Source organism: Trinickia soli (assembly GCF_002879855.1).
GTDB classification, from domain to species: domain Bacteria; phylum Pseudomonadota; class Gammaproteobacteria; order Burkholderiales; family Burkholderiaceae; genus Trinickia; species Trinickia soli.
Genome location: NZ_PNYB01000034.1, coordinates 1 through 54,223 on the forward strand (window position 1 = coordinate 1; position 54,223 = coordinate 54,223).

Sequence of the window (54,223 nt, forward strand, 5' to 3'; positions counted from 1 at the left end):
GCGGGATACGGCGCATACGGCGTATAGGCCGGATAGGTCGGCGCGTACTGCGGCGGATGAGCATAGCCCTGCACGGGCATTGCGCCCGCGTACGGCGTGGGATGCGGGCCATAAGGCTGCGCATAGCCTTGGGCGGGCAGTTCCGCGGCACCGCCGTAGGGCGGATGCGTGTAGTGGGCCTGGTATGCGCTGCCGGACGATTGCCCGCCCGAAAACCGGTTGAACATCCGGCCGGCCTCCCAGCCCAGCGCGCCGAGCGCCGCCCCGCCCATGAGGCCGAGCCCCAAGTCGAGGCCCGGCATGAAACAGCCCGGCATGAGGAAGTCCGCCCCGAGCGCTGCCCCTGCCATCATGCCGAGGTCCGCGCCAAGGAACATGCCCATGGCAGGCAGCGCGAAGCGCCCGATGCCGCCAAGGCCGCCGCCAAAGCCGCCACCGAAGCCGCCGCTCGCCCCCCAGTTGAAACCGCGATTGAAATGCTCGTTGTCGCCGCTTTGCGGCCAAGGGGCCGAAAAGCGGGTGCGCAGCGGCCGGGGGAAGCCGAAGAAATGCGGGTGCTTGAACGATGGCACATCATGCCTGCCGTATTTGAACCTGGTATCGTGCGGCGTCTGAGATGCGCGCGGCGAGGCGGGCGGTGTGGCCGGCGGCGAATGAGCGCCGCCGGAGGTGCCGTTCGTCCGGCCCGCGCGCGGCGAGGCGTTAGCGCGTTGCGTGCGCGCCGCGTTGACGTCCCTCAGATGATCGAGGCGGCCAAACGACGAAGCCGAATGCGAAGTCGAACTCGGGCGCGGCGGCGAGGGCCGCGATCCGGGTGGCGAGTGAGGCGACGCAGGTGACGACGGCGTACTGGCGGGTGAATCGATCGCCGGCATGTGCGAGCCGATGCGAATATCGTCTGGCATGAGTAAGGTTCCTCGTTGGGGATACGGGGCTGCTGGTCAGGCAGATGCCCGCTGAACAGCCGCATGTCTTGTCACGGCCCACGTATCGTCCATGAAGCGGCTGACCGAAATCACGTCGTCGAGCGCCCAGACGCAATGGAACCAACCCGTCGGAATCACGAGCAGATCGCCAGGCCCGACGGTCACCTCGATCGGCCGGGCTTGCGCAAACCGTGGAAAGCGTGCGAGGTCCGGCTGGGCCGCATCGACGCAGCACGGCTGATAGGTGTTGAACCCATCGATTGGATAAAGCAGGTCGCGCTGCGATGGGGCGTAGAGCCGCAACTTCTTGTGGCCATGCACCTGCGCGAGAAACGAGGCGGCGATGTCGCGATGCAGCGGCGTGACGAGCGTATGCTCGCGGCGCACGCCGGCCCAGAGCTGGGCGACCGGGTGATAGGCGCCAGCCGCAAACAGCGGGAACGGGAAAAGCGCGGCCAACTGCGCCGAGAGCGGGCAGCCGGCTGAATATGGCGCGTCGGCGCCGGCCGCGGCGCCGCGCCACGACCCGAGAAAATCGCCGAGCGTTTCGGGACGGCCGGCAACGCTGTCATGCCGCAGCGGCATGGAACCATGGCGCGCAATCAGCTCATCGAGCGACCAGTCGAGCGCGGGCCAGTCGAGCACGCCCCGCAGACACAGCGGCATGCTCGCGACCAGCGACTCGACGACACGCGCCGGATCCGGCGTGTCGTATTCGGGGACATCCTCCAGCCAGCGCGGGGCAAGCTCGTGCGCATAGCCGAAGCGCGTAAGCACGCGCGGCTCGGGGCGCTTGAGCAACTGCAGCAGATACTGCGCCGTCAGTTCGTGCCCGTCGATTCGGATGCCGGACGCAAACTCGGGAATGCGCGCATCGAACAGGCGCGGTGCGTCGAGCGCCGCACGCAGCGTTTCGGGTGCGAACGTCACGGTGGCGTCCGGCACGATGTCGTCGGCGACGGCAACGAGCGTCTCGCCCATCTCGAGCGTCACGCTCCGTACCGGTTCGCCGGTGACGACGAGGCGCACTCGGCGCAGCCCCATGCACGGCAGATGGTGCTCGGCCACGCGCTCGATGCTCAGTTCGAGTAGTTCCGGCGTCGCATCGGGCAGGATCGACAACGCACGTGCGGCGCGCGTCGGCGCAACGGCGAGGTTCATGGCGTCCATTCGAGGCATCCGCGAGGTTTCGATAAAACTGGACGATAGACGTCCGCCGCCCCGTTCACCGCGCGCACGGCGAACGTTCATCCACGGGTGCGAAGCAGCGGCGAACCAGGCATCGGCCCAGGCCACGAGCCGGCGCGCACGGCGAGCGAATTTTTCGCGGTTCACGACACGGCTTCGCCCGCCGGGGCGAAGCACCCGCGAGCGGCTCCTATGCTGGCTCTACGCTCACCCCGACCGGAAGATATCCATGTTCGACCCAGACTCCAGGCTCACGGCCGCTACGGCAGCGGATCCGGCAAACGTCGCCGCGTCGGCGCACACGATCTGGCTGACGGGCCTCAGCGGTTCCGGCAAATCGACGCTCGCCTGTGGGCTGGCCGCGCGCCTCACGGCGCGTGGGCGACCCTGCTACGTCCTCGACGGCGACCAGTTGCGGCGCGGCCTCTCGCGCGATCTCGGCTTCGGCGATCTCGAACGCCGCGAGAATGTCCGGCGCGCAGCCGAGGTCGCCCGGCTTTTCAACGAGGCGGGCTTTGTCGTGCTCGCCGCCCTGGTCTCGCCGCGCCGCGCGGACCGCGCACTCGCCGCGAAAATCGTCGGCCCGTCGCGCTTCGTCGAAATCCACCTGGCGACACCGCTCGACGTGTGCGAGCGACGCGACGTCAAAGGGCTCTATCGGCAGGCCCGCCGCGGCGTGCTTCCGGACTTCACCGGCGTCAGCGCACCCTACGAGGCGCCCGTCGACCCCGACCTCGTACTCGACACGAGTCGTATCGATCTCGGTCCCTGTATCGATATCGTGCTCAACCGCATCGACCAACGCGGCAGTCTGCGTTACGCCGCGCGCGCGGCCTGAGGCGCCCCAATCACGGTGACGGAGCGATCGATGCGCTGTCTCGCCTGCCCCCCGCCTTCGCGTTGCGCATTCCAATTTCGCTTGATGGCGGCCTCTTGTCGTGCAACGTCCCTAGCATGGGTTGCGTTGCAAACCAGATTACGCCGCCGGGCATCCCGGCAGCGCCGACAAGAGGTTCCCGTCCTATGCGCCCTTCATCGCTCAGTTCCACGAGCAGCCCCTACGCGCGGGCTGAAACGCCGCCCGTAACCACCGCGCCGCGGGGCGCGCCTTCGCAGAGCACGCCGCTCTCGAACTCGCCCGCACGCAGTCACGGCGCGTTGGGGAACCTGCCGGGCGCTCAAGGCCGAGCGGCGCCGGCAGGCAGGCGCTCGCCGCTCGCGTTCGCCTGGCGGCGCTCGACCTGGTCGCAGGCCCTGCAAGACGCCTACGCGGCCGGACACGGCCCGGAGCCCCAGCATGCGCCCCCTGTCGACTCGAATCCGCTCGACGAACCGCGCCTCTACGATCCCCGCCAGCGCACGCTGAAAACAGCACACGACGGCCGGCTCACGCTCGCGCAGGTACCCGGCGGCACGCCGCGCCGATACGAGGCCCTGAGTGCCACCGCACTCGTCGAGCAAGTCGCGGGAATCGCCGCGCCCCGGCCCGGCGGCCCATCGAGCGCAAACGACGCAGCGCGCGGCGAAGCCTCGTCGTCGTCCGCCCCTGCGCTCGCCGGAGACGAGTTGAGCGCCCAGTTGGCATCGAACGATCCCGCGGTCATCCTGGCCCTCGCGCAGCAGGCCGCGCACCGCGCATGCGAAGCGGCCGAGGCCGCGCGTGCGGGCTCGATGGCCGCACTCGTCGCCGCTCACGTGGGCAGGCTCGATGCCGGCGGCCCTTCCGGCAGTCAGTTGCCTTTGCACGCGTTGCTCGAACACGCCGGTGGCGCTCGAGCGCATCTGAACCAGCTCCACGCGGCGCTTGCCACGATCGAGACGGCCTTCGGCCCATTCGATGATGATGATGACGATGGCGACGACGACGAAGCGTCCGTCCTGCGCGCCGCCCGCTCGATGATCGAGCAGGCGCGCACGGCCCTCGCGACGCTGGAGTCGGACGTGGCGCATTGCTGCGTCGCACAGGCGGTTGCCGAACATCGGCTGCCGCCCGAAGCAACCGTGCTGGGGCACGTGGCCGCGCTGCGCGAACTGCACCCCGCCGTTTTCGAACTCGACCAAGGCGGCGGCGATCCGCGTGTGCTCGAGGGCTTGGCCTCGCTGGCCTCGAACACGGCGCGAGACCTGCGCGCGCTGATGGGCGCGGCCGACGCCGGGGATCGCGCCACGCTGCATCATCTGGGCGGCGGCGCGGTCGACATCTCGCGGGTCCTGAGCGACGCCGTGCAAACCGTCGTGACGCTGCGCGCCGCCTGCCCTCAAGGCGCAACGCACGATGCGCTCGGTACGTTGTTCGACGCCGCCGGGGACGCGCTCGTCTGGCTCGAGGGCGAAGCCCCGCCGGGCGCGGCCGCGCCTGTCCTGCTGCCGCCCCACTCCCCGCTGCTCACCCCCACCGCACACACACCGGTGTCGAATGAGGCCATCGAAGCTCGCATGGCCGAACTCGCGGTGCAACGGCACGCGCTGGGCCAGTTGCCCCTGCTCGCGGCCAGCATTGCCCGCAATTCGCAAAATCCTGCCGCGCGCGATCGCGAACTCGGTCGCCTGATCGAGCGCGTGATGACGAATGCGATGGGCGTTCATACGCCGCTCGACACGCGCATCGAACTCGCTCGCGTCGCTATGCACTTCGCGCCCGCGGAAGGCCCGGAGCGCAGCCGGCTCGCCCGCGCGCTGACCAGCCGCGCACTGCGGGTCGACGCGCCGACGACCAGCGAAGTCCACGCTACGCTCGGCACCGACGATTACGGCGAAAACGGCACGGCGGCGCTTACGCGGGTCGCGCTGTTCGATCGGCTTGGCGACGTGATGGGCTCGCTCGGCCGCGACGAGGCGCTGCGATTCGCGCGCACGCTCGATGACGGCTGGGATATCCGAGACAGCCGCTATGGAGGGAGTAATCTCCGGCACTCGGCAATGGCGATCGCGCAGCGGCGCTCGACCAGTCTCTTCGTCTCACTCGATCAGCTTAAGCTCCCCTCGGATCCGGTGGCATTCGGGGCATGGCTGGGCGACAGCGCCCAGCGCAACCACTGGGTGTCGAACTACATCAAGGCCTGCAGCATCTCTCGCCACACCCGCGCAGCGGGGGGCGCGGACGTTACGGTTTCCTATACCGACAACCGGACAGCACTGCGCCAGCTGATCAAGCAGGCGTCGAACATGGCCGCACTGCGCGGCCATCGCCATCATTTCGTCAAGCTCGTGAAGGACCTGCTCGAGCGCGACGACGAGCAGATCAAACTCGGACATCGGCCTGTCGTCGGCTCCGCCCAGCGCCTCGAGCTGCTGCAGGCCATGGCAGCGCAACTGCCGCAGTTCGGCCATGCATCGGGGGATCGGCAAACCGTCAGCGACGTGCTCGGACTAATCCTGCGCGAAATGACCGAGCCGCATATGCTCACGCAGGACCGGGTGCGGCTCGCCAAGGAACTGATCGCAGTCACGGGGCAGTTGTCGACGAGCCGGTTCAGCGGTAGCGACGCGGCGCAATCGCACGCACTCGACTCGATCGGGGTGGCGGTGCGCAGCCTGCGCGGCGTACAGTCTACCGCCCTGCTGCGGGAGCTGCTTGCCTCGAGGCTGGCGTGGAGCGGCGAGCGCAGCGCTGGCGCCGACATCGCGCGTACCCGCGGCAAGAAACGCTCCGTGCTGAGCAGTTCCCTGTTCCCGCCGGCTGCCATGATCCATGCCGCAAGCTATGCACTGGAAACCGTCAAAGGCCGCAGCAGCCCCAGGGACGAAGCGCTGCAACTGGTACTCGAGACGCTCGAGCGTCGGCTCAAAGAGACGGTCGATAAGGGCGATCCCGCGCCGGTCGAACTGATTCCCGTCTATGGCGATCTGCTGCGCCAACTGCTCGATGCGTCCGCCCGGCCGGGCGGCAAACCCGACGCGAACAGCCTCACGCGCGCGCTCTCGTGCATGGTGCGCGGCGCACTGCCGACTGGTGGCGACGCACACGCGCGCGACCGGCGCCTGAGCGCCGTGTTCGGCGAGGATCCCGAGATGCGGGCCGCCGTCGCAAGATCGCTGACGCAGGCGATCCGCGACAAGACGGGGCCCGCCTCGAGCCCGTTCGGCCGGCTCTCGTCGGCGCGCTACCTGCAAAATCTGCTGGCCGCAGGCGTCGGCAGCCTGAGCCAGGACGAGCGGCAGGCAGCGCTCGCGGCGATTCATCGCGCCGCTGCGAGCAAGTCGCTGAACAGCTCGGGCCGACGGGAGCAGGTGATGCTCAATACGCTCGTTCGCGAGGCGTTGCGCGACGGCATCAGGGTCGAGCCCGAAGTCATGCGGCGAACGGTGTCGCAGACCATCGCGCTGCTGCGCGCGGTCCCGGGGGCCGTCCGCGAAGCAGCGGCGCAGTACACGATGGAGGACCGCGCGGCCGCGGCGGCGCCGGTGCACGACGCCGCCAATCAGATGCGCCAACTCGTATCTTTCTATCCGACGCTCGACGCCCAGGCGCGCGGCGAAGTGCGATCTGTCCTGCTGGCCTGCGCACCCGCCGTTCCCGCTCAGCATGGCGTGCGCGAAGCGATAGGACAACTGCCGCTGCTGGCGTTCGCCACGAGTCTGTCCCACTTTGCCGGCGCCCGGCCCGAGGACGCCCGCGAACTCCTGGAACTGCATGCGCAAGTGTGGCCCCGCCTGAACGCGACGAATCAGGAGGCGGCGATCAACGATATGTTCGACGCCTATGACGAGGCCATGCCGGCCGGACGTGAGGCCGTGCTCTCGTTCGTCAGGAGGCTTGGCGAGCCCGGCGCCTTCGTCAGTGCCGCCGTCAAGCTGATCGGCAGCACCGTCGCGGACGAGGCGATGCGCGCGACGCTCGGCGAAGCGGAAAGTGGCCGGATCATCGCGGCCGTGCTCGAACGGATGCGGGCGTTGCCTGCCGACAGCGCATCCGATCTCGTCTCGAGCGTGCTCGGCGACACCGCCGTATTGCCTCAGGCGCTGATCGACGGCTTCATCGCGCAGGCGGGTACGCTGCAGCCGCGCACGCTGGCGCAGGTGTTGAGCGCCGAACTCAAGCGGCTGCCGACGCTGCCACCCCAGCAAGCGGCCGCCGTCCTCGCGTCCTGGGACAGGACCGCAAGGCAGTTGCAGCCGGGCTCGCCGCAGCGCGACACGCTGGCGCTGTTCTCGGCTATCGCCGCGCAAGCCAATCCGGGCGCCGGGGGACGGGCGGGCGGTCCGAGCCAGATTGCGGTACCCGAGGAAGCCGCGAGCCAGCTTTCGTCCGCACTGCCGACGTTCGATCCGCGCCTGCAGGAAGTCGTGTTGAGCCACATCGCAGGCGAGCAGGCGCCGCCGGCCATGCGCCGCGCGATCGTCGACGATCTGTTCCGCGGGTTCGCGCAGGCCGCGCCGCGACAGCGGCTGCTCGCGATCCGGCTTGGAGGCGGCGCGGGAATCGGGCGCGGGCTGGAGGCGCTCGCGAAGGAATTCGGCGCGCCACGTTACCGCGCCGGGCAGGTGGTGCGCCCCGGGCTGGACCAAACCTTCTTGCCCGCTGAAGGCACGAACCGTATGGGGAGCGGGTTGAGCACGCTGCGCGCCGCGCTCGAGGATCCGGCGCGCCGGCCCGAGGAAGTCTGCGTCGCGCTCGAAACCATCGCCGAGCGTTTCCTCGCCTTGCCGAAAGCCCCATTTCAGGAACAGTTCGCCGAGCTCTTCGAACGCCTTGTTGGCAGCCCCCGGCTTCCACCGGCGTTGCTGCGGCGCGTAGTCGACACGCTGGCGTTGGCCGATGCTCGGCAATCCGATGTCGGCCGCGCTCTGCTGCTGCGGCATGGGCGGGCCCTATCCCCCGACACCGAGGGCGCTATCGAACGCGGCGAAGCGCGAGGGCGCCTCGATGCCTTGCGCGCTCAGCGCGGTGCAGTCCTAGAGCGGCGCGCCGCCTGAGCCGCCTTATCACGACCGACCGAACCTCGATGATCGATTTGAACCTGCCGGCCTCGCCCGGCTCCCCTGTTCAGCCCCCGTCCGAAACCGGCGCCGGGGCGGGCCCTTCCACGCCCGCACGATCGCCCGCGGCCGAACGCGCGCCGGCGATCGGCGGGCCGCTGACCGCATTGGCCGGCCTGTCCGAAGCACGACGCACCACCGCGAGGCAAACTGTCAGCGCCTCGCAGCCGGGCGACGGCGGCGAACGCCCCCTCAAGCGGCTACGGCGCACGGTATCGGATGGCGATGCGCCGAGCGTGCCCCATACCGCACCGGCAAGCGCCGCACCTTGGCGCGATGAGTCGGCCATGCACGTGTTTCGATGGTCGATGATCCGGCGTCAGCCCATGGCGCGGTTCCTGCGCAGCGGCCCCATCGCCCACATCGCCACCCGGCTCCAGCCACCGAGCCAGCGCAGGCTCTTCGACGCGCTGCTCTGTACGCCGGAGGAGCGCTACGGGTACCTGAAGCTGATGTCCCCGGAGTCGGCCGGCCGGTACCTGCTGCGAAATCGCGACCCTGACGTGCTGATGCACGCCCTCGCGCAGGCCGGCATGGACGAGCTCCATGGCGTGCCGCGTGCCGACGTCGTCGTCGACCGCTCGGGCTGGCTGCTCCGGGCGGGCGCCGCCGCGGCCGTCAAACTGAATGTGAATGCCCGGATCCCCCGGCAGGCTCGTGACGCCCTCGTACAAGCGCAGGAACAGTTGCTCGCGCAATTCGATCAGGCCGGACCGAGTGCGCGGGCCGGCGCGGTGCGCAACATCATCGGCGCATCTTCCTTTGCGAGCACGCTGGACCACGCATTTCGGCTGGCCCAGACGGCGCTTGCGCCACAGCGTTTCCACGCATTGCCGCTCGGCGAGAGGGCGGACGCGCTCGCAACGCTCGCGGAGGCGATCGGCGATGCCGCGTACATGTCATGGCAACAGTTGGAAGAGTTACCCGAAGGACGGCGACATGACGCACTCGAGCGGCATCTCACGCTACGTCTGGACGAAGGGCTCGCGCAGACAGTGCCGATGCTGTTCGACGAAGCGCGCCGGTTGAGCCCGATACCGTCCAATGCCGCGCACGTCATGGTCACGTCGTTGATCTCCGCGCTCGAATACACGCCCCCGCCTATTCCAACGCAACAACGCATCCTCGATCTGATCGACACACAGTTGCCGTATCTCGAGGGTGCCGAGCGCGACCTCACGCTGGCCCGCCTCGCGGAATCGATCGCGCTCTTCAGCCGGCCGGAGGAGCAACGGCGGGTGCTCGACATGGTCTTGCATCGCACACCCGGCATGCCGCATCGCGATGACATGCTCGAGCACGCGAGCGCCGAAGGGCGATGGCGCATTGCCTACGGCATCCTCACTTCGCTGCGCCGCCTCGACGATCCGCGCCTGCGCGACGAGACACTGAACCTGCTCGCCAATCAGCTCGAGCCACACAGGCTGGCGGCAATACCCGCGCAGCGGCTGGAGGAACTGATGGAACGAGCGGCCGAGCTGGACGTTCCCCAGCATGACGTGCCGCGGATGTTGACGATCGTCGTGCGCGCGCTCGATGCGCTGCCGGACGCCAGCCTCGAACGTCCATTGCAGGCACTGGCCCGCCACGAGGCCGGGCCGCTCGACGAGGATCTCGTCGAGCAGATACAGGAGGCCCGGCTCCGCCTGCTGACGCGCGTACCGCCGCAAGTGCTGGCACGGGATGCGTCCCTGCTCCAAGGCCTTTCCCTGCAGGACGAGGCGCGCCTGATGGCGTTTCGCACGAACGAGGCGACTGACGCCGACCCGCGCACGCGCGCGGCGACTTTCGCGTTCGTGGCGACACGTCTGAGCGCCCATGCAGCGGGCGCTCACGGCCGGCAAGCGTTCCATCAGATAGCGCGCGCGCTGCCGCACGGTACGGCGGCGGCATGGGCTCGCCAGCTCGAAGCGCAGCTCGACGATGCGCTTGGCCTGCGCCTCGCGCCAGGACCGAGCACCGCGGCGCCCGTAATCGGAGCGACCCTCGCCTATGCCGGCGTGGAGGCACTGATCGCGGCCTTGCGAATGCGACGAGACTAGTGTGCGCGCCGCACTCGCCATCCGTCTGGCACCACGCTTCGCAGGACCACCCATGCCTTCGCATCGATTCCCTGCGTGATGCGAAACGCCCGCTACCGTCGAAGCGCGGCGATTGCCGCTTTCTCAATTCATTAAAGGAGAACCATCATGTCATGGCATAGCTTCTGGCATGGCGTCAAGCATGACTGCAGCAAGGCGGGGCATGCAATAGAAGGCGTAGGCAAGAAGGTCCTGCATGGAGCCGAAGGTGTGGGCAAAACAGTCCTGAATGATGCCGAAGGCGTTATCGGCGGTGTCATGAACGGCATCACCGGCGGCTTCATGGGCATGAACGAGGCGGATATTGCCCAGATGGAGCAGATGATGATGGGCGGCATGGAAATGGGCATGACCTTCCAGATCTTCGACTCGTTCCAGAGCACCATGTCCAAACCGGGCAGCAACAACTGATTGCCGCGAGAGGCGGGCCGTGCTTCGCATCGTTAGCGGCCCCTTCGCATTCGTCCGCAAGCGATGCGGCCTGCCTTTCTAGCATCGCAGATAACACCGAGAATCCGCGCTGCGACGACACTTCGCATACGCAGCGGCCCAACCACACGCACGCCCGAGCCATCATGGGAATCGAAACCGTCAGCCCGACTTCGCCGCCGCCCGACCTCACCCCGTCGGAGAGCGCCCAGGACGTCCGCCAGGACAGCCCGCGCGGGCAGCCGTCGAGTACACCGGGTGCGCCCCCCGGCGGCAGGCTCGAACATCTTTCGTCGCTACAGGCCGGCCGCCCCGCCAGCCAGGCCGGCCCCTCGCAAGTGCGCAAGCCGCAGGCCGATGCGCTGGCGAAGCTCGCTCGCCCGAGTTCATCGACGCCGCCGCCGCACCGGCAAACGGCGCTGCATGCCGCGCTCGGGCATGCGGTTGCCGCACCGGCCCATGCCGACACCGTGGCGGTGCGCCAGCGCGCGCAGGCTCTCGGCGATAAAGAAGCGCAGATCGCGGCGCTGAGGCGGCCGCCCGAGCCGGGGCAGGCCGAGGCAGCACAGCCGGCATCCGAGGCGGAAGTCGGCAAGCTCATCGACCTGCTCGAAGCGAAGCACGGGAGCGCGCAACAGGACGTGTCGGTGCTGGCGCAACAATGCAAGACGGCATTCGAGAAGATGGCGCGCCATGGCGTTGCGCTGGCGCGCAAGGTCGACCTGCTCGAAACATATCAGGCGAAGCTCGACGAAGCGGGCCCCGCCCCCGCTGCGCCGGCCCGGCCGCGTCCGGCTGCCGCTGCTGCCACCGTGCCCGATCGCATGAGCGCACTCGAGAGCGAAATCCGTTTGCTCAAGGGCAGCCGCAAAGCGGTCGCGCAAGAGGCGCTGGCGGTGGCGAACCGGGACAAGCTCAAGGAGCTCGGCACGTGGTCGCTGCTCGCCACAGCGTCGGACATCGCGAAAACCTCGTTCAAGTCGCTCTTCAGCAAGCAGGCGAACCCGGTCAACGAGCAACTCGAGCGCAGCATCGAAGCCTGGCTCGACAGTTGGACGCCCGAGCGCACCGGCCGACGAGACCGATCGGCAACGCCGGGCGAGCAATTCAAGCGCGCGGCCGACGACGCATTCCGGCGCATCGAAGACGCCGCCGGGGCGCACGCCAGTAGCACCGACGCGATGCAGGCATTGGCCGGCTTCTTCCACCTGATGTCTCAGCTCGAAGTGGAGCCGTTTGCGGACATGGCAAAGACGGGCGTCGTTCGTCAGATCGCCGTCTATCTGATCGGGGTCAACCTCGAACACCAGTTTCCTTTCACAGCGCTGAAGCACATTCCCGGCTACCGGCCGTTCGTCGACGACAGAAGCGGGCTCGCGCAAACGGCAGCGACGCGGCTGCTGGAAGAAGCCGATGGCATGATGGCTGCGTTCGGCACCGGCCCTTCCCCGACCAAGGAGCTGCAGGTCCACGACCAAGTCTATCGCGGCCAGAGTGCGAGGCGGGCATTTCAGCAGTTCAAGCTGGTGGCCGAGCATCTCCGGACACACAAGGACGCCCTTACCAGCGTGCTGGCGAGCGCGCAACGGACCTTCGCCGAGGAACTGAAAGCCATCGATCCGGCCAAGGCGCAAAACGACGAAATCGACAAGATGGGCAGGCAAGTCGCGCCAAAACTGCCTCCCGTCTACGACGGCATGATCCAGCAGCTCGGCGCCGAGCGCGCGCAGCTCGCGAAAACGCCGATGCGCCGTTCTTCGGCAGCGCCCGCGATCGACGAAACCGCTACGGCGAGCCGCGTGGGCCCCGATCGCGAAAGGCTCGAAATCGTCGTGAGCCGGCTGCAAGGCGCCGTGCTCGAATACGCGGACAAGCACCGCGAGACCTTCGAAATGCATGCCACACTGAGCGCCAGGCACATGGATGCCTCCGACGAACTCGAGGGCATCGAGCGTCAACTCGCCGAGGCGCACGAGACCATGCAGGGCGTGCGCACGCACAAGCGCCGCCGCGCCGGCGAAAGCGCGGCGCGCGGCCAGCAAGCGGCCTCGCTCGAACGGGAGCTCGAGGCCGGCTTGCGCGAAGCGCTTGCGGACCCGGCACTCTCGCGCCTGATCTCGCCTACGGCGCTTGGACGTGCGCTGAAGATGCACGTCGCGCAGACGCCGGCGCAGATGCGCGCCCGCGTTCGCCACGACAACCGGACCGCGCGCACGGGGTCCTTTCGCTCGGGCGTGGACCTGCTGCGCGTGATCGCGGAGATCGGCGAGCACGAACTCGGCAGGCCGGAGTCCGCCCTGCGCGCCACTACGCGGAAGGCGTTCGACGAAATCGCCGGCCGCCATCCGGGCGGGCGCATCAATGCGCTGTATGACCACGGCCGAACGATCGGTCATGGCGTGCGCGCAAGCGATGCGGCGGACGCGCCGCCTTCGCGCACCGGCACGAGCCAGTATGCGATCGATTGGGCCGAAGGCGAAGGCGCACGCATCAGCCATCTGCATCCATGGGTCTCGCCCTATTGACGGGCCGGTTCGCCATGCCAGCCGAATGATCTAGCGCCCAATCCGCTCATGGACGTATCCCATACTTCTTCGTCGCCGCCGCCCTCGCCCACGGCCGCCGCGTCCAGCCCGGCCGGGCCGCGCGGCACGGCCGACCTCACGCCGACACAGGCGACGTCGACTGACACTGCGTCGGCGCTTTCGACACCGCTCAGAGGCCTGTCGCTGAGGCAGCGGCCGGAGAGCGTGCCCACGGGGGCGCCGGCGCCGCGCGCTGCGCTGCCGGGCGCATCGGGCTCGCATCGCGGGATCGCGGCGAAGCGGGCCGGGGCGGCGCTCGTGAGGACTGTCCGGGACAAGCTGGCCGAGTGGCGCCCACTCGACGCCGAGGCGTCCGCCGTACACGGTGGCGCCAGCGACTGGGCGATACGCACGAGGATGGAAATCATCGAGGCCAGCCCGGCGCTGTTCCTGCACCGCGCCGGCCTGCCGCGCGCGGAAGCGATCCGGATGCTGAGCGACAGCGAGCTGGAGAAAATCTACGAAAGCGTGATGTCCTACGTGCACCCCGAGATGGTCCGCTTGTCGACGACGGCCTACGGCGCGCAGTTGGCTCGGTTCAACGAGAGCCTCGCCGATCTTTGGCGCCACTTGCCGACGATCCGCGCGTCGGGCAGACAGCTCCCCGAGGAGGAGGTTGCCGCATTGCGCGTCGGCGCGAGCGCGTTGTCGGCGCACCGGGCACCGTTCGTCGAATATTGGGGCACGCAAGCTACCGCCGCTGCGCACCTGCTCGACATCGATGCAACGCTTGGAACGAATCTGCCGTACTTGCCGGCCGACGTCAGCACAGGTTACGAGGCCAACCGCCGCATCGATGCGGTGGTCGCCTTCTCGAGCCGGCTCAACGTGATGCGCGCCATTGCCGATAGCGAGACCATCCATCTGGCCGTGGCAAGCCTCTCCGTCGACGATTGCGCGGCCGAAAAACTGTATGGGGAGAGCGGCCTGCTCACGTTGATGGAGACGTTCAACTCCGACATCTTCCACGCCTATCAAACGGTCCGCGACGAATTGCTCGCGTGGCGGGCCAGAGAGCCACGCGAGCCGCTCGCCGAGAGTGCGTGCATCGTGCTCGACGGCTTCATCGCGCGGCTCACAGAGTTCGCGGCGGCGCTCGACGAGTCGTTGACCGCCCATCGGAACGATCCCGATTTCGCGGCATTGCCTCTCGATGCGAGCGTCCCGCTCATCGAACTGTCCTGGCTGGTCGCGAACGACGCCCTGCGGCTGGCCGAACTCTCGCGTCCGCCGCAGCGGGCTCCCGCGCCCGACGCGCGCGCCGTCCCGGCCGCCCTCACACTCGACGCTGCCGCAGCGGCTTCGTCTTCGCAACCCGCCCGCGCAGGCAAAGGTAAAGGCAAAGCCAAAGGCAAAGGCAAGAAAGCCAAGGGCAAACCCGGCCGGGGCGGGCCCGCATCGCAGCCTGAGTCCGAATCGCGCGAGACGCTCGATGCGCGCGATCTGGGGGAGCAGGGACAGCGGCCGGCGCCGCACGCCTCGCGTGAGACCTCCGCAGCCCTTGACGCGGCCGGCCTGCAAGGTGGCCCCGAAGCGCCTCGCGCCGAGGGTCTCGCGCGTACCGAGCTCGGCACCTACATCCTCCTCAACAGCGAGCAGGCTCGAACGGACGCCTCTTTGGCGGCTGACTCCTCGGCGGCAGCCAGTCCGCCGGATCGGGGCGAAATCGCTGACCGGCTTGCACGCCTGGACGCGCTGCTCGCATTCGATCTGGCTGCCGAGCAGCGCAAGGTCTCTCAAGCGCGCTGGCAACTCTCGCCCGAAAACGCGGTATATGTCACCGAGAACGTGATCGAACGCCTCGCGAACGAAGCCGGTGCGATGCGCGCCTGTCTGGACGTGCTCGATGTGCCGCGCCAACGCTGGGGACTCGGCGCCGCCGAGGCAGACGATCTCCATCGCAAGATCGAGCAGCTTCGTCCGATGCGGGCCCAGGCGGAAGGCCTCACGCGCTCGCTGCGCGCACGCTTGCCGGAGGACACCGTCGAGCACATGAAACGCTATCCGTTTCCGATCCAGGAACATGTCGAACGCCTGTTCGCCGAACGCGCGTTGGCGCCGGCCGCCCCCACGCCGCTGAGCGGCGAGCCCGGCACGTTGTTCGAGCTCAGGCTCCAGCCGTCGGCCCTGCGCAACGGCGCCATGCCCCGCCCTATGTGGCTGCACATTCACACCCAGCGCGCCGTGCATGCCCGGGAACTGGCCACGCTACCCGACACGCTCTTCGCCGTCGCTCACGTCAAATCCGACGAACAACGCGGCTACAACCGCGAATGGCAGGACGCGCGCGCGAGGCAAGGCCATGAGAAGGTCGTCGTCCACCGCGGCAAGATTGCCCCGGCGCTGTGCCGAGAACTGCTCGCGCGCACGACCGCCAGCGAACGCATTTGATCGAAGACGCTTCCGATTATGAGCGACAGCAACCGCCCTTCGTCTTTGCCGCCGGATACGAAGCTCGGCTCCGCTGAGCCCGCGGGCAACGACGGGGCGGAGCATAGCCCCGTCGCTCGCCTGCCACCGTCGCGCGCAACGCCCGATCCGCTCGGCGACACCGCCAACCTCCACGAACAGCTTGCCGTCGGCTTCCGACTGGCGGTCAGCAAGGCCCGGCAGATCACCACGAGCCCGCCGCTGTCGTGGACACAGGCATTGCGCGCAACGCTCACGCGCGCCGGCCGGCGCAGCATGACGGACCGCCTGTTGGTGCAGCGCGCGGATCTCGTAGGGCTCGCGGCCGAATTGCGGCGCCTGCTCGATCAGAGCGAACCGAGCCGGCGCGGTGCGGCCCCGGAGGATAGGCAACAGCCGCAGCGCTCCGAGAAAGCGCTGCGCGCCGACCGTGCTCTCGCGCAGACGCGGCGCTGGCGTCCCGAAGCGCAACGCTGGCTCCAGGCGGTCTACTCGGAGTTGGCCGCCGTTGAACACAAGCTATCGAAGCGCTCGAAGCAGCGCCGGTGAGCGGTGACCGGCGATCGATCGTCCTGGCTTGTTCGCCGCGCGCGGCTCGACGAGCCGTACATGACGGTCATGGCCATGCGGCTCGAAGCCGACGATTCGCGATAGGCGGGCTCCCCCCTTCGCCTCGTCGCTCGCCAGTTCGCGGCGTTGCGCCGCCGAACGCGCCGGCGCGCTACAGTCGAATCGATTCCCCTTGATCAGCTTTTGCCCAACGGACCTCCGACCATGGCAGTGAATATCCCCACCCTTCCGCCTGTTCCCGCGAGTATCGACCTCGGCTTGCCCGAACCGTCGAAGGCACCTGCCGCCGGGCAAGGACTGCGCTCGAGTGCGTTGCCGAGCGCGGGCGGCCAGTTGGATAACCTGAAGACCCTCGGCCGCCGCGGCGGCTCCGGCTCGGCAAAGAGCGCGGCGAAATACGACGCCACACCCGAGCCGTCCACTGGGCAGGCGCGCGGCGACGGCAAAGCGGAACCAGACCGGCAGCCACCACCGCTGCCGCCCGCCGGTACGAGCGGCAACGGCCCGCGCTTGACGCGCGAGCCGTCGTTCAGCGATTGGATGACGAGGAGCGTCCCACGGGCAGCGCCCGAGCACGACGACTGGGCCGAACTCGACGACATCTTCCGGCGTCAGCCCGACGCCAACCAGGGCGGCATGGATACGAGCAAACAGAGTCTCATCGATACGCCGCAGGCACCGTTGCGCAAGAAGCCCGCGCGCACGGCCACCGATCCGCTCGACGACATCGTGGCCCACCACACGAAGGTCGCCGCTGGATTGCAACGAGCGATCAACACGGCGAATCGAATCGCCTCGGGCCCGTCTCCGATATCGTGGGGCACGGCGTTGCTCTCCACGTTCACGCAAAAGGGCAAGCGCAGAGTGGCGAACGCCCTGTCCGCCCGATACGCGGAGTTGAAGGGACTCGCGGGCGAGATGGAGCAACTGCTGCAGCAAAGCGAGAGCAACAAGCTCGGGGCGGCCCCGCAGGACAAGCTGCGGAGCTACGAAAAGGCGATACGCGCTGACTGGGCCGCGTTCCAGACGCAGCGCGTGCGCCCACAAGCGCAACGCTTGCTGAGCGCCATTCAAGCCGAGCTTTCATCGCTGCAAAGCGAATTGGCCAAGCTGTCGAAACAGTTGCGATAGATCGAATCGCCAACACTACAGCCCGCCGTCGTCCTCGATCTGCGCCCAGATCGACGACATATCGAGCGCAGGCTTCCCGGGTCGCCCGTTGATCACCGGCTCGCCCGTCGCATCGTCGTCTTCGATCGGCAGGGACCCTTCCCCGAAAACCTTCTCGTATCGTTTGTTCCTTCCCACCTGATCGTTGATTGCCTGCCAGTCCTCGCCCGGCACCTTACGGGCAACGGGAGGATGCTGCCCGCTCGCAAGGCCTGCCACCTTTTCGGCTCGATCGATCTCGGGAATGCCGTCGGCCCAGCGGACTTTCGGAATCGGCCCGCGGATCAATGCCATGCCATACCGGGTCGTCTCGGTCTCGCGTTCCGCGTGCATCAGTTCGACGAGCGCTGGCCGGCGCGGCGCCGAAGCCGACGTCGAAGCCCCGTCGCCAGCGCGCTGGCCGGCCTCGTGCGCGGTCCGAGGCTTCGGTGCGTTCGTGCGCGCAAGCATGGTTAGCGCGGACTTGCCCTTGTCCGTGCGTACCGCTGCAACGGAGTCCTGTTGCGGTGCCGCCGCTTGCAACCGCACGGCGGCCCGCGTTTGCGAGCCCGCGCTTCGCCGAAACGAGACGCTGTTGAGCAGCCGCTTCAGCACCGGGCTGCCGTCGGACGCCCGAACGCTTTGCGAACGATTGTGGGCAGGGCCCGATTGGGCCTGGCGTTTCGCTTCGGCCGTAACGTCCGGCGTCGAAGGTCGGGAAAATAACGAAGAAATGCTTAGCATAGGGTTGCCTTTCCATGACGATTGCGTCCAAATGTCGGCCGCGTCGATACGCGCTTCGGCCTGGCCGCCCGAGCGTGGCGCGCCCTGACCTTACCGCTGTCCCGCCAGTGCGCGCATCTGCGGGCCGATGTCGGTCAGTGCGAGTTGGCTGTGTACTTCGTCGATGAACACGCCGATGAGCAGTGCCAGCAGCAATACCGCAAGCAACCCCTTCACGGCATGGCTCAGCGTGCCGAAGTCGAGCCGCTGCGCGCTCTTGCCGATGAACCCGAAGCCGATGTCGACGAGCACCAGGATCGCCGTGATCGGCGCCGCGATCTTCGCGACGATCTGCATCAGCGAGTCCGTCTCGTGCATCGCGAAGGTCTCGAGGATGTTCGAAGGCACTGGCGTCGCGCTCGCCAGCGGCCACCAGTGGTAGGACTCGTAGACGGCACCGAGCAGGAACGTCATGCCGCCGAGCAGCCAGAACGCCGTCATGACGCAGTTCGAAAGGAGGGTCGACGTAATCGAGGTCTGCTGTCCGTTGGTCGGGTTGCTCATCTGCACGTTGTTGTAGCCCGCCACGTCATCGAGATAAGCGCCGATACTGTCCGCGGCCCAGAAGATCTGCGACGCCGCGTAGCCGATCACGAGGCCGATGACCGCCTCCTTCGCCACCATCGCCACGAGCACCGCACCATGAAGCTGCGGGATCAACGGTGTCTGTCCGTAAGCGATGAAGGTGCTCCAGAGCATGACGGTGGCGTTGCGCGTGACGCCTTGCATCATCGTGTCGCCCGTTGGCGGAAACATGTTCATGACGACCATCAGACGCGTGCTGCAAAGCGCCACCAGCGTCAGGAAGTCCAGCACCGAGGCGTTCAGCCCGGGCAGTTGCAAGAACATTTGCGTCATGGGGCGCCAGGCTCCGTCGTCATCCGAAATGAATTGCCTCGACCCACGCGGCGAGGTTCCTGCCCATCTGGTCGAACACGGCGCGCTGGGCGCCGGCATAGCGCTCGCAGGCCGCAACGATGCGCGCCCGCTCGCGGGCGTCGTCGAGCGTGGCGATGCGTTCGAGCGCGCGCGCGGTCGAGCCGTCGTCATCGCAGCGCCCACGCCAGTCGCCCAGGCCCACCTCGTCGAGCAGCCGGTCGATGCGCTCGTCCATCGAAAGCCCGAAAACCGGCACGCCATGCGAAACGGCCAGTACAGCCGCGTGATAGCGCGTCGTCACCGCGCAGTCCGCATGCGCGACCGTGGTGGCCACGGCTTCGAGGTCCGCCTCTCCGCGCGCCACGATGCGCACCGCGAACGGCAACCGTGCCGCGAGATCGTGGCAAGCCGCCTCGTCGAGCCGCTCCATGCCGACGATCACCGGTTCGTAGCCGCGCTCGCGCAAGGCTGTGCCGAGGGCGGCGAAGCGACTCAGATAGGACTCGTAGGCGCACTCGCGCGCCGCATTCCAGCTATGAAAGTGCAGCGAGCCATAACGCAGCGGCGATTCCCTGCCGGCCGCATCGAGCGCTCTCGCCCGGCGCGCATCGGCGTACACTGGCCACCAGAACGGGTTGTTCACGCAGAGCACTGCAACGCGCCCGCATGCCGTCTCCCGCTCGCGAGCCCGCCAGTGCCACGCGGCGTCCGCGCCGCGCTGGCCCGACACGCCCAGTTCGGCCAACTGCGTACACGCTGCGCTGTTGCGGCAGATGACAAGGCCGCGCTCCGCGTTGCGCCGCACGAACACTTGCAGCGACGCACTCATCGCGCCGCTGTCGACGCCATAGGAAACGGCCGCACATCCCTGTGCGTGCGCAAGCGCGACGCCGCCGATCAGCATGCCCGCCAGCGAATCGGAGAACTTCGATGTGTAAGTGGAGCCTTCGACGTTGAGGACGAGGTCAGCCTCGGCCACGGCTGCCGCGAGCACATCGGGCAGGTACGGCAGCGGCCAATCGAGCTTTTTCACGCGCGCGAGCACGCGATGATCGAACAGGGCACCCAGTGCGAGAAGTTTGATGCGCGGGACCCGGTGTGCGAACACGTCCTGGATCTGCGCGATCGTCTCGATCGTGCGCAGATCGGCGCCGGTATTGCCGGCCCCGCTGTAGCTCAACAGCAGCACGCGCAGCGCGTCATCGGTGGTGCGTCGCGGTCGCGCGGCATGCCGGCTGGCGGCATCGATGCGGCACTGCATGTCGGCGAGGAACACTTCGTCGGGTGCTTCGGCATGCGCATAGCGTTCGAGCGCCGCGCACGACGCCGCGACGGGATCGGCCGCCGCGCCCGCCACGCGCAGCGGCGATGCGCCCGCGCGCTCCTGCTCGACGTACGGGAAGCGAGGCGCCTCGTTGGAAAGCGGCGTACCAAGCGATCGGAGAAGGCGTCCCATCACGTCGCTCCCAAAGCCAGCGCGAGCGTGTGCATCTGCGCGATACCCGAATGCGGCGGAACGACGAGTTCGACCAACGTCACGCCGGCGTGACCGCGCGCCGCAGCGAGTGCCTCGTCGAGCGCCACGCGCGAGCAGGCCCGTCGATGGCGCAGCCCGAACCCCTGTGCGAGCGCCGCGCAGTCGAAGCCATAGCGGTTGCGGATCGTGCGCGCATAGCCGGGATCGGCCGCGAGCGGCAGGTAGTCGAAGATCGCCCCGCCCCCGTTGTTGAGGATGCACACGCACGCCGGCACATCGACACGCTGTGCGCAGGCGAGCGCCGCGAGGTCGTGCAGCAGCGCCTGATCGCCCACGAGCAGCAGACCCGGCTCGCGGCGCGCAAGCGCCTCGCCGAGGAACGTCGAGAGCGTGCCGTCGATGCCGCTCACGCCGCGGCTGACGTAGAGATCCTGCGGACTCGTGCGAACGTCATAGCCGATATCGGCGTGCCGCACCGACATCGAGTTGCCGACGTGAACGAACGCGAACCCCTCGGCATCGAGCAGGCGATGCGTGGCCGACACTTCGCCCCACGCGAGCTGCGCGACGCAGGCATGGCGTGCGCGCATGCCATGGGCCGCCCTGTCCGCCCAGCGCGTGCGCCATGCTTCGCCCGCCACGCCGACGTGGGTGCAAAGTTGCTCACCGAGCCGGCGCAGCGCGGGCGCATCGACGCCGCTCAGCAGATCGCGAGGATCGAGTACCGGGTGCAGATAATCGCGTTCGTCGGCGCAGGCGGCAATTTTCACGACAGGCACGTCAGCGTTCGCCTGCAGGAATTCGTGAAGCGTCGGCAACACGGGCGCCAGCCCGAACCGCACGATCAGTTCGCAACGCGCATCGGACATCGGCGCGCGCGATGCGAGCGCGTCGAACGGATTGAGGATCAGCGCGCCCGCAGCCGGCGCTGTCTGCGCGCCGTGAGCGGACGGATGGGCACGCAACCCACTGCCGACATCGGCCAGCACCGGATAACCCGTGGCCGCCGCAAACGCCAGAATGGCGTCGCGCGTCGCGCCAGGCTCGGCCCCCGCAACGATGAGTCCGTTCAACGTGCCCGCGGCCAACGTTTCGCTCGGCTCGCCATTCGCGCGCCGTTGCGCACGCAATTGGCCGATACGCGCGGCCAGGCGTGAAGCGTCGTCGCTGCTCCAGGCATCGCTCGTCGCATTGGCCGCGGTGTGCGCATCCGCGCGCGCGTCGCACTCGCCATCGAGCGGCGCACGCAGGGCCGCAACCGTCGCGCCGCAGACGGGCAACGTTTCGAGCGCATCGTACACGCCAGCGAACGGCACGTTCAGATGGACCGGACCGGGTGCCGCGCGGCGCGCGGACGTGTGCCCGCAACCGTTCGGCTCGGGGCTGACACTCCCTGTCATCTGCCTCAGCGCCGCATCGAGCGTCAGCCGCGCGCGCATGACCGCCTCGGGCGCATCGACGGGGTCGTCGAGATCGGCCTGCGCGCGCGTCGCCGCGGCCGTCGCGCCGAGATGGTCGGCCATCTGTCCGAAGCCGGTGCCGCGCAGATGACGCGGCCGGTCGCAACTGACGACCACGAGCGGAATACCGCTCGCCTCGGCTTCGACAAGTGCGGGCAGCAGATTGGCCACCGCGGAGCCCGACGTGGTCACGACCGCCACGGGCGCACCGTGTGCCTTGGCCATACCGAGGGCGGCGAACGCGCCACTGCGCTCGTCGGTGCTCACGAGCGCCACGTTCATCCGCACATCGCGCTCCATGGCCAGACACATCGCGCTCGCGCGGCCGCCGGGACACAGCACGGCATTGCGCACGCCATGCGCGAGGAGCGCCTCGATCACGCACGCGACCCATACACCGTTGAGCGACGGGGCCTCCACCGCTGCCGCAAGCGCGCCATCGTACCTGTTCATACCGTATCTCCTGTCTCGATCGCAGTTGCGCGCAGCCGAACCGCCCGCGCAACCATGATTTCCTCGATCTCGTCGTCCTGCCGATCCTCTTCCTCGCGCTCCGCCTCGGCTTTGAGCTTCTCGATACGGCGCTCGATGACGTCGATCTGCCCTTCGTTGCGCACGATCTGCGCGCGCGTATCGGCGATCTCTTCGCACCGACGCGCGACATCGGCCTCGGCCCGGCGCAGCTCGGCCTCGGCGGCCGTCACGCGCTCGACGAGGACCACGCGGTACTCGCGCAACTGGTTGAAATGCGGCAGGGACATCGCCTCCTGGCCGGTGAGCATCGCCTCGATCCGGTGGTCGCAGCCGTTCAGCACCCCATTCGCCTCCTCGCGCGCCGCCTGCTTCTCGCGCGCGAGGCCCTCGGCCTGCTCGAGCTCCGTGCGCTGCGCGGCAAGCGTTTCGCGCAGCGCACGGTCGAGGCGGCGCCGCTTGTCGAGCATCAGGCCGAAGGCCGACAGTCGTCTGTCTTTCATGGCGCGCGCTCTTCATTTGCGACGATCATCGGCGGCCTTCGGGTCTCAGTTCGCGAGCGCCGCGAGTGCGGCAGCCGTCTCGCGCGGCGACGAGAACTGGTCGGTGCGCTGACAGAGAAAAGCGCGGATCGCGTCGATGCGCGCAACGGCCTCGTCGGCGAGCGGGTCGCCGCCCGGCCGGTATTCGCCGATCTGCAGCAGCGTCTCGATTTCCTTGTGTTTGGCGAGCAGCCGCCGCACGTGGCCTGCCCGATCCATGTGCTCGCGCGTCGTGATGAGCGGCATCACGCGCGACAAGCTGCCGAGCACGTCGATGGCCGGATACTGGTTGCGCGCGGCAATCTCGCGCGAAAGGACCATGTGGCCGTCGAGCAGGCCCCGCACTTCCTCCGCGACCGGATCGCCGCCCGTCTCGTCCTCGGCCAGCACGGTATAGAGCGCGGTGATGGCGCCGTGCTCGGACAATCCCGCCCGCTCGACCAGCCGCGGCAACTCGGCAAAGACCGAAGGCGGGAACCCGCGCCGCGCGGGCGGCTCGCCGACGGCCAGGCCAATCTCGCGCTGCGCGCGCGCAAAGCGCGTCAGCGAATCCATCATCAGCAGCACGCTCATCCCGCGGTCGCGGAAATATTCGGCCACGGCGGTCGCCACGAACGCTGCCTTGGCACGCTCGATCGACGACCGGTCCGACGTCGCGCACACCACGACCGAGCGCGCCATGCCTTCCTCGCCAAGAATGTGTTCGACGAACTCGCGCACCTCACGGCCGCGTTCGCCGATCAGCGCGATCACGTTGATGTCGCACTGCGCGCCGCGCGCGAACATCCCCATCAACGTGCTCTTGCCGACGCCGGCCGGCGCGAAAATGCCCACGCGCTGGCCAAGGCCCAGCGTCATCAGGCCGTCGACGATGCGCACGCCCGTCGGCAGGTCGCGGTCGATGATCGGGCGGCTCATCGGGGTGGGCGGATCGGCGAAGATCGGGCGATGCTCGGTGCACCCGAGCGGCCCGCCGCCGTCGATCGGCGTGCCGAGGCTGTCGATCGTGCGCCCGAGCAGTGCATCGCCCACCGGGACCGAAAGCGGCCGCCCGAGGCCGATCACCTGCGTCGAGCGCGAGATGTCGGCCACGCGGCCGAACGGCGAGAGCACAGCGACGTTGCGCGAGAAACCGACCACCTCCGCGTGCTGCAGCAGTTGTCCGTTCGGGGCGCGCAGCTCGCACAATTCGCCGAGCCGCACTTCGAGCCCCGTCACGCGCATCAGCGTGCCCACGACTTCCAGGACTTTGCCGCGCGTCTCGACGCGCGAGCCACCGCGCAATTCCTGACCGATTGCGTCGGTAAGCGCCGAGAGCGCCCCGAAGCCCGCCGGCATGGGCAGACCGTCAAGCGTGTCGTCCATCATGAACGGGCTCCGGCGTGATGATCGGGGTGTGCGATGCGGTCGTATTCGGGGTCGCCGAGCCACGGGATCGCGTACGGGTCATGCTGAGGCTCGCTGTCGCCGGCCGCCCCCTCGCTTTGCACTTGCGCATCGGATACGGCCTCCGCCTCAGTCCCCTCTTCGGGGTCGTCCTGATCTTGCGGTTGGCCCGCGCCTGAAAGGGCTGCGCGGCGGTCCGCTTCGAATTCGTCGTCAGGATCGGCTTCATCGTCGGTTGCAGTGTCGGATCGACGCGCGGCGTCATTGCCGACTTCCTGCGCGGCATCCTCGGCGTGTCGCGCCGCGCTGCCGCCAAGGGCTTCGAGATCCACGCCAGCATCGACCAGATCGGCATCGTTGGCGCCAGCGCCGGCCGTGCGCTGCACGGCGCGCGTCACAGCCGCGCGCAACGCAGCCAATTGCGTGTCGAGGCTCGCGTCCACCGTGCCGAGATCGGACTCGCACAAGCAGGCTCCACGCGCCACCGCACGATCGGCCATGACCGTGACGGCGACGCCGTGACCGCGCTCGCGCCAGATGGCGGCCAGCCGGTCGAACTCGGCGACGGCTGCGGGTTCGTCGTCGGGATGCACGCGCACCCGCAAATAGGTGCTGCCCTCCACGAGGCGCTCGACCACCTCGGCCGAGCGGGCAAAGAGCGCCGACACGTCGACATTGCGCACGATCTGCTCGGTCGCATCGACCACGAGTTCGACGATGCGCTCGCGCAACAGCGATTGCACGCGACGCTGGCCTGCGGCCGAGCGCGCGCAGCGTTCGTACCATTCGGCCAGCCCGCGCTCGCGCCCCGCCTCGTAGCCGCGCTCGGACGCCGTTTCGTACTCGTGTTGAGCCTGCGCGCGCACGCGCTCGGCCTCGATCTCGGCCTGGGTCAATAGCGCGTCGGCGCGCGCCTGCGCATCGGCCAATATGGCCTCGCGCTGGCGCTCGATCTCGTGTGCCGCTGCATCGAGGTCGACCACCATCGCGAACGCCTCGCGGCGCACGACATCGTCGTCGCTTTCGAGACCGACGCCGCACGCGGGCAGATCAGGCGCGATCTCGTCGATGGAATGTGGGTCGCCGTTGCGGGCGCGAAGCCAAAGGATCATGACCGCTCCGGAAAAAGGTGAGGTAAAAGCTCGAGCGTCCGGACCGAGCCGTCGGCATCGATCGTCCGATCGAGGCCAGCCAGCCAGTCGGGCTCGGACCATTCGCGCGGCAACGCGAGCCGCACCAGATCGGCCGGGCCGTCGACAGGCAAGACGCCATCGCGGCGAAACAGGCACCAGCCCTCCCATGCCACGGCCAGCGCGGTGAGCGTATCGACTGCCGGCATACCGGCGCGGCGCAGCGGTTCGATCTGGGGACCGTCCGTCACGGCTTGCATCTGACGCAGCAAGCCGACCGCACCCCGGGTGCCGACGAGCTGCGCACAATGGTCGCGGCTTACGCGACCGACCAGACGCCGCAATTCGTTGCGGCGAAACCAGAGCGAGCGCACGCGCAACATCGTCAGGGCCTGCTCTACGCTCAGCATGGCCAACGAGCCTGTTGCCGGATCGTCGGCGGTACAGGCGTCGAGCCGCGGCAAACCGAGCCCGATCGCATGGGCGAGCGCCCGCGCACCCTCCTCGCGGCGCAGGCCCGGCACGAGCCGCTCAGCCCAGGCCGGCAGCCACGAGCGGTCGATCCAGGCAAGCAGGTCGCGGCGGTTCGCCTCGAAGCGCGCCAGCACCTGAGCGATGCGACGCACGGGCGTGTCGAGTCCTTCATGCATGCGGCTCGGTGCAGTGCTCATGGTCCGCTCCATCGGCTCAGTGCGCCGTCATCGTCGGCTCGACGGGCGTGGGCGCGGGTGCGCCGTCCGCCGCCGCACCGCGCTTGCCGAAGAAGCGGCCGATCAGGCCGCCCGCACGTCCCGCCGAGGCCTTGCGTGCAAGCACCACATAGAGCACGGCTGCGCAGCAGAAGAAAATCAGCAGACCGATGCCGACGATGAGCCCAAGGACCCCACGCCGGGCTTTGGTCGCGAGGACCACCGGGTCGGCCGGCATGCTCGTCACCGCAACCTGATCGTAGGACAACCCCTCGACGCTGTGCGCGACAAGGTTCTTGATCTGCTGCGTGAGCGTGGCCAGATCCGCGTTCGGCCGATATTTGATGAAGACCGAGGCCGATGCGGGCTTGACGATCGAGGCCAGCGGGTCGTTGTTCGGCAACACGATCTGCACCCGTGCGACGATCACGCCGTCGATCTTGGAAAGCGTGTCCGAAAGCTCCTGTTGGACGCCGTAGATGAAGCGCACGCGCTCCTCGGTCGGGGTCGATACGAGCCCGCTCTGTTTGAAGAGATCGCCCAGGTTGTCGTACTTGCGCCGCGGCAGGCCGGCTGCCCCGAGCACCTGCATGGCGCGCGCAAACTGGGCGTTGTCCACGGCGACGTCCCAGGTCTTGCCGCCATCCTGCGTCGATTTCTGCGCATCGACGCCGTTTTCGAGCAGCACCGCCACCATCTCGTTGCTGTCGTGCTCAGTGAGGTTGCCATATAGCTCGCTGTTGCAGCCCGCGAGCAGCAGCGCGAGCGCCAGGCTCGCCTGGAGCGCGGCACGGCGCAGCAGCGAGCGGGAAAAGGTCTTGCGCATGATGGTCACCGCGGCGTCACTGGTTTTTCATCAGCGTGTCGAGCGCGTCCTTGGACGACGTCACGACCGCCAGCTTGGTCTGCAGGTCGACCTGCATGCCGGCCGTCTCGAGCTGCACCTGGACGGTGGCCGCGGTCAGTTGCGGCATCGACATGCGCTCGGCGTTGCTGACCATGTAGAGCATGTCGTCCGAGACGGTCTTGAAAGCCGCGTCCTGCGAGCGCGCAAGCCGCGAGACCAGCGCGCCGGTGTCGGTCTCGGGCGGGCGCGGCGGCGTCATGCGGCTCGTCTCGGCCATCGCGCGGAAGGCGTCCGCCCCGCGCGCCGGGCCGCCCTGCGCCGCCCCCCCGCCGTCGAAAGCGTGCGAGAGCACTTGGCTGAACTGCGAAAACGAAATCGGTGCTGCACTCATGATGTTTCTCCCGAACCGCAATGGCGCATGAATCACAGGCGCATGTACTGGCCGCCCATCACCAGCGACGGATCGATCTGCGTCGGCACCGGCACTGCTCCCTCGGCTTGAGCCGCCTGGCGCCGCGCACGGTCCTCCTTGAGCGCCACGATCGAAGCCGGCATCTCGAACTGCCCCGAGCGCTTGGCCGACTCGATCGCGCTGAGCAGGTCCTGGCGCGCGATGACGGTGCGCACCATCAGCACCGTGTCCTCGTCGGTCTCCTCGTCGAGGATCTGCCGCGCCTCGCCCTCCCAGTTCGGATCGTTGTTCATCGCCTTGCAGACCACCAGCAGCGCGCGGCTGCTCGGCAAGCACTGCTCCTGATCCACCAGGCGCTGGAAGGTGTGGCTCGCGCCGATGAAGTCCTGCCGCGCGACGTTGAGCAGCCCCTCGAACATATCGAGCTCGGGCGTGTGGTGGCACAGCACCGTCAGCGCGTCATAGATATAGGCCATGTCGTCGTGATCGATGCGGCAGTTCGGGAAGTTATCGCGCATGGCCACGCCGAGCACTTCCAGCATGATGTCGACGACATGGTCATCGAAACGCATGTACTCGTCGTTCGTTTCGCTCATTTCCGTTTCCTCTTCATGGTCGGTGGCATGCCGTTCGCCGCTTGGCGATCGGTCTTGCACTCAAAGTAACAAGCCGATGTGGACAGCACGTTCCAGATGCGAAGCAAATAGCGCATTTGCGAAGCCGCCCGAGCTTGCGGCCGGGCGCGCCCCCAATCGCAAAAAAGTGTGACAGCCGATCGCAACAGATTGTCAACAAGCGCGGCGCTTCCCGGCACGCGACGCTATCGTCGGCCCGTCGATTGATTGCGTAAGCGAGGCCCGGCGATGAGCGGGGAGAAGACCGAAGAACCCACAGAGAAACGACTCAAGGATGTCCGCAAGAAAGGGCAGGCATCCAAGAGTCAGGACATCGCGGAAAGCGTGTGCGTGCTCGCCGTGGTGATGATGCTCGCCGTCGCGCTGCACCTCGTGACGGACTTGCTGCACACGATCGTCCACGCCGCCCTTGAAGCGGTTCATGGCGGGCATTCCCTGCAGAGCACGCTCGTGGCGCTTGGCGCCATGGCCAAAGCCGGCGTGCTGCTCTCGGTGCCGATCGCGCTCGGCGCCGCGCTCGCGGCCGGCATCGCCAACGCTGCTCAGGTGAACCTGCTCGTTTCGTTCGAACCCGTGCTTCCCAAGTTCGACCAGGTCAACCCGGCGAGCGGCCTGAAGCGCATCTTTTCGCTGCGCGCGGTCATCGACCTGGTGAAGATGATCATCAAATCGTCGGTGCTGCTGGCGATCATGTGGGTGACGATCCGCGACCTGCTGCCGCTGCTCTCGGGCGCGCCGTATCAAACGCTGCCCAAGCTGATCCACCTGCTCTGGCATTCGCTCGAGCGGCTGCTGTCCATCGCGGCGGTCGCCTATCTCGTGATCGGCATCGCCGACTACAAGGTCATGCACTGGCTGTTCATCCGTCAGAACCGCATGTCGAAAGACGACGTCAAGCGCGAGCGCAAACAGGACGACGGCGACCCCCACCTCAAAGGCGAACGCAAGAAGATCGGCCGCGAGATGGTGATGGAGGAGCCGGAGAAGAAAGCCGTCGGCCTGTCGACGCTCGTTGTCACGAACCCGACGCACTACGCCGTCGCGCTGCGTTATCTGCCCGAGACCGATGCGCTGCCCGTGGTGGTCGCAAGCGGCGTCGACGCCGATGCCGCGCTCGTGCGCCGCTACGCGGCCGAGGCCGGCGTGCCCGTGGTCGCCAATCCGCCGGTCGCACGCACGCTCTACCGCGTGAGAGTCGGCGATCCGATTCCCGAAACGATGTTCGAAGTGGTTGCCGCGATCCTGCGCTGGGTCAACAGCGTGGGTGCGTTGCGCGAGCCGAGCCCCACCTACCCGGAGCCTGACCATGAATCTGCGTAAACTCCGCTTGCCCGCTATCGGCGAGGTCGGCATCGCCGGCCTCGTGGTGGCCATCGTTTCTCTGATGGTGCTGCCCCTGCCCACCGAAGCGATCGATGCGCTCGTCGCCGTCAACATCACGCTCAGCGTGACGGTCCTGATGACGACGCTCTATGCGCAAGACCTGATCGCGCTGTCGACCTTCCCGTCGATGCTGCTTTTCACGACGCTGTACCGGCTGTCGCTGAACATCGCCTCGACCAAGGCGATTCTGCTGCACGCGAACGCGGGCCACATCATCGAGAGCTTCGGCGAACTCGTGGTCGGCGGCAACCTCGTGGTCGGTCTCGTCGTATTCGTGACGATCGCCGTGGTGCAGTTCATCGTGATCGCCAAAGGCTCGGAGCGCGTGGCCGAAGTCGGGGCGCGCTTCACGCTCGACGGCATGCCCGGCAAGCAGATGAGTATCGATGCCGAGCTGCGCTCGAACGCGCTCACGCCCGAGGAGGCTCGCCGCAAGCGCACGCACCTGGCCATGGAAAGCCAGCTCCACGGCGGGATGGACGGCGCGATGAAGTTCGTCAAGGGCGACGCGATCGCGGGCCTCATCATCACGCTGATCAACATCCTGGCCGGCATCGCGGTCGGCGTCGCCTATCACGGCATGACGGCGGGTGAGGCGGCGAATCGCTTCTCGATTCTCTCGGTCGGCGACGCGATGGTGTCGCAAATCCCGTCGCTGTTGATCTCCGTGGCTGCCGGCGTGATGATCACGCGCGTCTCCAACGACCTCGACGAACGCAAGGACAAGTCGCTTGGCAACGAAATCCTGCGCCAGCTCGGCGGCCAGGCGCGCCCGCTCTATTTCGCGAGCCTGCTGCTGATCGGCTTCTCGCTCGTGCCGGGCTTCCCCAAGCTGCTTTTCGTGCTGCTCGCGGGCATCCTCGCCTTCTCCGGCTATCGGCTCTCGAAGAAAAGCACCACGCGCTCCGAGACGAAGGCAAGCGATGCCGTGGCCGCCTTCCAACGCGCCGGCGCGAAGGGCGAGGCGCCGGCGATCATGACCAAAGCGCCGCAGTTCGCGGCGCCGATCGGCGTGCGGCTCGCGCCCGATCTCGTCGCGCATCTGTCCGCGCAGCGGCTCAACGATGCGTTCGACGTCTGCCGCACGCGCCTGCAGGACGAACTCGGTCTACCGTTCCCGGGCATCACCATGTGGTCGTCGCCCGAGTTGCCCGCCGCCACTTACGAAGTCTTGATTCACGACGTACCGGGCGCCCGCGTCGCGCTGCCCGCGGGGAAGGTCATGCTGCCCGATGCGGCCCGCGAGCCCGACCTCGCGGCGCGCTGCGAGGCGCACGGCCCCGCGGGCGGTGCGCTCGAGAGCTTCTGGATCGGCGAAAACGCGGCGCCGGCAAAAGCCACCGTCTGGCGCGCCGAGGATGTGATCGCGCACGAAACGATCGCTCTGTTACGCATGCGTGCCCAGCAGTTCCTCGGCATCCAGGAGACGCAATGGATGCTCGACCAGCTGAACGTCGACTATCCGGGGCTCGTTACCGAAGTGACCAAGGCCGTACCGCTGCAAAAGATCGCCGACGTGCTGCGCCGGCTGCTGGAAGAGCAGATCTCGATCCGCAACGTGCGCGGCATCATGGAAAGCCTCGTGCTGTGGGGGCCGAAGGAGAAGGATCCGCTGCTGCTCGCCGAGTATGTGCGCGGCGACCTCGCGCCTTACCTCGCCCACCGTGCGGCCGGCGCGCAGCGCGCGCTCGCGGCGGTGGTGCTCGATATGCCCGTGGAGCAGCACATCCGTCAGGCGATCCGGCAGACGCCGACCGGCAACTTCCTCGCGCTGCCGCCCGAAGAAATGCAGTACTTCGTGGATAGCATCGCCGCGCATGCGGGCGACACGCCGCGCGAGGCCTTCGCCGTGGTCGCCTCGATGGACATCCGTCGCTACGTGCGGCGCATGATCGAAAGCCGGCTCGCATGGCTGCCCGTCTACTCGTATCAGGAACTGGGCGGCCATGTCCAGATGCAGCCTGTCGGCCGCGTGACGATGTGAGGCCGCCATGTCCATGAACAGCGTCAATCCCCTGCCCGTACGCATACTGCCTGGCGAATTGCCCGGCGGGTTCGCGCCGCCGAACGCGCGGCGTGGCGACTATGGCGCACTCGTGCGGCTCGCACGCCGAGCCCCGCGGCGCTCGCCCGTCTGGTGGCCGACGAAAGCCGGGCATGGCTTCGACGAAGATGCCGGCCGCCGGCAAGCCGGCGAAACGATGCGCGACGAGCAGCGCGAGACGCCGGACGCTCACGAGCCACCGACGCTCGCGCGCGAGCACGCACCGGCGCCGCTCGCGGCTCGCCACGCCGCGCCACGGGCCGCGGTCCCTGCTCAGGCCGGTACGCACGCGCGGGCGCCGATCGGGCGCCGGATCGAAATGCACGCGGCGCCCTGCGTCGGCGCCGTCGCGGCGATGCGTCAGGAATTCGACGGTTGGGTCCGCTTTCTCGTCGAGCGCGCCGCGGACTTCTGCTGCGACCGTGCCGTCGGCGCACAAGGTCAGTGGGCCATCCGCCTGGCGCTCGACCCCGCGATCCTGCCGGAGTGCACGTTGCATCTGAGCCTTTCGCATTTCACTCTGGCGCTTCGGTTCGAGACACAGGCGAGCCCCTCGCGACAGCTAGTGTTGCATCACGAAGAGACGTTGAAGGCGCAGCTCGCCGCCACGCTCGCGCAACGCGGCGAGCCACGCGACATCGAGATCGCCGTCGACTGACGCTCCCACGCCGACCCTGACCATGGAACCCGCAGACACCGCCATGCCCATTTCCTCGCGCAAACCAGGCTCCGTCAAGCGGCTGGCGGACAGCTCGCCGCCCGCGCTCACGCACGGCGCCGCCCGCTTCGCCCGGCTCCTTGCCGATGCCCGGCTGCCCGCATGGCTGAGCCGGCACGGCATCACCGATTGGCGCGTCGGCACGGCCGAAGCGACGCGCTTTCACGAAGCCGGCTGGATCGAACTGCGGCATGGCTTTGCCCACGCTGCGGCCGCCATCGACCTCTCGCGCCACCCGGCGCTCGCCGCGGTCGCCGCCGATGGGGCACATGCCGGCGCCGGGCGGCCTGTGCCAGCCGACGATGCCCTGCGCCACGCCGTGGCCGCCGCGCTGCTCGAACCGCTGACCCAACGCTGCGCCGCGCTCGGCCTTGGCGAGCTCAGCGTAGCAGCCGTTCACCGCGGCACACCACCGCGCGGCGGCAACGCACGCTTCGCCATCTCGCTGCGCGCGCAAGAGCTTGCGCTCGAATGCATCATGCCGCCGCCCGACGACGGCTGCCTCGACATGCTCGAAGCCCGGATCAGCACACAGCGTCTGCCGCTGCCGAGGGCGCTAGGGGCGCTGCGCGTACCCGGCAGGCTCGCGCTCGGCACGAAGACGATGCGAATCGCGACGCTGCGTTCGCTGCGCACAGGCGACGTCGTGTTGCGCGCGCTCGACCCGCGCGTATCCGACTGGCTCGCGACACGCGATCGCATTACCGAAATCCACGCGCTATGGGGCACGCCCGGGGCACCCGGCATCCGCGTGCCGGTGCGCGTGGGCACCAACACGATGACCTTGACAGGAGAACCCGCCATGACCGAAGCAGAAATGGACATCCCGTCCGCACAACCCGAAGACCAGGCCGCGTTCGACGTGAGCGGCCTGGGCCTGCCGATCCGCTTCGAGGTCGACACGGTCGCCATGCCCGTTTCGCAGCTCACAGCCTTGCGCCCCGGTTATGTCGTGGAGCTGGCGGTGCCGCTCGCCGACGCGCGCATCCGCATGAGCGCGCACGGCCAGACCATCGGTTTCGGGGAGCTCGTGACTGTCGGCGAGCATCTTGGCGTTCGCATTCTCGAGATGACACACGGCGATGATTCAGTTCAGTGACTTCACCGGTCTGCTGATCGCGGTCATCGCGATCACGCTGCTGCCCTTCGTCGCGATGGTCGTCACGTCGTACGCGAAGATCGTCGTCGTGCTCGGGCTGCTGCGCAACGGTCTCGGGGTGCAGCAGGTACCGCCCAATACCGTGCTCAACGGCATCGCCATTCTCGTGTCGATCTACGTCATGGCGCCGATCGCGATGCAGGCGCTCGATACCGTGCAGCAAGAACGGATGCGGCAAGACACCTCGCAGGTGATGATCGATACGTTCGGCGCCGCCCGCGAGCCGTTCCGGCAGTTCCTGATGAAGCACACGAACGAGCGCGAAAAGCGGTTTTTCCTGCACTCGGCGTCGATCGTCTGGCCGAAACCGCTCGCCGCGAAGCTACAGGAGAACGACCTCATCGTGCTGGCGCCGGCGTTCACGCTGACAGAGCTGACCGACGCTTTCCGGATCGGCTTTCTGCTCTACATCGCCTTCGTCGTGGTCGATCTCGTCATCGCCAACGTGCTGATGGCAATGGGCCTCACCCAGGTGCAGCCAACCAACGTCGCGATCCCGTTCAAGCTGCTGCTGTTCGTCGTGATGGATGGCTGGTCGACCCTGATCCACGGGCTCGTGCTCACCTATCGCTGACGGGCGCGCCGTACGCAACGGAGAAACCGGTATGGAAATCGACAATCTGATCCGCCTCACGACACAAGGCATGCTGATCTGCCTGTATGTGTCGCTGCCCATCGTCGTCATCGCGGCGGGCGCGGGCATGCTGGTCTCATTCCTGCAGGCCATCACCTCGCTGCAGGACCAGACGCTGTCCTTCGCCGTCAAGCTCGTTGCGGCCGTCGTCGGCATCGCCATATTCGGCGGCTGGGGAGCCGCCATGATCGTGCGCTTCGCGCATCAGCTGATCGCCGTGGCGGTGCCGTCATGATCTCGGTCCATGGCGGCGCTCCGCCGCCGCACGCGGAGACGGGCGAGACGGAATCCGACGCCGACGCCGCGCGGCTCGCGGCCGGCATGGCGCGGACGCTACGCCAGACAAAGCAGACCCGCTTCTATCGTGAAGCGCGCTTCGCCGCGAAGGAAGAAATCGCGTCGCCGATGGATCACACGCTCAAGCACAACCATCCGCTCACGAAGCTCAAGCGCCGGCGCCGCAAGCCGCTCGTCCTGCATCGGCCGGTGCGCCGCAATGCGCCGACGGAAACCAAGACGGCGCGGACCGAGCATGGTCAGCACCGCCGGCATGAGCGCGTGGGCAAAGACGGGCGCCATCAGGGCGGCGGCCAGGGCCAGGGAGAAGGCCACGAGCAGGAAGGCCAGCAAGAGCGGCAACGGGAGCGCGAGCGACGCGACGACCAGGCTCCGGCCATCGTCAAGGTCCGCCGAGCCAAGCGCATCGATCCGGCCGCGGCCAGCAACGCCGTGCTTGCCGCGGTCGAGACGCCGGGCTTGCCCCCCGCACAGCTCGAACTCGACATGCGGCGTGCGCTGACAGCGCGCGTGCTCGACATTGCGAGGCCGTTGCCGGGCGAACCGAAGGCGCGGGCGACGTCGCGTTGGCTCGGCCTTTCGCTCGATCTGAACGCTGCGCTTCAGTCGCTGCGCAAGCGCGGGATCAAGCCGAACCCGACAGGCCTTGCCGGCGTCAAGCAGCTCCTGCTGGAAGTGCAGGACAGTGCGCCCCCCGCGTCGCCCCAGGTCGCCGACGATCGTGCGCGCACGGTCAACCTGCTCGCCCCGCTCATGGTGCTCGGTGCGGAGCGCCCGTCGACGCCGCGTCAGCTCGCGCTGGCCGAGAACCGGCTGCACTCGGGCCTGGCCGCTGTGAGCGCCGAACCCGAGCATGGCGACGTTCGGCCGCATGCGAACGCACCCGAATCTTCGCAAAACCCTTGATCGCTTCGCACGGACACCGGCACATGCATCGTCGCTTCGTACACTGGCCCATATCCGAAACTGAATGCAGGACGCGCAAAGCAGGACAACCGACATGAAACAGCTACGCATCTTGACCGGCGCCCACGCGGGCGCACAGATCCGCCTGGTTCCGGGCGAGTACCGGATCGGGCCGGACGATGCCGCCGACATCTGCGTGACCGATTGGGACGATCACGCCATCGTGCTCACGCTCGATGCCGGCGGTGTGCTGCGCTGGCATCAAGCCCCGGGCGACGAGGCCGAGGCGACAGTCACGCTCGTGCCGGACCTGATCCCGATCCCGTTCGGCGACGTGGTGCTCGCGGCCGGCCCCGAGGACGATTCGTGGCCAAGCGACGTCGACTTGCTGCGCATGCTCTGGATCAAGCCCGAAGCGCAGGCTGCAACCGCTACCGCGGCGCCGGGCTCGCACAAGCGCCGCATCGCCGCCCCGATCGTGGCCACGCTCATCGGCGCCGGCATGGTCGGGGCACTGCTGATCACGGGTGCCGCGCTCTTCGTCGGTGCGCCGCGCGAAGCCGATGCAACGCCCGACCCACGCACGCTGACGGCACGTATTGCCACCGAACTCCGTTCGGCCGGCATCGATGGCCTCGACGTGGCGCCGCGCGGCGCGGCCGTGGTGGTCACGGGCATGGTCAAAAACGCTGCCGAGGACGTGGCCGCCCGTGCCGTGTTTGCGCGAGTGGCGCCCGACCAGAGCCACGTGCTCCGGCATTACGACGTCGCGGAAGAAGACTGCCGAAGCCTCAAGGAAGCGCTCGGCATTCCCGGCGTACAGGTCTCGTACCACGGCGCGGGCGCCTTCGAAGTCGCGGGCAGCGTACCGTCGATGCCGACCTTCCGAGCGGCGCTCGCGCACGCGAAGACCGATTTCGACCAGAACGTCAAGCGCATCGACGTGGCGGTCACCGAGGCGGCGCACGCGCTGCCGCAAGAGCAGTACTCCGAGGTCATCTCCATCGCGGGCGTGCGTTACGTCGAAACGCCCGACGGGGTGAAACACCTTTATCCGCAAGCAGAGACGAAGCACTCTGCCACCTCTCCATCCGATCTGTGAGGCGAACCATGTACGAATCACTCGCACCCGTGGCGAACGACCTGACCCACCTGAAGGCCACGCTGGCCTCGCCGATGAGCGATTCGCTCGTGAAGCGCGCCACCGCGGCGCTCGACGCGACCGCGAAGCAGCTCGCCGACGCCACGCAGAAAGCCGGCGCCGATCAGGAACGGGCCGAATTGCAGATTCTTTATCGCGGCTTCGTCGCGGCGCGCCGAATCGTGGCGCACCTGCACGAGCTGCAAACGCACGGGCAAAGCCCGCGCTGAAACGAGCATCGCCTGGCACACCTCCCGGTCACGATGCCAGTTGTTCAACGACTGTAGTCCACCTCAATCTTTTCCTATAGGAGAATGCTATGTCCGCAGCATCCACAGTTGGAGCAGGCGCCGCTTCGGGCGGCATGAAGTCGTCGATGATGGCAATGATTCCGGTCATGCTGCAAGCGGCCGAGGATCAAATGATCATTTCGATGATCGAAGCCTTCACCAACGTCGAAAAGGCTGCCGCCTCGGGCGTACAGTCAGCGTCGCAGAAGTCGTAGCGGCATTGCTCGGCCGCCCGCCGCTTGCGCGGTGGGCGGCTTTTTTATTGCCCATTGCAGCAGCGCTGCCTACAAGGAGCATCGCATGAGCCTCGAACGTTACGGCGAGATCGTCCGCGAAACCTGCGCCGTGGTCGGTCTGCCCAATGCGGATTACGTGCTGCAAACGCATACGCTCGAAGTGGAAGGCTTCGACGTGCGGCTCGATCACTTCGAGAACGATCCGGCCGCGATGTACGTCAACTTCCATTACGGCACCGTCACGGCAGGCCGCACGCTGAACGTATTTCGGCTGATGCTCGAGGCGAATCTGCTCATCTACGCGCAGGATCAGGCGCAGCTTGGGCTCGACGCCGATACGGGCGGCATCGTGTTGATCCTGCGGCTGCCGATCACCGACGACGTCAACGGCGATACAGTCGCCGAGCTGCTCACCCATTATGCAGAGCACGGCCGCTATTGGCGGCAGAACATCATCGAGTCGAGTGACGAGATGTTCGAAGGTATCGCTTCGGGTTCGTACTTCTGGCTGCGCGCCTAGTCGAGGGCCCTCCTACGCGGCGTACCACGCGATCGAGCCAAAGACCCCACCCCGGCATCTTTTCCTAATGCTGCGACGCCACGGCCGCGCACGCGCCACCGGCGACCGCCGCGAGCGCATTGCAGGCGTTGACGGTCTGCGTGGCGCCGGTGCTGCTCACACTGCCTTTGAGCGCCGCATAGACGTGCGCCGCGTCGAGATGCGGATCGACGGCCAGCAGCAGCGCGGCGATGCCCGACACGTAAGCCGCCGAAAACGATGAGCCGGACAGGAAATCGTAGTGTCCACCCGGCGTCAAGGTCAGCACGTCGCGACCCGGTGCGTAGACGACGTCGCTCACGTGCGAGCCCGGCAAATCTGCGCCGATCACGTTGGGCACGCCAACCGGAAACGCATGGCGGTCGCCGTCCGGCGGCACCGCACCGACCACGATCGCACCATGCCCTAGCGCGTAATCGACGAGTTGCGCAAGCAACGGATCGGGCGGACCCGTCAGGCTTAGATTGATGACTTGCGCATGGGACTCGATCGCGGCCGACAGCGCTTCCGCGAGCGTCAGCGAGTTGCACAGCGACGCACCTGTCTCCGGCACGCTCCAGCACGCTTTGAGCGCCAGTATCCGTGCCCCGGGCGCGACCCCCATCACGCCGCGTCCGTCGCTGGGAGTTGCCGCGATGACGCCCGCGACGGCCGTGCCGTGCACGTCGCGATTGAAGTGCGCCATGTCGCGCTCGACGAAATCGCGCGTCAGCGCGATCCTGCCCGACAAACCAGGATGCCGCGTATCGACGCCCGTATCGATCACGGCAACTCGCACACCGTCGCCATGCGTCACACGCTGCGCGGCGAGCGCATCGATTTCTTCCAGGCCGCGCTGCAGCGACTCGTAACCGGTGTCGTAGCGCAACGACGTGCTCAACGTCCGGAACGACTGCAGCGGCTCGGCGAGCCGCACCCGGCGGTCGTGTGCGAGCTTCGACAGCAGCACGTCGCGCCGCTGGCCATCGGTGATTTCGAGCACGGCGCAATGCACATGAAGCGGCAGGATCGGCCAGGCTGTCAGCTCGCGCAGGCGATAATCCTTGGCCAGCGCGGCCATCATCGCCCGCGCGCTGCCGTACGCGAGGTAGCCCGGTGGGCTGCCGTAACCGCCGGCCGTGGTCCCTGCCATCGTTGGGACCGATTCCGCCGGATTCTCGACCGCAATGACCACCATTTTGTCGGTGGCCGAGGTCATCCGCGCCACCACGGCAGGATCGACGTCGTTCGCCGACGGCGGAATGAGCAAGGGGCTGCTGCTACACGCGGCAAGCCATAACGCTGCGGCCGCGCCCAGCCAGGCAGGCCGGCGCCACCACGCGCCTCCTGCGGCACATCGATTCATCGGTCGTTCCTTGTTTCCTTCGTTCGTTGGCTACCGAACGGCGTCGACCGTGGCCGATGCGTGACAGCAGCGCATGACGGTGAGTACCTCACCCCGCACGGAATGTTGCAATAGGGAGGGCCCCGGGTCGAGTTTTTTTTTGATCTGATTTACGATACGCCCCCAGGTCGGATCGCGCAGACGCCGTTTTCGGCGCGAGCGGCGTTCACCGCATTCACCGCGTTCAGCGCGTTCATCAGTAGGCAGCCGGCCCGTGCCGGCCGCGAGTCGAGTCGTTGTTTCTATGAAGTCGAGGCGCAGTACGACCGCTCCGTCCCGAAGCGCAGCCACCGCGCCTGCGCGCGTGGTCTGGACGCATTGCATCGTCGCCGCTTGCGCGTTGCTGCCGCAGGCGGCCGCCGCCGCGCCGAACGGTTGGCAATTCGAGGTCAGCGGCGCAACCGGCGCTACGACGCGCGGCATCGTCGAAAGCGACAAGACGCCGACGGTCGGTATCGGCGCAAGCTGGTACCCCGATCCGGGCGGCGGTTTTTTCATCGGTGCGTCGGCATTGACGATGCGCTCGACGCACTTTCCGGAAACGGGCGCCAAGATCGTTGCCGATGCCGGCTACATGTGGCGGATCGATGGCGACTGGAGCATCCAGGCCATTGTCTCGCGCTATCAGTTCGAGCATGTGCCGTTCGCCGCGCGGTTGGGCTACGACGAAGTCGCGCTGCGCGGCGGATGGCGCGACACCGTGTTCGCCTCCGTCACGGCCTCGCCCGATACCGCATTCGGTCCGTCGCCGAAATCGCGATCGTTCTCGTACGACATCGCAGGCCGGCTGCCGCTCGCCCACGGCTTCTCGGCGACAGCCGGCATCGGGTACTACGATCTGCGCGCCCAGTTGGGCAGCGGCTTCGTTTATGCCGATGCCGGGCTAACTTACGAGTATGGCTCGATGCAGCTCGATCTCTGGTATATCGGTACACGCGCGTCCACGCAGATGCAGGCGCAAATCGGCGCCCTGCTCGCCCACCGTTGGGTCGCCGACGTCATCTGGCATTTTTGAGTGCATCACGGACGCGATGCCAGGCGCCGGCCCGCCGAGGGCGCGCGGCACGATTACTGCCCGCTCGGCGTCTGCGCGATCGGCTCGGCGAACCGCACGCCCGGCGCGGTGCGCAATGCGGCCGCATCGGCGTCGAAAGATGCCTTTGGGTCGAGCGGCGCGAGCGAATAAACGCCCCTCGCATCTGGGCCGGCGACGATCTGCAGGTTCCGCGAAACCAGCAGCGTCTGCAGTTCGCGAACGGACATCCGCTCGTCGACGACGAGCCGGATCGCCGCGCGATCGGGGCTGGCAACCGGTTCGGACAACGTGCGATATACCGCCGCCGGCCCGGCCCGCTGCCGTTCGTCGAGCACGGCGCGCGCGCCCGATTGCAGCAGCACGAGCGCGGCCACGCCGTATGCCAGCGTCATTGCGACACGCGAGCGCGCGTTCGCCGCAGCCTGGGGCCGCCGCGCTTGTGCCGGATGCGCCTGGGTGTCGCCTTCGACATCCCCGATCCGTTGCAGCAGCCTGGCGAGTCCGTGCTCGACGCGCGGCACCTGCGGCTCGCGCCCGTTCATCGTCAGGCACAGGTCGCGCTGACGCGAGAATTCGGACAGGCACAAGGCACACCCGCGCAGATGTTCGTTCACCCTGCGCAACTCGTTCGCGTCGGCCGTACCGTTCACGACCCACGGCAGCACCTCCCAGACACGTAGGTGCATGCGTTCGTCGTCGACTGCTATCATGCTCATCGCTCGTCTCCGGTCACGCCTGCCAGCATCGGCATCACGTTGCGCAACTTGACGCGGGCATGGAACATCCGCGCCTTGACCGTCGTTACCGTCGATTCGGTAATCTGCGCGATCTCTTCTAGCGAATGGCCCATGACATACGCGAGTTCCATCACCAAGCGCTGCTCGGGCGAGAGTTTCCTGAGCCCCTTGTCGATCCAGTCGGCCTGCTCATGATCGACAAATGGCTCCACTGCCTCGCCTTCGAAGTCAGCGGCGAACTCCTGATAGCGGAAGCTGCCGTCGCGCAGCGCACGCAGCGTCACGCGATACGCGATGCCCATCAGCCACGTGGATACGCGCGCATCGCCACGGAACGCCCCCGCCTTTTGCCAAACCACCATGAACGTATCGTTGATGACTTCCTCGATCAGATCCGGACGCCTTGTAAAGCGGTTGAGAAAGCGCGCGAGCCGGCCATGGTACGCCCGGTAAAGCTGCGCCAGCGCTTGCTTGTCCTGGTCCGCCACGCGCCGCAATAGGCGCAGGTCGTCCGCATCGGTAGCGTGTTCGTCGTCGAAAAACGGAGTGGCTTGATTCAATAGCATGACGCGGATCGCGGTTGGAGCAAGCGCTAGGACCCCGTAGGTAGCGCGAAGCGATGAAAAAGTTGCGAGACAGGGTCAAAAAAAACCTGCCGCGGCGCCAGCTCCTATGTACTGGACTTCGCACCATGCCACAAGGGAGGCGACAGCTGATTCGGAGGTAAGGAAATCCTTACCCGCGACGGCAAGCAGTTCGCCTTTCCGGTCGCGCAGTATCCCGGCGCAGCCGCGCTGGCATCGGTCCGTAGCGGCGTCAGGCGTGCGAAAATTGACCAGCGGCTGCGCAAGTCGCACGCGCCGGTCTGCCGTGAGCTTCCTCAACAGCGCGTCGCGCGATTGCCTGCCTTCGATTTCGAGCACGACGCAATGCAGTTGCAGCGAAACGATAGGCCACTCGAAGATCTCGCGCAATCGGTAATCCCGCTCGAGCGCAGCAACCGTCGCCTTCGTCTGCGAATCGAGGTAATCGCCGGGCCAGCGGCCCACACCGGCGGCGATCCCGACGACCACCATCCGATCGCCGGCGACGGCCATCCGCCTTACCGCGGCGGCCGTCTGCTCCTCTGGCAGTGGAACCAGCGTGAGGCGGGCGCATGCTGCGAGCAACAGCGACAGGAGCACGGCACAGCAGGCCTGCCGCAGCTTCGCCGCTGTCCCCGCATCCGGGAAAATCAACAAGGGTCTCTCCAGCGTTGGGCGGCCTCGCTCGGGGGTCAGCCTGCCGGTTGGCGATCGCGTCCGCGCCTGCTCATCGGCGGTTGCCCCGCCGCCCGGGCTCACTCACTGCAAATGAAATATCGCAGTACGTGCCATGTACGCGCTGAAATGTTGCAACGCCCAGACAACTATTCCTTTCACATCCGGCCATCCCGGGGCGGCCGGCCCACTATCCGGCCCGCTGTCCGGCCCGCTGTCCGGCCCGCTGTCCGGCGCGTCGTCGTCGGCTGCGATGCTGACCCGGGACATCCGCATGCCGTCGGCCTCTCCCGCCGTGTGCGAAAAGACCGACAGGCGCCACTTGGCGAGGATGTGCTCGATTCGGCGCGCGTACTGGTCGCGCTCGGCCGGCGTCTCGGAATGGTAGGCGCCGACCGCCGTCCAGGTATTGCCGTACTTGTTCATCATGCGGCGCAGGTGCCACGCCCCGACATAGACGTTCGCGCACGGCCGCATCAACGTCGCGCGGGAGATGTGGTAGCGATCGAGTTCGCGCAAATGGATCGAATTGATTTGCATGACGCCGTAATCGATCGAACCGTTCGCGTTGCGATGCATGGCATCGGGCCGGTTATGCGATTCGAGCCACGCAATGGCGCGCAGCACCATCGAATTGACATGCTGGTAGGCGCCGGCCTCGTCAAAGCAATCGGCGTGTGCGGGATCGGCCCACGTGCAGGCCAGGCAGAGCAAAGCGGCAAGGGCGAGCGATCGGGATAGGCGGCGGGTTTTCGTCGGCATTTCGCGTCGGTTCAAGCAAGCGTGCAATTAAACGCAACCATTCTCGCCAATGCGAATGGTCCCGCTCTTCGCAATCGCGAAGTCCCGACACCGCTCCCGAAGCTCATGCGCTTCGGGTCACAGTTCAGCATTCGCGTATCAGACGCGCTTGCGGCGCACCGCTCGGATCAGGACGCGTTGGAAATCGCCGGCGTTCGCGGGGCGGGCGCATGCATCCCGAAATAATTTGTAGAAAGATCGACCTACATGCAGCAGACGCGACAGGAACAATCTGTCCGCGTGGTCCATCCTCGCCCTTACCCGGAGAATGAACAACGTAAGGGCCTATGGTCTTCAGCGCATAATCGCTTTCAGGCACAGTTCCCGGTTATGCCCAGCTCGTCTACCGGTGTCCGCCAGCTTTGGATCGCCGGCGGCGACACTGTAGATAATCAGAGTTGTTGCAGGAAGGCAGGCACGCTATCGGAAGGTGCGATTACAAGCGTTCTTCAGCCCCCCCGGGCAGCAGACTGGTTGTCGTGTCGTTTGATTCTTAGACGAGGTCCGGGGGCGGTAGAATCGGCATGAATGAAAGCCCCCTCAGCAGAACGAAAAGAAGCCCCTCGTTCCGTGAAATGTCGGAGGGGAAGTTCATCGCGTTACCCATCGTGACGACTGCCGACGAGCGCGCCGATCGGCAATTCTTGACGTGATAACGAGATCGATGGGATTTTTCGAGGAACGCTTCTTAAACGGAGCGCGCTAACGCATGTCCACTGGGAAATGGCATTCTCAACACCTCGTTTTGAGGAGCGGCCACGCGCGCCGTCGATAACCCTGTGTCGGTGACTTTAAATACAGCCACCGCGTTCTTCAGCGCTGTCGCTTGCTCCTCCAGAGAATGCGCTGCCGCGGATGCCTGCTCGACCAGCGCTGCATTTTGCTGCGTTACTCCATCCATCTGGCTGACGGCTTGATTAACCTGGTCAATGCCGCGGCTTTGTTCTTCCGATGCGGCGGCAATCTCACTGACTATATCGGCAACCCGTTTGATGGCCCGCCTGACCTGATCCATCGTCGCCCCCACCTCAGCAGCCTGTTTTGAGCCATCCTGAATTATGGCAACGGACGAGCCGATCAGATCCTTTATTTCCTTTGCCGCAGCGGCTGAACGCTGGGCCAGGCTCCGGACTTCGCCCGCGACCACGGCAAAGCCTCGTCCTTGTTCGCCAGCACGCGCAGCTTCTACAGCGGCATTGAGCGCCAGAATATTTGTCTGAAAGGCAATACCCTCAATTACACCAGTAATTTCAGAAATTTTGCTTGAACTTCCGCTAATTTTATTGATGGTCGCAACCATAGTTTGAACGGCATCATTGCCAGTATCGGCCATGCTGGTTGCATTTGTTGCAAGCGTATTTGCCTGCAATGCATGCTCCGTATTCTGCTTCACGGTCTCGGTCAGTTGAGTCATGCTGGATGCGGTTTGTTCAAGCGACGCGGCTTGTTCCTCAGTTCGGGAGGAAAGATCCGTATTGCCGCTCGCAATTTCCTTTGACGCCGTAGAGACGGAATCAGTCGAGCTCCGAACTGAACTCAAGGCATCGGCAACCCGAGACATGAGTGTATTGAATGCGGTTGCGGTGTGCCCTATTTCATCCATACGGATTACGGGCGCACGAAGAGTGAGATCAAGTGAGCGACTAGTTTGCTGCAAAGCAGCTTGCATGCCGCGTAGACTTAATCTGATATGCATCAAAACCCGAAACGCGATAATTCCAACAACGAAAAGAATCAGGCCGATCCCGGCGGATAGTGCCAAAATGGATTGCTGGTAGGCGTCATTGTTTTTGTTGTGCAAGTCGCCAGCAAGCTTCATATTGTAAGCCATATGCGCAGCCAATCCGGCGCGTAGCTTCTTGCTCGCCGCATCCAAAGGACCATCACCAAAGAGCATTTTTCTGGAGGTATCCATGTCGCCGGAACGGGATACCTCGATGAATTTCAGTGTGGCCGCTTTGTAATTATCGAGATTAACTTTGTTTGCCTCGGAGAACGCGCGCTCATTTTTATCGGCATGATCTGCAACGGAATATTTTTCAACCAGCTCATCCAGCGTCTTTTTTCTTGCCGCGACCGCTTCCTCGATTTTTGATTTTCCTTCCAAATCCGGCGTCATCGCATGACGATAAAGAAATACGCGGATATCAGTCAGACTGGCGGTAATGGCATCGAGACTGGTTATCGCGGGAAGAACATTGCTGTATACATTTTCAAAACGGGATTGTGATTGATGTAATTGCCATACTCCATATCCTCCACTTACCAGCAGCGAAGCGGCAAAGAGAGTCAGGGCGAGAGTTAATCGATTTACGATGTTCATGACGTCCCTCTATGCTTAAATATGAAGAATTCTCGGGACCCGCGCATGCTTGCCGATCCGACAATGCCAGTCAAAATCCAATTGATATTACGGCATGATGATTTCTTTCTTTAGAGGCCGCAGAGGAAATTTGACCAGCACTCGGGATTACGGGTGCTTTTAAGCACCTCTTTATACATAAGTCAAGTCACCGCCTTCGTCGCGTAGCAACGCTCGCGCATAGTTTCATACTTTGTTGGGCACGCCGACCAACGTATCGGACGTATCGCAAGCGCATGCTTTGTCGCACGGGCATGGAAATGAAACGCTCGGCGATGCCGCCGACACGGATGTTGAAAAGCGCGACGTGCAAGGTGAGCCGCTGCAGTAGCGCGTGGCCGTCAAGCACGGAAAGATCAATGCGATGCGCGATGGAGTTGGCCGCCGCTGGAGTGGCTAAATGTTGCACTTGATTCTTGAGACCGCCCACCGCCGCGACAGTCTTGGTCGGATTCCGATACTCTCATTGTCGGATCGTCTTCTTCGAAAGTCGAACAAGAAATTTAAATCGGCGTCATTAAGAAAAATTTACGGTCTCTATTGCAAGCGCGACGGGTCGTCTGCAAAAAATCAGTGCGCTACGTGCGCACCGAATCCGACCTGTCCCCGTGCAATTTCTTCCCGCAGCGTGCATTCAGGAATGGTGTAATCGCCTGCGTTCTGGCGCCGATAGGGAATAGGCCTCGTGCTCCAGAGTTCGTCGAGTCGCCGCCCCAGCGCATCGGCGCTCTGCGCGAACCTGGCTTCGTCCATCTTTCCTGTTCGATAAATGACGAACGGCGGCAGCACATCGAAGCCGGGATAGAACAGCACGCCGTGATTGATCGGAAACAGCAGATCGTCGATGGGCCCGTTGATCCCGCGCACACCGTAATGTGGCTCCCATCCGCCGGTCGTCACGACGAGCATCGCCCGCTTGCCGGCCAACGAGCCCTCGCCGTATCGATCGCCCCAATGGTGGTCCGAATGCTCGCCTACGCCGTACGCAAATCCATATGCGTAGACGCGCTCAACCCATCCTTTCAAAATTGCGGGCATCGAAAACCACCAGAGCGGAAACTGCAAAATGACGGCGTCCGCCCATTTCAGCTTCTCTTGCTCGCGAGCGATGTCGTCGCTTTGCGTGCCATCGACGAACGCCTGTTTCGAGGCGAGCGAAGCGTTGAACACTGTACCCGGCACATGGGCGGTGTTGTCGTCGGCATCGAGCGTGGCCTTCCACTTCATCGCGTATAAATCGGAAACGCTCACGGTGTGCCCGGCTGCTTCCAGGCGCTGCACCGCGAAATCCTTCAACGCGCCGTTCAGCGATCGCGGCTCGGGATGGGCATAGACGATCAGGACGTTCATTGAACCAGCCTCCAAAAAGTAGTAGAGGCGAAGATTACGGTTCGTCGAGGTATAGTAGAAATGAATTCCTGAAATAGCAGGTATTACTGTGGATAATCACCTTCGACGCCTCGACCTGAACCTGCTCGTCACACTGGACGCATTGCTTGGCGAACTGAACGTCACGCGCGCCGCGCAACGGCTGCATTACTCGCAGCCGTCCGTCAGCGTTCAACTGGCCAGGCTTCGCGATATTTTCAAGGATCCGTTGCTGTTGCCGGGCCCGCGCGGCATGCGCCCGACCCAACGCGCCGAGGACCTTCGCGCACCGCTGCGCGAGGCGCTCGATGCACTGGAGCGCGCTGTCGCCCCGGCTCGGCCATTCGACCCGGGTCAGGCCGATCAAACATGGAAGTTGGCAGCGACGGACTACGCCGAATCCACGATCGTGTTGCCGGCGCTGCGCGGCTTGCGAGCATCGGCACCCAACACCCGGCTTGCGGTGGTCGAAATGGTCCCGCCGCGTATGGAGAAGCAAGCGGCGCAAGGCGAGATCGACCTCGCCTTCCATACGACGGTGGGCGCGCCCGAGGGCATGCGTCGACGCACGCTGTTCACCGAACGCTATGTGTTGATCGGCCGGGCGGGCCACGCCCGCTTGAAACGGCGTCCCACGCTCGCTCAGTTTTGCAAGCTCGAACACGTGATCGTGTCGCCCGATGGCGGCGGGTTTCGCGGCGTCACCGATGAAGCCCTGAACGAATTGGGGCTGACGAGGCGAGTCGCGTTATCGGTCCCGCACTTTTTGTTTCTGATATCGGCGGTGGTGAACACGGATCTCGTTGCGATGGCGCCGTTGCGCCTCGTCCATGGGAATCCTGCGTTGAGGATCGTCGAGCCCCCCGTCGACGTCCCCGGTTACGAAATGTCCATGCTCTGGCATGAACGTGTCCATCGCGACCCCGCGCATCAGTGGCTGCGCGATCATATCGTCGCGTCGGTGCGGTAGCGTTTCAGCGCGGCCACACGCGCACGGCGAGCGCGGCCAAGGATGTCGTCACGTTCATCGCAATCACGCCTGCCCATCCCCACTGCGCCAACGCCAGGCTCCCCAAGCCCGCGCCGGCTGCCATGCCGATGAACATGCCGACGAACAACACCGCGTTCAAGCGGCTGCGCGATGCCGGATCGATGCCGTAGACGATCGTTTGATGGGCGATCAGCGTGGCTTGCACGCCAAGGTCGAAGCCGACCGTAGCGACGGCGAGCAACACCAACTGCGCGTGAGGCGTCATCGTCAAACCGAATGCCATCGCCCCGAACGAGACCGTCGCGATCGCAATGCCGATACGTGTCACCCACTCCGGCCCATGACGATCGGCCAAGCGCCCCGCGATCGGCGCTGCCAGCGCACCGGCCGCACCGGCCAGCCCGAATGCGCCAGCCGCTGCGCTGCCCAGATGAAGCGGCGCATCGTGCAGCATGACCGCCAGCGTCGACCAGAATGCGCTGAAGCCCATCGAAAGCAGCCCTTGCGCAAACGCGGCACGGCGCAGCGCGCGATGATGCCACCACAGGTGTGCAAGCGAGCCGATCAAAGCGCGATACGACAGATGCGTCGTCGGCTTGAACGACGGCAATCCGCGCCAAGCAGCCACGCCAATGGCGGCGACACTCGCGGCCGCGGCGACGAACATTGCGCGCCAGCTGTAATGCTCGGCGACGAAGCCGCTGACGACGCGCGACAACAAGATGCCGAGCAGCAATCCAGTCATCACGGTGCCGACAATCTTGCCGCGATTGGCATCGGGCGCAAGCGTCGCGGCCGCAGGGACAATGTCTTGCGCCATCGTCGCCGATAAGCCGATCGCAAAGCTCGCCGGGAGCAAGCACCCGATCGAGGGCGACACCGCCGCAAGCAGCAGCGCACCGACAAGCGCGGTCGCCTTCATCAAAATCACACGCCGCCGGTCGAACCGGTCGCCGAGCGGCGCGAGCAACAAAATGCCGAGCGCGTAGCCCAGTTGCGTCAGCATCGGCACCATGCCGATAACCCGCGCGGATGTGCCCATCCCTGTCTGGAGAATGCCGAGCATGGGCTGGCTGTAATAAAGCGAGGCGACGCCAAGCCCCGCTGCCGCGGCCAGCAGCAAGACGAGGCGGTGACTCAACGGCGCGGCGGGCACGCCGGCGCGAGTGGCTTCATGCCGGCCGGACGGCTCGACACGTATCGTCTGCGAGGTAGTCATCTTTTCCATCCTTATTGACGTTTCGAAGCAATGGACGCGAGTGTGACCGCAGTCGCGCGGCGCCGGTAGTACCGTGACGGGCAGATTTGTTATACGCTGCACGCATGACCAATAAACTCCGTCACTCCGCCGCCGCTCACGGCACCGCGCGATCGCCTGCACTCTCGGCCGATGGCGCCAGCCAGCGTTTTCAGCTGATGGAAACCTTCGTGCGTATAGTCGAGGCCGGCAATTTATCGGCGGCTGCCGCGCAACTGAGAACGACCCAACCGACCGTCAGCCGCCGGCTGCAGGCGCTCGAACGGTCGCTTGGCGTAAGGCTGCTGCAACGGTCGACGCACACGATGCGATTGACGGTGGACGGCGAGCGCTGCTTCAAGCGCGCCAAAGAATTGCTGGCGAGTTGGGCTTCGTTCGAGGCCGACGTGCGCGGCGCACAAGAGGAACCGGAGGGCATGTTGCGGGTGGCCGTGCCGCACGCGTTCGGTCAACACAAGTTGGTCGAACCGCTGGCGCGGTATTTGAACGACCACCCGCGCGTCTCGGTCGAGTGGTTGCTACAGGATGATGTGCGCGACTTCATCGCCAATGGCATCGATTGCGCCATTCAGGTGGGAGAGCCGAACGATCCGACCGTCGTCGCAATCCGGCTCTCGGATGTATCGCGGATCGTGGCTGCAGCGCCGTCGCTGCTCGAAGGCAGCGGTCCGCTGGACGAGCCGGAGCAGCTCGCCGCGCTACCTTGGCTGGCGCTGCGCACCTATTACCGAACCGAATTGACGCTGACGCACGAGGAGACAGGCGAAGCGCGGCGGATTCAGATCAACCCGCGCCTGAGTACCGATAACCTTTACGCACTACGCACCGCGGCGTTGCTGGGCACCGGTGTGTGCGCGAGTTCAGCGTGGCTGTTGGCCGACGATCTCGCCGCGAAGCGCCTGGTCCATCTCGCGCCGAAGTGGCGCGCGGCGGCGCTACCTGTCTACCTCATCTATCCGCACGCGCAGTTCTACCCTTCCAGATTGCTGCGGTTCATCGCGTTGATGAAGCAAGCCGTACCCATCGCCATCGCTGGCGAATAGTACGGCTTCGCTGCGGGATCGATCGCAGTTTTATTGCAGATTCTCGAAAATGGCGGCAATGCCCTGGCCGCCGCCGATGCACATCGTGACGAGGGCATAGCGCCCACGGATCCGCTGCAATTCGTCGAGCGCCTTCACCGTAATGACAGCCCCCGTCGCACCGATCGGGTGTCCCAGCGAAATCCCGGAGCCGTTCGGGTTGACCTTGGCCGGATCGAAGCCGAGCTCCCGCGTGACCGCGCAGGCTTGCGCCGCAAACGCTTCGTTCGCTTCGACCACGTCGATATCGGCGACGGACAACCCGGCTCGCTGCAAAGCGAGCTTCGTGGCGGGCACGGGACCGATGCCCATATGCAGCGGATCCACGCCGGCATGCCCATAAGCGACGAGGCGCGCGATCGGCTTGACGCCGTTGCGCTCGGCCGCTTCGCGCGACATGAGCAACACGGCAGCGGCCGCATCGTTGATACCCGAGGCGTTGCCTGCCGTGACCGTGCCGCTCTCGCGATCGAACACGGGTTTCAACAGAGAGAAATCCTCGAGCGTCGCATTCAGGCGCACGTGTTCGTCGGTGTTGAAGACGACGTCCTTGCCTTTGATACGGCGCGTGATGGGCACGATCTGGCGTTCGAAGCGGCCTTCGACGATCGCACGTTCCGCGCGGCGGTGCGATTCCAATGCAAGCTCATCCTGATCTGCGCGCGAGATGCCGAACCTGCGCGCGACGTTCTCGGCCGTCACGCCCATCGCCACGCCATGGAACGGATCGTTGAGCGCGCCAAGCATCATGTCGATCATGCGCACATCGCCCATGCGCGCACCGAAGCGGACATCGCTCGTGATGTACGGCGCGCGGCTCATGTTTTCGGCGCCGCCGCCGATCGCGACCTCGGCATCGCCGAGCACGATGGTTTGAGCGGCGGAGACGATCGCCTGCAAACCCGAGCCGCACAAGCGGTTCACGTTGAATGCCGGCGTCGTTTCAGGAATGCCCGCGTTGATAGCGGCCACACGCGACAGATAAAAATCCTTCGGCTCGGTCGGGATGACATTACCGAATACGACGTGTTCGACTTGCGCCGCATCGACGCTCGAGCGCGCCAACGCCTCGCGCACGACGATCGTCGCGAGCTCGGTCGGCGCCAGATCCTTGAGGCTTCCACCGAATTTTCCGATGGCGGTCCGTACACCGCCGACGACGACCACTTCCTTATTCATGTCTGCTCCTCAGTTTTCCGTCTCGCTGCAAAGTTGCCGCGATGCTTGTGCGTTCGATCGGCGGCTTCGATTCCGTTCGTACTCAGAATTGTTCGGCGTCCAGATTAATTGCGCCTTCTGCACTCGCTCCACTGACGATCGACGTTTGCAGCGCGACCGCGTGCGGCAGCAGATGCACGGCGTAGAACTGCGCCGTCGCGATCTTCGCGCCGTAGAAGGCGCGATCTTCATCACGTTTCGCATGTGCAACCAGCGCTGCACGCGCCATCTGCCAGCCCGACAACACAAGGCCGGCCAGCTCCAGATAGGGCACGCTGCCTGCGAAAACGGCGTTCGGGTTGACTTTGGCTTGCTTGACGACGAAGTCCACCACGCCGGCCAGTGCCTGCCGCCCCGCTTCAAGATGCGTCGCGATCGCGCGGAACGTCGCATCGTCATGCGCTTTCAATGCCGCCAGCGTTGCATCGATCTCGCGCAACAACCCTTGCGCCACGGCGCCGCCGTCGCGCAACGTTTTTCGCCCGACGAGGTCGTTCGCCTGAATGGCCGTGGTGCCCTCGTAGATGGGCAGGATACGGGCGTCGCGATAGTATTGCGCCGCACCCGTCTCTTCGATGAAGCCCATGCCGCCATGCACTTGCACGCCCAGGCTCGTCACCTCGAGCGACATTTCCGTGCTCCATCCCTTCACGATCGGCACGAGATACTCGTAGATCGCCTGATGCTCGGCACGGGCCCGCTCGTCGGCGCTGTGATGGGCAATGTCGCTATGCGCAGCGGCCACATACGCCAGCGCGCGTGCGCCTTCGGTCAGCGCACGCATCCTGGCGAGCATACGCCGTACGTCGGGATGATGAATGATGGCCACGGCTTGTTTGGCCGACCCGTCGACGGGCCGGCTCTGCACGCGCTCTTTGGCGTAGGCCACGGCCTTTTGATAGGCGCGATCGGCAACCGCCACGCCTTGCAAGCCGACCGCGAAGCGCGCCGCGTTCATCATGATGAACATGTATTCGAGCCCGTGGTTCTCTTCGCCGATCAAATAACCGGTGGCCCCGCCGTGATCGCCGAATTGCAACACCGCCGTCGGGCTCGCTTTGATGCCCAGCTTGTGCTCGATCGAGACGCAATGCACGTCGTTGCGCTCGCCGAGCGTGCCGTCCTCGTTGACCAGGAACTTCGGCACGATGAACAGCGAAATTCCCTTGACCCCTTCCGGTGCGTTCGGCGTGCGCGCGAGCACGAGATGGACGATGTTCCCGGCCATGTCGTGTTCGCCCCAGGTGATGAAGATCTTCGTGCCGAACAGGCGGTACGTGCCGTCGCCTTGGGGCTCCGCGCGCGTGCGCACGAGGGCGAGATCGGAGCCTGCTTGCGGCTCGGTCAGGTTCATCGTGCCCGTCCATTCGCCCGAAATCAGCTTGGGCACGTAAAGCTGCTTCTGCGTTTCGCTGCCAGCCGTCAACAGCGCTTCGATGGCGCCGTCGGTCAGCAGCGGGCACAACGCAAACGACAGATTCGACGCGTTGAGCATCTCGATGCAAGGCGTCGCAATCAGTTTCGGCAGCCCCTGGCCTTCATACTCGGTGGGATGCTGCACGCCCTGCCACCCGCCTTCGACAAATTGACGGAACGCTTGCGCGAAGCCGGGCGACGCCGTCACCGCCCCGTCCTTCCAGGTGCTGGGATTGCGATCGCCCTCGACATTCAGCGGCGCCAGCACCTCCCCGCAAAACCTGGCCGATTCTTCGAGCACGGCTTGCGCCGTGTCGATACCGGCATCCTCGAAGCCGGGCAGATTGGCGATGGTGGCCATGTCGGCCAATTCTTCCAAGACAAATAACATGTCCTTGATCGGGGCGGCGTAGCTCATTGCGGACTGTCCAATTGAAGGGATGGAACGCGCTGCGGGGCACGGTATGACATATGAGGCCACCTTGCAGCAATTTTGTCCAGATCGTAGCGGGAAAGCGGCGCGAGCGGCTGACGAAACCGGACCGCCTACTGACAAATCTGGCCATCCCATGCATGCCGGTGTGGCGCCCGATGCCAGCGCGGTGAATTCGCCCAGCTTACCGCCGATTGCGCCTCTATGCGCGGCGGCGATAGGTGCCGGGCGTGCTACCCGTCCAATGGCGAAAGGCCCGGTGGAACGCGCTTGGGTCATCGAACCCGATATCGCCAGCGATCTTCGTGATGGTCTCCTCCGTCTCGGTCAGCCGTTGAATGGCGACGTCGCGGCGCAATTCGTCCTTCAGTGCTTGAAAGGTCGTCTCTTCGCCGGCCAAACGGCGGCACAGCGTGCGGACGGAGCAATGCAGGCTGGCGGAAGCCTGCTCGATCGTCGGCAGATCGGGCAGTTGCGCCGCGAGATACTGACGCACCCGATGGCTGACCAACTGCTCGCTGAACGAACCGAAGATCCAATCGCCGGGCGCACGCGCCAGAAACCTGCGCAGGTTGCGCTTGCTCTGGCGGATCGGCAAATCGAGGTAGGCCACGCTAAAGCGCATCAACGTCATGTCGCAGTCGAAACGCACCGGCCCGGAAAAGAAGTAGCGGTGATCGAGCGCGTGCGCCGGGCGCGGGCAGGCGAGATCGACTTGCAGCAGCGGAATGTTTTGACCGATGAGCCAGGACCCCACGCCGTGCGCGAGCTTCAGCATCAGTTCATGCCCGAGCGGCCCGATGCGGCCGCCCCCCGGATGGCCGCCCCCCGGATGGCCTGCCCCCACATTCAAATGCAGCGACAGTTGCGCGACCGGGCCGTGGCGTCGCGACTCGATATGAAAATCGTCGAGAACGATGTGAAAGAACTGACAGAAGCGATGCAGCGCCGTATCGAGGTTGCGCGCGTCGAGCAGGCTCAGGCAGAGAAACTTCAACGTGCCGCTGCGCAGCGGCCGGCTAAAGAAGCCGGGCATTTCATCGTCGAGCGCGATCGCAAGCGCTTGATAGAGCGACGAAAACTGTTCTTCCGTTACGCGCGCCCCGAGCTCGGCCAACAATTCCTGCGCGATGCCGGCCTCGTCCAGATAGCGACGAATCGTCTCCGGACGAGCGTCGGCGCCGGCCAGGAATGCCTTGACGAGCGAAATCGGAACGGTGGCGTTCGGCGGTTCGGGTACGCCATGATTCAATGCCGCGCCCGAATCGTCGATGACGGATCGATGCATACGCAACTCCCATGCGAGCGTCAGAGTATAAAGACGCGCACATCGGGACACCAGGGCAAGCCCCAAAACTGTTAGCCCAAAGTCGTAATGTCCCCTTCCAACAAAGTACAAATGTCCCCTTTTGGTTCGTGAGGGGGCGGCACGGTGGAAGGGCTAGTGTCGATGAGCGCGAAGGAACGAGAGCGGCAACGGGTGA

Annotated in this window: 44 protein-coding genes and 3 pseudogenes; 23 read left to right on the forward strand and 24 right to left on the reverse strand. The window is 66.1% G+C overall.

Annotated elements, in window-relative coordinates; translation table 11 throughout:
* Together C0Z19_RS25505 and C0Z19_RS25510 are read right to left on the reverse strand one after the other, a co-directional pair.
* Window positions 1-905: pseudogene (locus C0Z19_RS25505) on the reverse strand (hypothetical protein); the annotation flags it as partial.
* A gap of 36 nt (window positions 906-941) precedes the next feature.
* Complete coding sequence (locus C0Z19_RS25510) at window positions 942-2,096, reverse strand: cupin-like domain-containing protein (RefSeq protein ID WP_199180798.1); 1,155 nt, start codon at window positions 2,094-2,096, stop codon at window positions 942-944.
* Window positions 2,097-2,343: 247 nt separating this feature from the next.
* Here C0Z19_RS25510 and cysC point away from each other — a divergent pair, with 247 nt between their 5' ends.
* The 8 genes from cysC to C0Z19_RS25555 all read left to right on the forward strand — a co-directional run bounded on the left by cysC (window position 2,344) and on the right by C0Z19_RS25555 (window position 17,298).
* Window positions 2,344-2,952, forward strand: a complete 609-nt coding sequence (cysC, locus tag C0Z19_RS25515) for an adenylyl-sulfate kinase (RefSeq protein ID WP_102612627.1) — start codon at window positions 2,344-2,346, stop codon at window positions 2,950-2,952.
* 185 nt (window positions 2,953-3,137) lie between these two features.
* Window positions 3,138-8,030, forward strand: coding sequence for a hypothetical protein (locus C0Z19_RS25520; protein WP_102612628.1), 4,893 nt, complete (start codon window positions 3,138-3,140; stop codon window positions 8,028-8,030).
* Window positions 8,031-8,059: 29 nt separating this feature from the next.
* Window positions 8,060-10,135 (forward strand): hypothetical protein, encoded by a 2,076-nt coding sequence (locus tag C0Z19_RS25530; RefSeq protein ID WP_146012139.1) that lies wholly within the window; start codon window positions 8,060-8,062, stop codon window positions 10,133-10,135.
* Between the two features lie 147 nt (window positions 10,136-10,282).
* Complete coding sequence (locus C0Z19_RS25535; RefSeq protein ID WP_102612631.1) at window positions 10,283-10,585, forward strand: hypothetical protein; 303 nt, start codon at window positions 10,283-10,285, stop codon at window positions 10,583-10,585.
* A gap of 164 nt (window positions 10,586-10,749) precedes the next feature.
* Window positions 10,750-13,128: a hypothetical protein gene (locus C0Z19_RS25540; protein ID WP_102612632.1), complete on the forward strand. Its 2,379-nt coding sequence runs from the start codon at window positions 10,750-10,752 to the stop codon at window positions 13,126-13,128.
* 48 nt (window positions 13,129-13,176) lie between these two features.
* Window positions 13,177-15,579 carry a T3SS effector XopP-like protein gene (locus C0Z19_RS25545; protein WP_102612633.1) on the forward strand — a complete coding sequence of 801 codons (2,403 nt, stop codon included), beginning with the start codon at window positions 13,177-13,179 and terminating at the stop codon, window positions 15,577-15,579.
* A gap of 18 nt (window positions 15,580-15,597) precedes the next feature.
* Window positions 15,598-16,146: a hypothetical protein gene (locus tag C0Z19_RS25550; protein ID WP_102612634.1), complete on the forward strand. Its 549-nt coding sequence runs from the start codon at window positions 15,598-15,600 to the stop codon at window positions 16,144-16,146.
* Window positions 16,147-16,371: 225 nt separating this feature from the next.
* Window positions 16,372-17,298 carry a hypothetical protein gene (locus tag C0Z19_RS25555; RefSeq protein ID WP_102612635.1) on the forward strand — a complete coding sequence of 309 codons (927 nt, stop codon included), beginning with the start codon at window positions 16,372-16,374 and terminating at the stop codon, window positions 17,296-17,298.
* Window positions 17,299-17,313: 15 nt separating this feature from the next.
* On the opposite strand, the gene C0Z19_RS25560 is transcribed toward C0Z19_RS25555, so the two are convergent.
* The 11 genes from C0Z19_RS25560 to C0Z19_RS25610 form a co-directional block, all read right to left on the reverse strand.
* On the reverse strand, window positions 17,314-18,060 hold the full coding sequence (locus tag C0Z19_RS25560) for a hypothetical protein (protein WP_102612636.1): 747 nt from the start codon (window positions 18,058-18,060) through the stop codon (window positions 17,314-17,316).
* 90 nt (window positions 18,061-18,150) lie between these two features.
* Entirely contained in the window at window positions 18,151-18,957 is an 807-nt protein-coding gene (sctT, locus tag C0Z19_RS25565; RefSeq protein ID WP_102612637.1) for a type III secretion system export apparatus subunit SctT, read from the reverse strand.
* A gap of 19 nt (window positions 18,958-18,976) precedes the next feature.
* Complete coding sequence (locus C0Z19_RS25570; protein WP_102612638.1) at window positions 18,977-20,434, reverse strand: polysaccharide pyruvyl transferase family protein; 1,458 nt, start codon at window positions 20,432-20,434, stop codon at window positions 18,977-18,979.
* Window positions 20,434-22,368, reverse strand: a complete 1,935-nt coding sequence (gene menD / locus C0Z19_RS25575) for a 2-succinyl-5-enolpyruvyl-6-hydroxy-3-cyclohexene-1-carboxylic-acid synthase (protein ID WP_102612639.1) — start codon at window positions 22,366-22,368, stop codon at window positions 20,434-20,436. Before menD ends, C0Z19_RS25570 begins: the two co-directional genes overlap by 1 nt.
* Window positions 22,365-22,889 carry a hypothetical protein gene (locus C0Z19_RS25580; protein WP_102612640.1) on the reverse strand — a complete coding sequence of 175 codons (525 nt, stop codon included), beginning with the start codon at window positions 22,887-22,889 and terminating at the stop codon, window positions 22,365-22,367. Before C0Z19_RS25580 ends, menD begins: the two co-directional genes overlap by 4 nt.
* A gap of 45 nt (window positions 22,890-22,934) precedes the next feature.
* Entirely contained in the window at window positions 22,935-24,296 is a 1,362-nt protein-coding gene (gene sctN / locus C0Z19_RS25585) for a type III secretion system ATPase SctN (RefSeq protein ID WP_233196284.1), read from the reverse strand.
* Window positions 24,293-25,426, reverse strand: coding sequence for a type III secretion system stator protein SctL (gene sctL, locus C0Z19_RS25590; protein ID WP_158243063.1), 1,134 nt, complete (start codon window positions 25,424-25,426; stop codon window positions 24,293-24,295). The genes sctN and sctL overlap by 4 nt, the downstream gene beginning before the upstream one ends.
* A complete protein-coding gene (locus tag C0Z19_RS25595) occupies window positions 25,423-26,115 on the reverse strand; it encodes a type III secretion protein HrpB4 (RefSeq protein WP_158243064.1) in 693 nt (230 codons plus the stop codon). Before C0Z19_RS25595 ends, sctL begins: the two co-directional genes overlap by 4 nt.
* A 16-nt stretch (window positions 26,116-26,131) precedes the next feature.
* A complete protein-coding gene (sctJ, locus tag C0Z19_RS25600) occupies window positions 26,132-26,959 on the reverse strand; it encodes a type III secretion system inner membrane ring lipoprotein SctJ (protein WP_102612644.1) in 828 nt (275 codons plus the stop codon).
* 16 nt (window positions 26,960-26,975) lie between these two features.
* The gene (locus C0Z19_RS25605) at window positions 26,976-27,371 is read right to left on the reverse strand and encodes a type III secretion protein HrpB2 (protein WP_102612645.1); all 396 of its coding nucleotides are present in this window, start codon (window positions 27,369-27,371) and stop codon (window positions 26,976-26,978) included.
* A gap of 32 nt (window positions 27,372-27,403) precedes the next feature.
* Window positions 27,404-27,988 carry an HrpB1 family type III secretion system apparatus protein gene (locus tag C0Z19_RS25610; RefSeq protein WP_146012140.1) on the reverse strand — a complete coding sequence of 195 codons (585 nt, stop codon included), beginning with the start codon at window positions 27,986-27,988 and terminating at the stop codon, window positions 27,404-27,406.
* Between the two features lie 267 nt (window positions 27,989-28,255).
* Between C0Z19_RS25610 and sctU the strand changes: the two genes are divergently transcribed.
* From sctU to C0Z19_RS25660, 11 genes are all read left to right on the forward strand, one after another.
* The gene (gene sctU / locus C0Z19_RS25615; protein ID WP_102612647.1) at window positions 28,256-29,347 is read left to right on the forward strand and encodes a type III secretion system export apparatus subunit SctU; all 1,092 of its coding nucleotides are present in this window, start codon (window positions 28,256-28,258) and stop codon (window positions 29,345-29,347) included.
* Window positions 29,334-31,394, forward strand: coding sequence for a type III secretion system export apparatus subunit SctV (sctV, locus tag C0Z19_RS25620; RefSeq protein WP_102612648.1), 2,061 nt, complete (start codon window positions 29,334-29,336; stop codon window positions 31,392-31,394). The genes sctU and sctV overlap by 14 nt, the downstream gene beginning before the upstream one ends.
* Before the next feature lie 7 nt (window positions 31,395-31,401).
* The gene (gene sctP, locus C0Z19_RS25625) at window positions 31,402-32,112 is read left to right on the forward strand and encodes a type III secretion system protein SctP (RefSeq protein ID WP_102612649.1); all 711 of its coding nucleotides are present in this window, start codon (window positions 31,402-31,404) and stop codon (window positions 32,110-32,112) included.
* Window positions 32,113-32,134: 22 nt separating this feature from the next.
* Window positions 32,135-33,271 carry a type III secretion system cytoplasmic ring protein SctQ gene (gene sctQ, locus C0Z19_RS25630; RefSeq protein ID WP_102612650.1) on the forward strand — a complete coding sequence of 379 codons (1,137 nt, stop codon included), beginning with the start codon at window positions 32,135-32,137 and terminating at the stop codon, window positions 33,269-33,271.
* Window positions 33,255-33,905, forward strand: coding sequence for a type III secretion system export apparatus subunit SctR (sctR, locus tag C0Z19_RS25635; RefSeq protein WP_102612651.1), 651 nt, complete (start codon window positions 33,255-33,257; stop codon window positions 33,903-33,905). The genes sctQ and sctR overlap by 17 nt, the downstream gene beginning before the upstream one ends.
* Window positions 33,906-33,936: 31 nt before the next feature.
* Entirely contained in the window at window positions 33,937-34,200 is a 264-nt protein-coding gene (gene sctS, locus C0Z19_RS25640; protein ID WP_102612652.1) for a type III secretion system export apparatus subunit SctS, read from the forward strand.
* Window positions 34,197-35,168, forward strand: a complete 972-nt coding sequence (locus tag C0Z19_RS25645) for a hypothetical protein (protein WP_102612653.1) — start codon at window positions 34,197-34,199, stop codon at window positions 35,166-35,168. Before sctS ends, C0Z19_RS25645 begins: the two co-directional genes overlap by 4 nt.
* Window positions 35,169-35,262: 94 nt before the next feature.
* Window positions 35,263-36,270, forward strand: a complete 1,008-nt coding sequence (locus C0Z19_RS25650; RefSeq protein ID WP_146012141.1) for a type III secretion system protein — start codon at window positions 35,263-35,265, stop codon at window positions 36,268-36,270.
* Between the two features lie 8 nt (window positions 36,271-36,278).
* Window positions 36,279-36,539, forward strand: coding sequence for a type III secretion system protein (locus C0Z19_RS25655; RefSeq protein ID WP_102612655.1), 261 nt, complete (start codon window positions 36,279-36,281; stop codon window positions 36,537-36,539).
* An 89-nt stretch (window positions 36,540-36,628) separates the two neighbouring features.
* The gene (locus C0Z19_RS28070; RefSeq protein WP_146012142.1) at window positions 36,629-36,814 is read left to right on the forward strand and encodes a hypothetical protein; all 186 of its coding nucleotides are present in this window, start codon (window positions 36,629-36,631) and stop codon (window positions 36,812-36,814) included.
* Between the two features lie 85 nt (window positions 36,815-36,899).
* The gene (locus C0Z19_RS25660; RefSeq protein WP_102612670.1) at window positions 36,900-37,355 is read left to right on the forward strand and encodes a CesT family type III secretion system chaperone; all 456 of its coding nucleotides are present in this window, start codon (window positions 36,900-36,902) and stop codon (window positions 37,353-37,355) included.
* Window positions 37,356-37,419: 64 nt separating this feature from the next.
* On the opposite strand, the gene C0Z19_RS25665 is transcribed toward C0Z19_RS25660, so the two are convergent.
* Window positions 37,420-38,739 (reverse strand): S8 family peptidase, encoded by a 1,320-nt coding sequence (locus tag C0Z19_RS25665; protein ID WP_102612656.1) that lies wholly within the window; start codon window positions 38,737-38,739, stop codon window positions 37,420-37,422.
* 343 nt (window positions 38,740-39,082) lie between these two features.
* Between C0Z19_RS25665 and C0Z19_RS25670 the strand changes: the two genes are divergently transcribed.
* Window positions 39,083-39,793: a TorF family putative porin gene (locus C0Z19_RS25670; RefSeq protein ID WP_102612657.1), complete on the forward strand. Its 711-nt coding sequence runs from the start codon at window positions 39,083-39,085 to the stop codon at window positions 39,791-39,793.
* Between the two features lie 53 nt (window positions 39,794-39,846).
* On the opposite strand, the gene C0Z19_RS25675 is transcribed toward C0Z19_RS25670, so the two are convergent.
* From C0Z19_RS25675 to C0Z19_RS25695, 5 genes and pseudogenes are all read right to left on the reverse strand, one after another.
* Window positions 39,847-40,530: a hypothetical protein gene (locus C0Z19_RS25675; RefSeq protein ID WP_146012143.1), complete on the reverse strand. Its 684-nt coding sequence runs from the start codon at window positions 40,528-40,530 to the stop codon at window positions 39,847-39,849.
* A complete protein-coding gene (locus C0Z19_RS25680; RefSeq protein WP_102612659.1) occupies window positions 40,527-41,117 on the reverse strand; it encodes an RNA polymerase sigma factor in 591 nt (196 codons plus the stop codon). The genes C0Z19_RS25675 and C0Z19_RS25680 overlap by 4 nt, the downstream gene beginning before the upstream one ends.
* 75 nt (window positions 41,118-41,192) lie before the next feature.
* Window positions 41,193-41,792: a hypothetical protein gene (locus tag C0Z19_RS28360; protein WP_102612660.1), complete on the reverse strand. Its 600-nt coding sequence runs from the start codon at window positions 41,790-41,792 to the stop codon at window positions 41,193-41,195.
* A 330-nt stretch (window positions 41,793-42,122) separates the two neighbouring features.
* Window positions 42,123-42,572: pseudogene (locus C0Z19_RS25690) on the reverse strand (lytic transglycosylase domain-containing protein); the annotation flags it as partial.
* 727 nt (window positions 42,573-43,299) lie between these two features.
* Entirely contained in the window at window positions 43,300-44,934 is a 1,635-nt protein-coding gene (locus tag C0Z19_RS25695) for a methyl-accepting chemotaxis protein (protein WP_102612662.1), read from the reverse strand.
* A gap of 226 nt (window positions 44,935-45,160) precedes the next feature.
* On the opposite strand from C0Z19_RS25695, the pseudogene C0Z19_RS28820 reads away from it, so the two are divergent.
* Window positions 45,161-45,301: pseudogene (locus C0Z19_RS28820) on the forward strand (IS5/IS1182 family transposase); the annotation flags it as partial.
* Between the two features lie 242 nt (window positions 45,302-45,543).
* Here C0Z19_RS28820 and C0Z19_RS25700 read toward each other — a convergent pair.
* Complete coding sequence (locus C0Z19_RS25700) at window positions 45,544-46,323, reverse strand: NAD(P)H-dependent oxidoreductase (protein ID WP_102612663.1); 780 nt, start codon at window positions 46,321-46,323, stop codon at window positions 45,544-45,546.
* Between the two features lie 73 nt (window positions 46,324-46,396).
* Between C0Z19_RS25700 and C0Z19_RS25705 the strand changes: the two genes are divergently transcribed.
* A complete protein-coding gene (locus tag C0Z19_RS25705; protein WP_102612664.1) occupies window positions 46,397-47,311 on the forward strand; it encodes a LysR family transcriptional regulator in 915 nt (304 codons plus the stop codon).
* Between the two features lie 4 nt (window positions 47,312-47,315).
* Here C0Z19_RS25705 and C0Z19_RS25710 read toward each other — a convergent pair whose 3' ends face one another.
* Window positions 47,316-48,551, reverse strand: coding sequence for an MFS transporter (locus C0Z19_RS25710; RefSeq protein ID WP_102612671.1), 1,236 nt, complete (start codon window positions 48,549-48,551; stop codon window positions 47,316-47,318).
* A 104-nt stretch (window positions 48,552-48,655) separates the two neighbouring features.
* Between C0Z19_RS25710 and C0Z19_RS25715 the strand changes: the two genes are divergently transcribed.
* Entirely contained in the window at window positions 48,656-49,633 is a 978-nt protein-coding gene (locus C0Z19_RS25715) for a LysR family transcriptional regulator (RefSeq protein WP_102612665.1), read from the forward strand.
* 30 nt (window positions 49,634-49,663) lie between these two features.
* Here C0Z19_RS25715 and C0Z19_RS25720 read toward each other — a convergent pair whose 3' ends face one another.
* The 3 genes from C0Z19_RS25720 to C0Z19_RS25730 all read right to left on the reverse strand — a co-directional run bounded on the left by C0Z19_RS25720 (window position 49,664) and on the right by C0Z19_RS25730 (window position 54,027).
* A complete protein-coding gene (locus C0Z19_RS25720) occupies window positions 49,664-50,851 on the reverse strand; it encodes an acetyl-CoA C-acyltransferase family protein (protein ID WP_102612666.1) in 1,188 nt (395 codons plus the stop codon).
* A gap of 82 nt (window positions 50,852-50,933) precedes the next feature.
* Complete coding sequence (locus tag C0Z19_RS25725; RefSeq protein ID WP_102612667.1) at window positions 50,934-52,724, reverse strand: acyl-CoA dehydrogenase; 1,791 nt, start codon at window positions 52,722-52,724, stop codon at window positions 50,934-50,936.
* A gap of 217 nt (window positions 52,725-52,941) precedes the next feature.
* A complete protein-coding gene (locus C0Z19_RS25730) occupies window positions 52,942-54,027 on the reverse strand; it encodes an AraC family transcriptional regulator (protein WP_102612668.1) in 1,086 nt (361 codons plus the stop codon).
* Between the last annotated feature and the right edge of the window lie 196 nt (window positions 54,028-54,223).

What these genes read in the sequence shown, in the direction of transcription:
- C0Z19_RS25510 (WP_199180798.1), bottom strand. Translation starts at nt 2,096, where the DNA reads ATGGACGCCATGAACCTCGCCGTTGCGCCGACGCGCGCCGCACGTGCG.
- cysC (WP_102612627.1), top strand. Translation starts at nt 2,344, where the DNA reads ATGTTCGACCCAGACTCCAGGCTCACGGCCGCTACGGCAGCGGATCCG.
- C0Z19_RS25520 (WP_102612628.1), top strand. Translation starts at nt 3,138, where the DNA reads ATGCGCCCTTCATCGCTCAGTTCCACGAGCAGCCCCTACGCGCGGGCT.
- C0Z19_RS25530 (WP_146012139.1), top strand. Translation starts at nt 8,060, where the DNA reads ATGATCGATTTGAACCTGCCGGCCTCGCCCGGCTCCCCTGTTCAGCCC.
- C0Z19_RS25535 (WP_102612631.1), top strand. Translation starts at nt 10,283, where the DNA reads ATGTCATGGCATAGCTTCTGGCATGGCGTCAAGCATGACTGCAGCAAG.
- C0Z19_RS25540 (WP_102612632.1), top strand. Translation starts at nt 10,750, where the DNA reads ATGGGAATCGAAACCGTCAGCCCGACTTCGCCGCCGCCCGACCTCACC.
- C0Z19_RS25545 (WP_102612633.1), top strand. Translation starts at nt 13,177, where the DNA reads ATGGACGTATCCCATACTTCTTCGTCGCCGCCGCCCTCGCCCACGGCC.
- C0Z19_RS25550 (WP_102612634.1), top strand. Translation starts at nt 15,598, where the DNA reads ATGAGCGACAGCAACCGCCCTTCGTCTTTGCCGCCGGATACGAAGCTC.
- C0Z19_RS25555 (WP_102612635.1), top strand. Translation starts at nt 16,372, where the DNA reads ATGGCAGTGAATATCCCCACCCTTCCGCCTGTTCCCGCGAGTATCGAC.
- C0Z19_RS25560 (WP_102612636.1), bottom strand. Translation starts at nt 18,060, where the DNA reads ATGCTAAGCATTTCTTCGTTATTTTCCCGACCTTCGACGCCGGACGTT.
- sctT (WP_102612637.1), bottom strand. Translation starts at nt 18,957, where the DNA reads ATGACGCAAATGTTCTTGCAACTGCCCGGGCTGAACGCCTCGGTGCTG.
- C0Z19_RS25570 (WP_102612638.1), bottom strand. Translation starts at nt 20,434, where the DNA reads ATGGGACGCCTTCTCCGATCGCTTGGTACGCCGCTTTCCAACGAGGCG.
- menD (WP_102612639.1), bottom strand. Translation starts at nt 22,368, where the DNA reads ATGAACAGGTACGATGGCGCGCTTGCGGCAGCGGTGGAGGCCCCGTCG.
- C0Z19_RS25580 (WP_102612640.1), bottom strand. Translation starts at nt 22,889, where the DNA reads ATGAAAGACAGACGACTGTCGGCCTTCGGCCTGATGCTCGACAAGCGG.
- sctN (WP_233196284.1), bottom strand. Translation starts at nt 24,296, where the DNA reads ATGATGGACGACACGCTTGACGGTCTGCCCATGCCGGCGGGCTTCGGG.
- sctL (WP_158243063.1), bottom strand. Translation starts at nt 25,426, where the DNA reads ATGATCCTTTGGCTTCGCGCCCGCAACGGCGACCCACATTCCATCGAC.
- C0Z19_RS25595 (WP_158243064.1), bottom strand. Translation starts at nt 26,115, where the DNA reads ATGAGCACTGCACCGAGCCGCATGCATGAAGGACTCGACACGCCCGTG.
- sctJ (WP_102612644.1), bottom strand. Translation starts at nt 26,959, where the DNA reads ATGCGCAAGACCTTTTCCCGCTCGCTGCTGCGCCGTGCCGCGCTCCAG.
- C0Z19_RS25605 (WP_102612645.1), bottom strand. Translation starts at nt 27,371, where the DNA reads ATGAGTGCAGCACCGATTTCGTTTTCGCAGTTCAGCCAAGTGCTCTCG.
- C0Z19_RS25610 (WP_146012140.1), bottom strand. Translation starts at nt 27,988, where the DNA reads ATGAGCGAAACGAACGACGAGTACATGCGTTTCGATGACCATGTCGTC.
- sctU (WP_102612647.1), top strand. Translation starts at nt 28,256, where the DNA reads ATGAGCGGGGAGAAGACCGAAGAACCCACAGAGAAACGACTCAAGGAT.
- sctV (WP_102612648.1), top strand. Translation starts at nt 29,334, where the DNA reads ATGAATCTGCGTAAACTCCGCTTGCCCGCTATCGGCGAGGTCGGCATC.
- sctP (WP_102612649.1), top strand. Translation starts at nt 31,402, where the DNA reads ATGTCCATGAACAGCGTCAATCCCCTGCCCGTACGCATACTGCCTGGC.
- sctQ (WP_102612650.1), top strand. Translation starts at nt 32,135, where the DNA reads ATGGAACCCGCAGACACCGCCATGCCCATTTCCTCGCGCAAACCAGGC.
- sctR (WP_102612651.1), top strand. Translation starts at nt 33,255, where the DNA reads ATGATTCAGTTCAGTGACTTCACCGGTCTGCTGATCGCGGTCATCGCG.
- sctS (WP_102612652.1), top strand. Translation starts at nt 33,937, where the DNA reads ATGGAAATCGACAATCTGATCCGCCTCACGACACAAGGCATGCTGATC.
- C0Z19_RS25645 (WP_102612653.1), top strand. Translation starts at nt 34,197, where the DNA reads ATGATCTCGGTCCATGGCGGCGCTCCGCCGCCGCACGCGGAGACGGGC.
- C0Z19_RS25650 (WP_146012141.1), top strand. Translation starts at nt 35,263, where the DNA reads ATGAAACAGCTACGCATCTTGACCGGCGCCCACGCGGGCGCACAGATC.
- C0Z19_RS25655 (WP_102612655.1), top strand. Translation starts at nt 36,279, where the DNA reads ATGTACGAATCACTCGCACCCGTGGCGAACGACCTGACCCACCTGAAG.
- C0Z19_RS28070 (WP_146012142.1), top strand. Translation starts at nt 36,629, where the DNA reads ATGTCCGCAGCATCCACAGTTGGAGCAGGCGCCGCTTCGGGCGGCATG.
- C0Z19_RS25660 (WP_102612670.1), top strand. Translation starts at nt 36,900, where the DNA reads ATGAGCCTCGAACGTTACGGCGAGATCGTCCGCGAAACCTGCGCCGTG.
- C0Z19_RS25665 (WP_102612656.1), bottom strand. Translation starts at nt 38,739, where the DNA reads ATGAATCGATGTGCCGCAGGAGGCGCGTGGTGGCGCCGGCCTGCCTGG.
- C0Z19_RS25675 (WP_146012143.1), bottom strand. Translation starts at nt 40,530, where the DNA reads ATGAGCATGATAGCAGTCGACGACGAACGCATGCACCTACGTGTCTGG.
- C0Z19_RS25680 (WP_102612659.1), bottom strand. Translation starts at nt 41,117, where the DNA reads ATGCTATTGAATCAAGCCACTCCGTTTTTCGACGACGAACACGCTACC.
- C0Z19_RS25695 (WP_102612662.1), bottom strand. Translation starts at nt 44,934, where the DNA reads ATGAACATCGTAAATCGATTAACTCTCGCCCTGACTCTCTTTGCCGCT.
- C0Z19_RS25700 (WP_102612663.1), bottom strand. Translation starts at nt 46,323, where the DNA reads ATGAACGTCCTGATCGTCTATGCCCATCCCGAGCCGCGATCGCTGAAC.
- C0Z19_RS25710 (WP_102612671.1), bottom strand. Translation starts at nt 48,551, where the DNA reads ATGACTACCTCGCAGACGATACGTGTCGAGCCGTCCGGCCGGCATGAA.
- C0Z19_RS25715 (WP_102612665.1), top strand. Translation starts at nt 48,656, where the DNA reads ATGACCAATAAACTCCGTCACTCCGCCGCCGCTCACGGCACCGCGCGA.
- C0Z19_RS25720 (WP_102612666.1), bottom strand. Translation starts at nt 50,851, where the DNA reads ATGAATAAGGAAGTGGTCGTCGTCGGCGGTGTACGGACCGCCATCGGA.
- C0Z19_RS25725 (WP_102612667.1), bottom strand. Translation starts at nt 52,724, where the DNA reads ATGAGCTACGCCGCCCCGATCAAGGACATGTTATTTGTCTTGGAAGAA.
- C0Z19_RS25730 (WP_102612668.1), bottom strand. Translation starts at nt 54,027, where the DNA reads ATGCATCGATCCGTCATCGACGATTCGGGCGCGGCATTGAATCATGGC.